The sequence below is a fragment of the Rhodococcus sp. KRD162 genome (assembly GCF_017168335.1).
Taxonomy (GTDB): domain Bacteria; phylum Actinomycetota; class Actinomycetes; order Mycobacteriales; family Mycobacteriaceae; genus Rhodococcoides.
Window position 1 is genome coordinate 231,089 of the sequence record NZ_JABFAU010000011.1, and the last position, 57,671, is coordinate 288,759.

Below are 57,671 nucleotides of genomic sequence, written 5' to 3' on the forward strand. Positions count from 1 at the left end.
CGACACGGCCGAGTTCGGTGGCTACCTGTCGGGACCGCGCGTCATCGACGCCGGCACCAAGGAGCGGATGAAGGCGATTCTGGCCGATATCCAGTCCGGTGAATTCACCCGTCGTCTCGTCGCCAACGTCGAGAACGGCAACACCGAGCTCGAAGGCCTGCGCAAGGCCAACGCCGAGCATCCCATCGAGGTCACCGGCAAGAAGCTGCGCGACCTGATGAGCTGGGTCGATCGCCCGATCACCGAAACGGCCTGATTCTCAGCGAATCACGGTCCGACGCACGCTGATCGAAGGGCACTGCTACATCCGTGGCGGTGCCCTTCGACGGTCACGTCAGGTGCCGTCACAGGTCGACGCTTCGGGCCTCTAAACTGTTCGTGCTGCACAGCCCCGCCGTATTTCTCACCGACCACGTCTCGAACCGATATAGGGAGTTTTCCACGTGAGCCAGCCAGGCCGTCCTGTCGTTCTGATCGCCGACAAACTTGCGCAGTCCACCGTCGAGGCACTCGGCGACGGGGTCGAGGTTCGTTGGGTCGACGGTCCGGATCGTCCCGCGTTGCTCGCTGCGGTTCCCGAGGCCGACGCGATCCTGGTGCGCTCGGCCACCACCGTCGACGCCGAGGTACTCGCTGCCGGAACCAACCTCAAGATCGTCGCCCGTGCAGGAGTCGGCCTGGACAACGTCGATGTCCCCGCCGCGACCGAGCGTGGTGTGCTGGTCGTGAACGCTCCGACCTCCAACATCCACACCGCCGCCGAGCATGCCGTGACGCTGCTGCTCGCTGCCGCTCGCCAGATTCCGGCTGCCGACGCCACGCTGCGTCAGCACGAGTGGAAGCGCAGCAAGTTCAACGGCGTCGAAATCTTCGGCAAGACGGTCGGTGTCGTCGGACTCGGCCGAATCGGTCAGCTGTTCGCTCAGCGCCTCGCCGCCTTCGAGACCCACATCATCGCCTACGATCCCTACGTCTCGGCCGCTCGCGCCGCGCAGCTGGGCATCGAACTGGTCAGCCTCGACGAACTGCTCGAGCGCGCAGACATGTTCTCGGTGCACCTGCCGAAGACGCCCGAGACCAAGGGCATCATCGGCAAGGAAGCACTGGCCAAGACCAAGCCCGGTGTCATCGTCGTCAACGCCGCACGCGGTGGTCTGGTGGACGAGCAGGCGCTGGCCGACGCCATCACCAGCGGTCATGTCTTCGCCGCCGGTATCGACGTCTACGCCTCGGAGCCGTGCACCGACAGCCCGCTGTTCGAGCTGCCTCAGGTCGTCGTCACCCCACACCTCGGCGCGTCGACCACCGAGGCTCAGGACCGCGCGGGCACCGATGTGGCGAAGTCGGTATTGCTGGCTCTCGCAGGAGAGTTCGTTCCCGACGCCGTCAACGTCAAGGGCGGAGCCGTCGGCGAAGAGGTTTCGCCGTGGCTCGAGATCGTACGTAAGCAGGGTGTCCTGCTCGGGGCACTGTCCACCGAACTTCCCACCTCGCTCTCGGTCGATGTGCGCGGCGAGCTCGCCGCCGAGGACGTCGAGATCCTCAAACTGTCGGCGTTGCGAGGGCTGTTCTCCGCCGTCATCGAGGATGCGGTCACGTTCGTCAACGCCCCGGCACTCGCCGAGGAGCGCGGCGTGACCGCCGAGGTCACCACCGCCTCGGAGAGTGAGAACCACCGCAGCGTCGTCGACGTCCGGGCCGTGTACGGCGACGGTTCGGTCTCGAACGTGGCAGGCACTCTCACCGGCACCACGCAGGTCGAGAAGATCGTCAACATCAACGGTCGCAACTTCGACCTGCGGGCTGCAGGCAAGAACCTCATCGTCAGCTACGCCGATCAGCCGGGCAGCCTGGGCCGGATCGGCACGCTGCTCGGTGAAGCCGGCATCGACATTCAGGCGGCCGCGCTCAGCCAGGACTCCGAGGGCGACGGCGCCACGATTCTGCTGCGCACCGACAAGAACGTGCCTGCGGAGGTGCGCGAGAGCATCGCCGCCGCGGTCGGTGCGTCCACCATCGAGCTCGTCGACCTGTCCTGATTGCTCTGCCAACAGATCGGTCGGACGCCGAAGAATCATGAGGAGTGAGATGAAGCTGGCTGTCATCGCCGGAGACGGAATCGGGCCCGAGGTCGTGACCGAGGCGCTCGCCGTCCTCGACATCGTTGCACCCGGGAGCGACAAGACCGAGTACGACCTCGGTGCGCGTCGCTACAACGCCACCGGCGAGCTGCTGCCGGATTCGGTACTGGCGGAGTTACGCGAGCACGACGCCATCCTGTTGGGAGCCATCGGCGATCCTTCGGTTCCCAGCGGCGTCCTCGAACGTGGATTGCTGCTGCGGGCTCGATTCGAGCTCGATCACCACATCAATCTGCGTCCGGCCAAGTTGTATCCCGGTGTCGTCGGTCCGCTGGCAGGCGACAAGACAATCGACGTCGTCGTCGTGCGTGAGGGGACCGAAGGGCCCTACACCGGGAACGGCGGAGCGCTTCGTGTCGGTACCCCACACGAGGTCGCGACCGAGGTCAGCGTCAACACTCGCTACGGGGTGGAGCGGGTGGTGCGCAATGGTTTCGAGCGGGCGCTCACGCGGCGCAAGCACGTGACGCTGCTCCACAAGACCAACGTGTTGACCTTCGCCGGTAGCCTGTGGGCTCGCACGGTGGAGGAGGTCTCTGCCGAGTTCCCGGATGTCGAGGTCGCCTACCAGCACATCGATGCCGCGATGATCCACCTCGTCACCGATCCCAGCCGATTCGATGTCATCGTCACCGACAATCTGTTCGGCGACATCGTGACGGACCTCTCGGCAGCAGTCACCGGCGGAATCGGTTTGGCCGCAAGCGGAAACATCGATGCGACCGGTACCAATCCGAGCATGTTCGAGCCGGTGCACGGCAGCGCTCCCGATATCGCCGGACAGCAGAAGGCCGATCCGACGGCTGCCATCCTGTCGGTGTCGCTGCTGCTGGCACACCTCGGCGACACGGCGAACGCCGAACGGGTCGAGGCCGCGGTCGCGGCGGATCTGGCCGAGCGCGGGACCACGACCGGCACCACCAAGGAGATCGGCGCGCGCATCGCCGCCCGGTTGTAGCCGAATCGAACGCGAAGATGCCACGGCGGGCCCGGCCCGACCGTGGCATCTTCTGTCTCACGGGCATTGATCGATGCCGAGTCAGCCGGCTCGGTCCCGATCCTCGCCGAGGCCTTCGGGGGCCGGATCTGCGGGAACGACCGGTACGGAGAGCGCGGGAAAGACGGCCGAGATCAGGAACGCAAGAGGAAAGCTGACGGCCGCCACGGCACCGAACGCCGGCGGTACAGCCGAAGCGAACACGTACTGACTGGTGTTCTGGACCCCCAGTGCGCGTCCACTCCAGTACGGTCCGGATATCTCTGCCACAGCGGTGAATGCGAGACCGTTCGGAGCAACGGTGGCGATGGATGCGATGACGAGCAGAACGATCGCGGCGGGGGAGTCGAACCAGTCCGCGACAGCGAGTCCGAGCATGCTGGCGGCAGCAGTGACGGCGACCCATCGAAGAGGTCTCATCCGGCTTCCGACACGATCGGAGAGCGCACCCACGCTCATTCGGCCTATGGCCCCGAGGATCTGGGTCGCTGTGACCAGGACGCCTGCCGCAGCTGCCGTCCACCCTCTGTCGGTCATCAACCAGACGAGTGCGTACGTCCACACCACGTATTGGGGCACCACCAGCAGGACGGACGTGGCATGAATGCGCCACAGCTCGCTGCGGGCACGGTAGGGATTGTCGAGCAAGCCCTGAGCGGCCGCGTCGGCGCGATTGGGCCGTGGCGGATCGACCACCGCGAGGCACATCAGTGCGCTCACCGTGCACACGACGGCCGGTACGGCCAACGCCGCTCCCACGCCGTGATCGCGGGCGACGGGCGGGATGGTCAGAGCGGCGATCCCCACTCCCAGCGGCACCGACATCTGCCTGATCCCCATGGCGAGTCCGCGTCGATGCGGTGGGAACCAACCCACCACCACCCGTCCGCTCGCACTGTTGGCGCTTGCGGCCGCCATGCCGCCGATCAACAGCAGGACGGCCAGCATCGGAATGGAGGTGCTCACGACCGCCGCGATACTCGCCGCCGCCGTGAGTCCGAGGCCGACCGCCAGAACGAGACGCTCGCCGATGCGATCGACGAGTACGCCCCAGGCGATGAGGGTGAGCATGATGCCGACGGTGGGCATCGCCACGACGAATCCCGCGGTTGCGAGCCCGAGCCCCCGGTCGTCGTGCAGGGCGGGAATGAGAAATGCGGCGCCGTTGATGAAGACTGCGCCGGCCGTCTGCGCGAGCATTCCGAGTACGAGCATGAACCACCGGCGTGCCTCGCCGATCTCGGACAACTGCTCGGTGGCGTTCATGGCGTCCTTCCAATTCCCAATATATGGACATTGTTTCTTGAGATGTGGAACTCAGACGGAACATTACACCCGCGAAAGGTCCACGGAACGGACGGTGTCGTCGGACGGAGAACCACGGTCGATAGACTTTCGACATGCGTCTCGGTCGAATTGCAAGTCCTGATGGTGTGGCATTCGTGAGTATCGAAGGTGACGGTGATTCGCAGACTGCGAAGGAAATCGCCGAACATCCTTTCGGCACACCCACATTCACGGGTCGGTCGTGGCCACTGGCCGACGTCCGACTGCTCGCGCCCATCCTTGCCAGCAAGGTCATCGCCATCGGTAAGAACTACGCCGCGCACGCGGCCGAGATGGGCGGTGAGGCACCGAAGGATCCCGTGATCTTCATCAAACCGAACACCTCCATCGTCGGTCCCGGTGCCGCCATAGTGCTGCCACCGTCGTCGAACGAGGTGCACTACGAGGGTGAGCTGGCCATCGTGATCGGCCGTCCGTGCAAGGACGTCCCCGCGGCCAAGGCGTACGAGGTGGTGCTCGGATACACCGTCGCCAACGACGTCTCGGCCCGCGACCATCAGAAGCACGACGGGCAGTGGACTCGCGCCAAGGGGCACGACACCTTCTGTCCGCTCGGGCCGTGGATCGAGACCGCACTCGATCCATCCGATCTCGAGATCAAGACCGAGGTCGATGGTGCCGTCAAGCAACAGAGCCGCACTTCGCTTCTGCTGCACGATATTCCGGCGATAATCGAATGGGTCTCGGCGGTGATGACGCTGCTCCCGGGCGATGTCATCCTCACCGGAACACCCGAAGGGGTCGGACCCATCACCGACGGTGACAACGTCTCGATCACCGTCGAGGGAATCGGCACCCTGACCAATCCCGTCGCAGCGAAGAAGTAGGGCAACGATGACCACAGCAACAGAGGTTCGCGTACGGTTCTGCCCGTCTCCGACCGGCACCCCGCACGTCGGCCTGGTGAGAACTGCTCTGTTCAACTGGGCATTCGCCAAGCATCACGGTGGAACCTTCGTTTTTCGGATCGAGGACACCGACGCATCGCGCGACTCCGAGGAGTCCTACGCCGCCCTGCTCGATGCCTTGCGCTGGCTCGGCCTGGAGTGGGACGAGGGCCCCGAGGTGGGCGGCCCGTACGAGCCCTACCGTCAGTCGTTGCGTCGCGACCAGCACACGGCCGTCGTGCAGCAGCTGCTCGAGGCAGGAGAAGCCTACGAGTCGTTCTCCACCCCGGAGGAAGTCGAAGCTCGGCACAAGGCCGCAGGCCGCGACCCCAAACTCGGCTACGACAACTTCGACCGCGACCTGACCCCCGAGCAGCGGCAGAGCTTTCTGGACGAGGGCCGTGGAGCCGTCGTGCGGCTGCGGATGCCCGATCACGACCTCACCTGGAACGACCTGGTACGCGGGGAGACGACCTTCCGGGCCGGTACGGTCCCGGACTTCGCATTGACGCGCGGCAACGGCGTTCCGCTGTACACGTTGGTCAACCCGGTCGACGACGCCCTGATGAGGATCACTCACGTTCTGCGCGGCGAGGACCTACTGTCCTCGACGCCTCGTCAGCTGGCCCTCTACGAGGCGTTGATCCGAATCGGCGTTGCCGATCGAACACCCGAGTTCGGACACTTGCCGTTCGTCATGGGGCAGGGCAACAAGAAGCTGTCCAAGCGCGATCCGGAATCCAACCTCTTCATTCACCGCGACCGGGGGTTCATCCCGGAGGGACTGCTGAACTACCTCGCCCTTCTCGGCTGGGGAATCTCGGACGATCACGACGTCTTCTCGCTCGACGAGATGGTGGCGGCATTCGAGATCTCCTCGGTCAACTCGAATCCGGCGCGTTTCGATCAGAAGAAGGCCGACGCGATCAACGCCGAGCACATCAGGATGCTCACGACCGACGATTTCGCGACTCGGTTGCGGCACTATCTTCTCGGGCAGGGGAATCTGGTCGAACCGATCGACGACGAGGTCTTCGCCGTTGCCGCCGAGTTGGTGCAGACCCGAATCGTCGTGCTCTCGGACGCATGGGGACTGCTGAAGTTTCTGTTCGTCGACGAGGCGGATTTCGAGATCGATCCTGCCGCGGCAGCCAAGAATCTCGGTGCCGACGCCGCGCCGGTCCTCGACGCCGCAATCGCGGCACTGACGGCAACGGCGACCTGGGCGACCGCGGACTTGGAAACCGCTCTCAAACTCGCACTGATCGACACCTTGGAACTCAAGCCGCGCAAAGCGTTTGCGCCGATTCGGGTGGGAGTGACCGGCTCGCACATCAGCCCGCCGCTGTACGAGTCGATGGAACTGCTCGGGCGCGAGAAGACTCTCGCACGTCTGGCAGCCGCCCGCGCCCGCATCGCGTGACGATGGTCTGCCAGATGCGCACTCCGGCGTCCGGTCGCAGCGTCCGGTGAGCGTGACCGACCGGCTGGACCGACTGCAGCGCCGTCGGCCAGTGCTCGGATTCCCCATCGCGGTCATCTACAAGTTCGTCGACGATCAGGGCGGCTACCTCGCCGCCCTGATCGCGTACTACGCCTTCGTTTCGCTCTTTCCTGCGCTGCTGCTCTTCTCCACGATCCTGGGGATCGTGTTACGGGGCAACCCGGAGCTGGTGCAACAGATCCTGAACTCCGCGCTCGGGCAGATCCCGGTGATCGGGGACGAATTGGGGCGACCCGAACGCATCGGCGGGGGCACCCTCGGTCTGGTCGTTGGCGTCCTCGGCTCCCTGTACGGCGGCCTCGGGGTGTCCGTTGCGTTGCAGAACGCGATGAACATCGCGTGGGTCGTACCGAAGAACTTGCGGCCCGATCCCCTTCGAGCCCGCCTGCGCGGATTGGGTCTGCTCAGTACGGTCGGGCTGGCGGTTCTCGCCATCACGGCAGTGAACGTACTCAGTGCCGCAGGGTATTTCGGCTCGGAATCCGGGTTCGTGGTGTTCGTGCTCGGCACCCTGTTCTACGTCGGAGTGTTCGTCGTGGCGTTCCGACTCGCGACAGTGCGTCCGGTGTCGATCTCGCAGGTGTTGCCGGGAGCGATCGTGGCCGGTCTGACCTGGCAGCTACTGCAGACCTTCGGCAGCGTGTACGTCAAGTACGTCGTCGGCAATGCGAGCGTCGCGAACGGTGTGTTCGCGGTCGTGCTCGGATTGTTGGCGTTCATGTACGTGACCGCGGTGTCGATCGTGATCTGCATCGAGATCAACGTCGTTCGTGTCGATCGATTGTTTCCGCGGTCTCTGCTGGCTCCGTTCGTCGACGACGTGGACCTGACCGAGGGCGACAAACTCACCTACACCGGACAGGCAGAAGCTCAGCGCAGTAAGGCTTTCGAGGACATCGAGGTGACGTTCGAGGAACCGGCACGGGCTCAGTCGACATCCTCCTCCGAATCGGACGCCGAAGCCCCGTAGAAGCGGCCGATTCTCGTCTCCATGGGAAAGCGCACCGCAGTATCGCCGAACATCAGTCGGCTCGCCGTCGACGCCGCCGACGACACGGCCTCCGATACCCGATCGGCGTCGGCCAGCCGGCAGTGCACCACCACCTCGTCGTGTTGAAAGAACACCAGTTCACTGTCGCCGAAGCTGCCCTCGGCCAACCGGCCACGCAGATCCGCCAGCAGGCACAATGCCCATTCCGCGGCGGTGGCCTGAACGACGAAGTTTCTGGTGAAACGCCCCCGCGCGTGCGCGTCTCCGTTCGACCACCACTGCGCCGATGGCGGTGGGCATGCTCGGCCCAGCCAGGAGTGGACGACCTCGCCTCGTTCGCCCGCCCGGGCAGCGGATTCGACGAGGGCGACGGCGCCGGGAAACTTCGCTCGTAGGCGTGTCAGCAATCCGCGTGCCTCACCCGAGGTCGCGCCGTACAGCACCCCGAGAACGGCGACCTTGGCATGGCCGCGATCACCGTCGAACGATTCCGCGGCCACCGGTGCGTAGAGATCCGCGGTGCCTGCCGCGGCCACCATGCGTGGATCGCCGGACATCGCAGCGAGGATTCGTGGTTCGAGCTGGCCCGCATCGGCAGCGACGAAGGTGTGGCCGGAATCGGCGATCACGCTCGCTCGCAACGGCTTCGGGATCTGCAAGCCGCCTCCGCCGCGGCTCGCCCACCTGCCCGAGACCACGGCACCGGGAACGTAGACCGGGCGGAATCGGTCGTCTCGTACCCAGGTGTCGAGCCATTGCCACCCGTTCGTGGTGTGCAGTTTCGACAGATCGCGATGGCGCAGCAGTAACGGAACAGCCGAGTGGTTCACCTCGCGGATGACGTGTGCGCGAGTCGATGTCAGTTCGATTCCGGAACGTGCGAATGCGGCCACCACCTCCACCGGAGAGGACGGGTTGACGCGTCTGCCGAACGCCGAGGAGATCTCGCTCTCCAGTTTCACCAGAGCCGGGGGAGTCGAGCCGTCGACGGGACGGGCCCCGAGCATCGACTCGAGGTGACGGCGATGCGCCGCAGCCGAGAACGGCAATCCGTCGTAGGTCATCTCCGCCGCGGCCAGAGCCCCGGCCGACTCGGCCGCCGCCAGCAGTTGCAGTGCGCGATCGTCGCCGATCTCGAGTAGCTGGCGTCGGTACTCCTCGAGCACCGCTGCGGGGTCGGAGTGAGGATCGGCGTCGAACAATCCCGGCCGCAGGTCCGCGGGCAGTGACGGGGCAGTCGCAATGCCGGTGCGCATCGCCAGAATCGCACCCACCAACGCAAGATCGTGACAGCGGCGCACGCGTACGTCGTTCGCGAGCAGGCGAGGGTAGATCCGCCCGGTGTCCTGCCACACCCACCTGGGTTGCTCGGCACGTTCGAGCTCGGCGACGGCCGCGGCAGTATCGTCGACGACGGTGGGATCGCCGCATACCGAGCCGTCGTCGTCGAGACGCGTCAGCACTGCCTGGTGGCCGCGAGGGACGACGAGGACCTTCATCGGATTCGGCGGAACGTGCGCGCGGTCATGACGAACAAGTCTGCTCGACGCGCGTTCGGGCGTGCAGAGCAGGTTCGCGGCAGGTGCGAGGATCGCAGTCCGGGGCCCGGACGAGTGCGACACCGGGAGGTTTCGGGTGCTCTGAGCAGCCGATTTGGAGAATGGGTAGGCACCTTTGATAGTCTCTATCCCGGCTCGAAACGCAGTGCACACCGAACGCGGTGAGCAATTCGATTCAAGTCCTTTGGGGTATGGTGTAATTGGCAACACAGCGGTTTCTGGTACCGCCATTCTAGGTTCGAGTCCTGGTACCCCAGCAGCCATCAGCGGTGATTTTGCCGCCGGTGCTGAGGCAGTTATGCTGACTCAGCGACTCGTTCGATACGACACGAGTCTTGCTCGAAGTATGCAGGTGAAGTTCCTGGCCCCGTCGTCTAGCGGCCTAGGACGCCGCCCTCTCAAGGCGGTAGCGCGGGTTCGAATCCCGTCGGGGCTACAACAGACAACACCCTCTCGGTCCTCGGACCGGGAGGGTGTTGTCATGTCCGGGTGTTGTCATGTCCGGGTGTTGTCATGTCCGGGCGGGTGTCGGTTGCGGTACGGGAGGGTGTCAGACGCTCTTGCGCCGGAACATTTTCTGATGGTCGGCCGGACCGTGGACGTTGCCGACCTTGGGTCCACCGTCCTTGTGCTCGACGGAGTTGTGGGACTTGCTGTTCTTGCGCTCCAGTACCTCGCGGAACTTCTTCTTCAGTTCTTCACTGCCGGATTCGGGCATGGGTGACTCCTCGCAGTCGACGACCGGCCGGTGGGGCCGTTCGAGACGAACGTACTCCGTTTTCTGCGCGCGATCAGTTTCTTTTTCGGTAGTGCTGCTGGGCGCACGGTCGGTGCTCAGAGTCGCTTGTGCAGTGCGTCGGCCGCTGCGAGTAGATCGGCGGCCCAGCGCGCACCGGGCTTGCGGCCGATTCGGTCGATGGGTCCCGATACCGAGATCGCCGCCACCACAGCGTCGTTGCCGTCGCGCACCGGCGCTGCGACGCTCGCGACGCCGGGTTCTCGCTCTCCTGCGCTCTGTGCCCAGCCGCGTCGTCGAACTTCGATGAGGACGCGCTCACTGAATTCCGCTTCGGGAAGCACGATACGTTTGGTTTGCGAATCTGCCCATGCCAGAAGGACTTTGGCTCCGGAACCAGCCGTCATCGGGAGCCGGGCGCCCACGAGGACAGTGTCTCGAAGTCCGGTCGGGGGCTCCATGGAGGCGACGCAGACACGGACCGATCCTTCGCGCCGATAAATCTGCACGCTCTCTCCGGTGATCTCGCGCAGGCGCGGTAGCACGGAGGCGGCCGCGTCGAGCAGTGCATCCGAGGCGCTCGACGCGAGTTCTCCTAGTCCCGGCCCGGTACGCCACAGGCCGTCGGCATCTCGAACGAGGAGGCGGTGGGTTTCCAGTCCGACTGCGAGTCGGTGTGCGGTGGCGCGGGGCAGGGTGGTTCGAGCGCAGAGATCGCCCAGATTGCATGGCTTCTCGGCCACTGCGTGCAGCACTGCCATCGCCTTGTCGAGCACTCCGATACCGCTCGATTGGTCTACGAGGCCACCCAGGCTATGCTGTCTCATAGAACGATATTAGCCTCCCGAATGCTGAGATCGCACAATTGTGAGATCACGCGAGCGTCGAGGAGCATGATGTCGAGACGATCATGCGCCGAATGAACCACCCCGTTCGCCCGGCGCGGCGACAGGAAAGACGAGGTCTGCGACACCGATGTCCGAAACACCGAAGACTTTGGCGGAGAAGGTATGGGACCAGCATGTGGTGGTCCGAGGCGGCGGAGAAGACGGAGCGCGTGAGCCGGATCTGATCTACATAGACCTTCACCTCGTACACGAGGTGACCAGCCCGCAGGCCTTCGACGGTCTGCGGTTGGCCGGCCGTGGACTTCGACGCCCCGATCTGACGATCGCGACCGAGGATCACAATGTCCCCACGGCCGACATCTTCGCGCCCATCGCAGATCTCGTCTCGCGTACCCAGGTCGACACCCTTCGCCGCAACTGCGAGGAATTCGGCGTTCGGCTCTACCCGATGGGTGACCTCGATCAGGGCATCGTGCACATCATCGGTCCGCAGTTGGGTCTGACCCAGCCCGGCATGACCGTCGTGTGCGGCGACAGCCACACCTCGACGCATGGTGCCTTCGGTTCCATCGCCATGGGAATCGGAACGAGCGAGGTCGAGCATGTGATGGCCACCCAGACCCTGTCGTTGCGTCCGTTCAAGACGATGGCGATCACCGTCGACGGTGAACTCGCCCCCGGTGTGACGAGCAAGGACCTCATTCTCGCGGTGATCGCCCAGATCGGAACCGGTGGCGGCCAGGGGTACGTACTCGAGTACCGCGGCGAGGCCATTCGGAAATTGTCGATGGAAGCGCGAATGACCATCTGCAACATGTCGATCGAAGCCGGCGCACGGGCAGGGATGATCGCCCCGGACGAGATCACCTACGAGTATCTCGCGGGGCGTCCGCACGCCCCCCAGGGAGCCGACTGGGACGCCGCGGTGGCGGCATGGAACGAGCTCGCGACCGATCCGGATGCGGTGTTCGACAGTGAGGTCCACATCGACGCCGACACGCTGACTCCGTTCGTCACGTGGGGAACCAATCCGGGGCAGGGTGTGCCGCTCGGTGGTTCCGTGCCCGACCCGGAGTCGATGACCGACGAGAGCGAGCGGGTAGCGGCCCAGAAGGCCCTGCAGTACATGGGTCTCGAAGCGGGTACACCGATCCGGGAGATCGCCGTCGACACCGTGTTCGTCGGTTCGTGCACCAACGGCCGGATCGAGGATCTGCGCGCCGTGGCGTCGGTCCTCGAGGGCCGCACAGTTGCCGAGGGGGTGCGAATGTTGGTGGTACCCGGGTCCATGCGGGTGCGAGCACAGGCGGAAGAGGAAGGCCTCGGCGACATATTCACGGCCGCGGGAGCCGAGTGGCGACAGGCCGGATGCTCGATGTGCCTGGGAATGAACCCCGACCAGTTGGCTGCGGGCGAGCGATCGGCGTCGACCTCGAATCGCAACTTCGAGGGCAGGCAGGGCAAGGGCGGTCGAACTCATCTCGTCTCACCTCTGGTCGCGGCCGCTACGGCGGTTCGCGGAACCTTTTCTTCTCCGGCCGATCTCGCGTAGAAGCGCTGTCGGCCCGGATCGATCGAACGCACAAGGAGTCAATTCGATGGAAGCTTTCACTCGGCATACCGGTATCGGAGTTCCGCTGCGGCGGTCCAATGTCGACACCGACCAGATAATCCCCGCGTCCTACCTCAAGCGGGTCACCCGCACGGGATTCGAGGACGGGTTGTTCGCGGCCTGGCGCTCGGATCCGAACTTCATCTTGAACCTCGAGCCGTACAACCGAGGTTCGGTGCTCGTTGCCGGGCCCGATTTCGGGACGGGATCGTCACGCGAGCATGCCGTCTGGGCGCTTTCGGACTTCGGTTTCAGGGTCGTGATCGCGTCTCGGTTCGCCGATATCTTTCGCGGAAACTCGGGCAAAGCCGGGCTGCTGGCGGCCGAAGTCGAGCAGTCGGACGTCGAATTGCTGTGGAAAGCCTTAGAAGAACAGCCGGGATTGGAAATAATTGTCGATCTCGTCGACAAGACCGTAACGGCTGGAACTTTGGTGGTGCGCTTTGCGATTGACGACTACACCAGATGGCGTCTGCTGGAAGGTCTGGACGACATCGGACTGACATTGCGCCAGGTAGAGGCCATTGCGGAGTACGAAAAGTCAAGGCCGTCATACAAACCCCTGACGCTCCCGGCGCGGATCGAAGCCCCGCACAAAAGCTGACCTGGAGGGGGTCCGACACGCTTTGCGGCCGTGAATCATTCCGCGACACGTCATGAAAATTGGCGTGGCGCATAGACTCTTGACGACTTGGGGTTTACCGTTGTAGTAGTCGGTCCGACGATGGGCCACAATATAGCGGAGGAAATCCATGAACAAGGCAGAGCTGATCGACGCCCTGACCGAGAAGTTGGGGTCTGACAGGCGGAGCGCCACAGAGGCTGTCGAGAACATCGTCGACACCATCGTGCGCGCAGTGCACCGAGGCGAGAGCGTCACGATCACAGGCTTCGGTGTGTTCGAGCAGCGTCGTCGCGCAGCACGTGTCGCGCGGAACCCCCGCACCGGCGAGACTGTCCGCGTCAAGCCGACCAACGTTCCAGCGTTCCGGCCCGGCGCACAGTTCAAGGCCGTCATCGCAGGCGGACAGAAGTTGCCTGCCACCGGTCCGGCCGTCAAGCGTGGCTCGGCTGCGGCTCCGGCCAAGAAAACTGCTGCGGCGAAGAAGACGGCTGCCAAGAAGGCAGCTGTGAAGACGACCGCGCGCAAGGCAACCACGGCAGCTGCCAAGAAGGCGGCACCGGCCAAGACCACCGCGCGCAAGGCCGCAGCTCCCGCGAAGACCGCCGCCAAGAAGGCAGCGCCCGCCAAGACCACGGCGCGCAAGACCGCCGCGAAGAAGGCTCCGGCCAAGACGGCTGCCAAGAAGACGGTAGCCAAGAAGGCTCCGGCCAAGACGGCTGCCAAGAAGACCGTAGCCAAGAAGGCCCCGGCCAAGAAGACTCCCGCGAAGAAGGCTCCCGCGAAGAAGGCTCCGGCCAAGCGCGCAGCAAAGAAGTAGAGCCTGCAGACTTCACGTATCGAATACGGCGTGATGTCGACGCCCGCGTAGCCCGACACAGCAAGGCCCCCGACTCGATCGAAGAGTCGGGGGCCTTGCTGTCGCTCGCGGCAGCTGCCCTAATTGTCGGCGACGAGCGTGGGAAGGGGACTGGCAATGTGATCGGCCGCAACGAGCCTGCCTTTGTGACGCGAGAGCACCCACACACTGCCTTTTCGGTTTCTGTTGGCAGGCAACGTAATTCCGTCTTTCTCGGCCCACCAACGCATCAGATCGGGGATCACCTTGCCCTGACTGCAGACCACGGGTGTGCCGGGTAGGTCGGCGATGTCGCGAGCACGACGGCGCCCCTTTCGCGGGTCGTCCGCATAGCCCTCCTCGGACAACAGGTGCTCGGAGACGACAGGTACCCCCAGCGAGTCGGCGTAGGGACCGACCGTCTGGACGCATCGGGCACGGTCGGCCGCGTACACCGCATCACCCCCGAAAGCGCGGAGCAACGGCACCAACGACTCGGCCTGCCGTCTTCCGGTCTTGTCGAGCGGGCGCTCGACGTCGTTGCCCTTGAACCGCGATCGCGAACCCGCGCTACCGTGCCGAACGAACAGCACCGTCGAGGTATCGGCCGGCTCCGCCATGAACCGCCGAAGGATCTTGTGGTCCATGGGATATGACAGTTCATTGCCGATGTCGCCTGGCGCGATCCACCGCAGTTCGTCCACCTCGGCGTTGGGGACGAACGCCCCTCCGGTTGCCTCTGCCGCCCAGTAGAGAACCTTCTTCATTCGGCGGTGGCCGGGGACCGGGTACGTGACATAGGACAGCGACCGTCCGAGGCGTGAGTCGAATCCGGTCTCTTCCTTGACCTCTCGAACAGCGGCATCGATGGACGTTTCACCGGGATCGAGCTTGCCCTTGGGAAAGGACCAGTCGTCGTACTTCGGGCGGTGGACGATCGCGACCTCGACAGACGACGCCTTCTTCGGCGAGCGTCGCCACAGGATCGAACCGGCTGCAAAGATGTTGGCGCGCGGGGAGCCGTCGGAAGTGCCCATCAGGAGGCCTGGTTCCTCCGGCTGCGCATCAGTTCGACCTGATGCTCACGGACCTTCTCGCCCTGCGCCGGTGAGGCCACCCAGCCACCGTCCGGTCCCAGTACCCAGCATCGGGTGGTGGGGTCGAGAGCAGAGTCGAAGATGTCACCGAGTTGTTTCGCCAGCCGAGGATCCTTGACCTGAGCCATCACCTCGACTCGGCGGTCGAGGTTGCGGTGCATCATGTCTGCGCTGCCGATCCAGAATTCGTCGGCACCCTGGAAATGCAGAATCCGCGAGTGTTCCAGGAATCGACCGAGGATGGAACGAACCTCGATGTTCTCCGACAGACCCGGTACTCCGGGCTTCAGTGCGCAGATTCCGCGAACCACCACCTTGACCGGAACCCCTGCGATCGACGCGCGATAGAGGGCGTCGATGACCTGCTCGTCGACCAATGCGTTCGCCTTGAGGCGAATTCCGGCCGCACGGCCCGCCTCGAGGTGTTCGACCTCGGCCTCGATGCGGTCGACGATTCCGCCGCGAACTCCGTACGGTGCGACGAGCAAGTTGCGGTACTTGGACTTCCGGGAGTATCCGGTGAGCGAGTTGAACAGATCGGTGAGGTCGGCTCCGATTTCTGGAGACGAGGTGAGCAAACCGACGTCCTCGTAGATGCGCGCGGTCTTGGGGTTGTAGTTGCCGGTACCGATGTGGCAGTACCGACGAATGACGGACCCTTCACGCCGCACGACGAGACAGGTTTTGCAGTGTGTCTTGAGGCCGACCAGGCCGTACACCACGTGCACGCCCGCCTTTTCCAGTTTGCGCGCCCACTCGATGTTCGCCTGTTCGTCGAAACGCGCTTTGATCTCGACCAGCGCAACGACCTGTTTGCCCGCCCCGGCGGCGTCGACGAGCGCGTTGACGATCGGGGAATCTCCGGAGGTGCGATACAGAGTCTGTTTGATCGCGAGCACTTGTGGGTCGGCTGCGGCTTGCTCGATGAAGCGTTGAACGCTGGTGGAGAAGGAATCGTAGGGATGGTGCACCAACACATCGCCGTCGCGCAGGGTCGAGAAGACACTCTTGGGCGTCTCTCGCTCACCGAATGCCGGGTGGGTGGCAGGGACGAAGGGTGCGTCCTTGAGATTGGGGCGGTCGACACTGTAGACCTGCCACAAGCACGACAGATCGAGCAGTCCGGGAACCTGGATGACGTCGCCTGGATCGACATCGAGTTCGCGCAGCAGTAGTTCGAGCATGTGCTCGGTCATGTCGTCGGCGATCTCGAGACGAACAGGCGAGCCGAAACGTCTGCGGGCGAGTTCTCGTTCCAGTGCCTGCAGCAGATCCTCGTCGCGATCTTCCTCCACCTCGAAATCGGCGTTGCGCGTGATGCGGAACGCATGGCTCTCCACCACCTCCATCCCAGGGAACAGGGCGTCGAGATGTGCCGAGATCAATTCCTCCATCGACAGGAAGGCGTCGACGCGGTGATTGCCTTCACCGCGTTTGACGCGCACGAAGCGGTCGACATTGTCCGGAACTTTGACGCGGGCGAAGTGTTCGCCGCTTGTGGAGTAATCCTTCACTGTCACAGCGAGATTGAGGCTCAGGCCGCTGATGTACGGAAACGGATGTGCGGGGTCGACGGCCAGTGGTGTGAGGACAGGAAACACCTGCTCGGTGAAATACTCCGAGAGCCGCGCACGTTCGTCGCTGTCGAGATCCGACCAGCGGATGATCGCGATGCCCTCGGCGGTGAGCTCGGGCAGGATCGAATCCAGCAGCACTCGCGCATGTTTGAGTGCGAGCTCCTGGGTGCGTTGACCGATCACCGCGAGCTGTTCACGCGGTGTCATACCGTCGGCGGACCGAACCGAAAGTCCGGTTTCGTCACGACGTTTGAGGCCGGCAACCCGAACCATGTAGAACTCGTCGAGATTGGATGCATAGATGGCGAGAAACTTCGCCCGTTCGAGCAGCGGAAGCGAGGAGTCCTCGGCGAGCGCCAGGACCCGGGAGTTGAAGTCGAGCCAGCTCAATTCCCGGTTGAGATAGCGGTTTTCGGAGAGGACGGTGGCGGCATCCACCGATTCCGGTGTGGCGGCCGGCAACGCGGACGGGATGCTCGGCATCGTCGCAGCGATCGGGGCGCTCCAGGCGGCACCAGAGCCGTTGCCTTCTCCTGTCTCGATCGACGGATCTTCGTTCGCTGGCTGCACGTCGTCTCTGCTCACGGGACGATCATCCCCCATATACGGCTCGCGTGAAACTCCGATGTACGAAACTCCGATGTACGAAACGCGGTCAGGCCCTCGTGGTCGACGCGTCGCCGCTCCAACCGAGCGAAGCCAGGACGGCCGCCGTCGCTGACCCGACACCGAGGGCATGCGCTCGTTCGAGATCGGAGACAGTGTCGACGTCGAGCCGGAGCCCCGGCCACTTGCCGTCGAGTTCCACTGCGCCGGACTCGGTGTGACGACGCGCAGAGTGGGCACCGAACAGCGGAGTCAGCTCGTCCGGGGAGTCTTTGAGAATCAATGCGGCGGTACCCGTGCCGTGATGATCGACCACCAGCGATCTGCCTCCGCAGCGAGCAGCGGCGTATGCCTGCGCGAGTTCGGCCGAACGCAGCGCCGGAAGATCGGCTTGCAGTGCGATGATGTCGATGGACGCGACCGGCGGAGCGTCGCCCGCCAGGACCTCTGCCTCGATGTGCTCGCGGCGCAGTACGTATGCCGCTGACGCGAACGCGTGATTGAGTCGTTCGTTGGCGGACTGCTCGGGGCCGCCGATCGGTTCGTCGAACACGCGTGCACCGATTCCGCGAGCGGTGTCGGCGACGATCGGATCCGGGGTGACCACCGTGACCGAATCCACCACCGATATCGCTGCAGTCACGGTGTCGCTGAGCATCGCCAGCACCAACCGGGTTCGCTCGGCAGCCGAAAACTCGGCAGCCAAGCGGGACTTCGCCGTCGTGAGATCCTTCACGGCGATGACAACGTCGACCGTCCGCTCGGCACGGTCCGATGACGTGGCCGGTCGATCGCGGTCCTCGGCTCGTGATGCACCCATGGTGATCGATCCTGCCAGCGCCACGGATCTGCGCCGACTCCGACCGCCCGAGCAAGTTGTCGAGTTAGGGTGACGCGCGTAGGCAAGGCACCGGGATCGAGCGAGGGGTTGGCGGTATGAGTAGAGCAGCGGTACTGGGGTCGGGTTCGTGGGGTACGGCGTTCGCCAAGGTGCTGGCCGATGCCGGAACCGAGGTGACCATGTGGGCTCGCCGCGAAGAACTTGCTGCTGCGGTCACCGAGCACCACGAGAACAAGGACTACCTTCCCGGAATCGAGCTGCCGTCCTCGATTCGCGCCACCAGCGATCCGGCTCGTGCGCTCGACGGGGCCGACATCGTGGTGCTTGCCGTGCCGTCGCAGTCTCTTCGAGCCAATTTGGAGGACTGGACCGAATCGATCCCAGCGCACGCGACATTGCTGTCCTTGGCCAAAGGGATCGAGACCGGGACGCTCATGCGGATGAGCCAGGTGATCTCTCAGGTCACCGGAGCCGATCCGAGCCGAGTGGCGTGTCTGTCCGGCCCCAACCTCGCGCGTCCGATTGCCGAGGGACAGCCCGCTGCCACCGTCATCGCATGCTCCGACTCGCAGCGCGCCCTCGAGATCCAGAAATCGTGTGCCACCGGATACTTTCGGCCGTACACCAATTCCGATGTCATCGGTGCCGAGGTCGGTGGTGCCTGCAAGAACGTCATCGCCCTCGCGTGTGGGATGGCAAGTGGCGTCGGGTACGGGGAGAACACCCTGGCATCGATCATGACCAGGGGCTTGGCCGAGATCATCCGACTCGGGGTGGCGCTCGGTGCTACGCCGTCGACGCTGTCCGGCCTGGCCGGGGTAGGCGATCTCGTTGCCACCTGTTCCTCCCCGCTCTCTCGCAACCGCACATTCGGTGAGCGATTGGGTTCGGGCGGCTCACTCGAGAGTGCGCAGGAAGCCGCGCACGGACAGGTGGCCGAGGGAGTCAAATCGTGTACCTCGGTGCGCGCTCTCGCCGAAAGCTACGACGTCGAGATGCCGCTGACCGATGCCGTGCATCGGGTGTGCCACGCAGGCATGTCCGTTCCGGACGCGGTCGGTCATCTGTTGGGACGGCGCATCAAGCCAGAGTGAGGCAGTGACCGAGGTCTCGCGACCAACAGGGCGACTCTTCGTTCGGCGCGTCGCGACGGTACGGTTTCACCTCGTGAGTACTCACCGCATCAAAGTTGCCGTCGTCTTCGGTGGCAGGAGCAGTGAGCACGCTGTCTCCTGTGTATCGGCAGGTAGCGTGCTGGCGAATCTCGATCCCGACAAGTACGAGGTGGTCCCCGTCGGCATCACCCCGGACGGTGCCTGGGTGCTCGGATCGAGCGATCTCGAGGCTCTGACGATTCACGACCGGGTACTTCCCACCGTGGACAAGGCGGGAACAGCCCTCGCCCTCAGTACCGATCCGGGGCACGCCGGTGCGTTGCTCGCTCTCGGGGAGGGCGAAGGGGGAACGGTGTTGGCTTCGGTCGACGTCGTCTTCCCGGTTCTGCACGGACCGTACGGTGAGGATGGCACGCTGCAGGGCCTGCTGGAGTTGGCCGGTGTTCCGTACGTCGGGCCAGGGGTGCTGGCCAGCGCGGCAGGCATGGACAAGGAATTCACCAAGAAGCTCCTGGGAGCCGAAGGGCTTCCGATCGGCCGTCAGGTGGTACTTCGACGCGGGGTCGACGATCTGACCGATGCCGAGCGCGACACCATCGGGTTGCCTGCGTTCGTCAAGCCCGCCAGAGGCGGATCGTCCATCGGCATCTCGCGCATCACCGCATGGGATCAACTGAGCACCGCGATCGCCCTGGCGCGTGAGCACGATCCGAAAGTGATCGTGGAGGGAATGATCCACGGCCGTGAGGTCGAGTGCGGGGTACTCGAATTTCCCGACGGCAGCGTGCGCGCGAGCGCAGTCGCCGAGATTCGGCTTCCGGACGCGGCGGCCGACGATCACGCCTTCTACGACTTCGACACCAAGTACCTCGACGACGTCAGTGAGTTCGAGATCCCGGCCGCACTCGACGATGCCACCAGCGACCGCATCCGCGAACTCGCTGTCGCGGCGTTCCGGGCACTGGATTGCCAGGGACTGGCTCGGGTGGACTTCTTCGTCACCGCTGACGGACCGGTCATCAACGAGATCAACACGATGCCCGGGTTCACGTCCATCTCGATGTACCCCAAGATGTGGGCGCACTCCGGCGTGGACTACTCGACGCTCGTCAGCACCCTGATCGATACCGCTCTCGCCCGCGGCACCGGATTGCGCTAGGGGCGCGCGGGCTACGGCAACGGAGCCGGGTCGAGGGGTTGCTGAGGCAGTGCGTTCGCCACGGCAGTCGACGCATCCTGAATGGGCGTCGGGCCCGTTCCGCCCGGGACGGTCAGCGCGACGTAGACACCGCGGTCGACGACGAACCAGGTGCTGGCATCGATTCCGTCGTCGCTTCCGGACACCTCGAACCACTGAACGCCGTTGATCACCTGAAGTGGCGCCGCGACATCGAAACCGATGGGGCGGGGCAGACCGCATCGCAACACGACCGGCTCTGCGTTCTCCTCGGACGAGACCCATGCGCGAACTCCGACGGGCGCGGGCTGCGCCAACTCGGCTTCGGTGTAGTCGCCCAGGTTCTCGGGCAGTGCGTCCAGTAACGAGGCGCACTGCGCGCTCGAGGCATCGGGGGCATCCACCGGTCCGAGGGCAACAGGATCGTGGACCGGGGAGCGATTGACCGCGATGGCAGCGACCAGGACTCCGACGACCAGGGCAACCGGGAGCGCGATGGCGGTGGCGATCACTGCAGGATGACGCTGCTCTCGAGTGTTCACGCCCTCGCTGTTCTCTGCAGCGCCGTCCTCGGTGGCGTGATCTTCGTTGCCGGTATCAGGTGAGCTCACGAGTTATCCGATGGACGCGGGCGACTGCGGGGCCACCGGGCAGGTGAGGGTGCGTGTGATCGCATCGACCTTCTGGATGCGGGAGACGATCTCGGCGACCTCGCCGTCGGAGGCCCCGTCAGCTCGCGCGATCACGTCGTACGGCCCGACGACTGCCTCGGCCGACACCACGCCGTCGACGGCCTCGATCTGCTGCGCGACGGCCGTCGCGCGCCCCACCTCGGTCTGAACGAGGACGAATGCTTGCACCATCGGTGGTCCCTTTCTCCTGCCGGACTTCTCGACTGTAAATTGAGTCCACTACGTTCTGTTCGCACGTGATCTGCTGCGTCGGTGCTGTCCCGGCCGCCGCTAAAAGGTACCGCAGGCTCGTCACGTGCTCCGCGTGAGACCGTCCCGCGCACCGCGCTCTCGGAGAGGAACATCATCGACGACCCCGGCACCGAATCGGCCGCAGACATCGAACGCACCGTTGCACAGGTCGGCGAATTCGATGTGATCGCCCGCGCCGTCGCGGGCCGTGTGCAACCGCCCTCGACCATCCTCGGGCCAGGCGACGACGCGGCCATCGTCGCCGCCGCCGACGGCCGAATCGCGGCATCGACCGATATGTTGGTGCATGGCAGGCATTTTCGGCTCGATTGGTCCAGTCCGGTTCAGATCGGCCGGAAGGCGATTGCGCAGAATGGTGCGGACATCGCTGCGATGGGTGCGCAATGCTCGGGGTTTCTCGTCTCGCTCGGGTGCCCGGCCGACACCCCGGTGAGTGTGATCGACGGGATCAACGAGGGGATGTGGCTCGAGGCCGCAGCCGCCGGATCGGCCGTTGTCGGTGGTGACCTCGTGCAATCCTCGGATCTGGTGATTTCGATCACCGCGCTCGGCGACCTCCAGGGCAGGGCTCCTGTGCTCCGCTCGGGTGCGCGGGTCGGTGATCTGATCGCGTACGCGGGTCGGCTGGGGTGGTCCGCTGCCGGACTGGCGTTGCTGCTCGCCGGCCGAGTCCGCACCGGCCACGATCTGGTTCTGGACGCACATCGAGTGCCGGCACCGCCGTACCGTGCCGGTGTGGAGGCAGCCGAGGCAGGCGCGCACTCGCTCACCGACGTCTCCGACGGTTTGTGCTCCGATCTCGGGCACATCGCCGTTGCGTCGGGGGTCGGAATGGTCATCGACCCCGAGCGATTGGTTGTGCCACCCGAACTGCACTCGGCAGCAACCGAATTGGGAGTCGATCCGGTGGACTGGATACTGACCGGGGGAGAGGATCACGCTCTGGTGGGCACGTTCGACGGGCTCGGCACCATCCCGCAGGGGTGGACGGTCATCGGCCGCGTCGAGGACCGCGACGGTGGGCAGGCGAGGCCGGTGACCGTCGAGGGACGCATCGGATCGGGCAGAACGGGATGGACGAGCTTCGAGAGCACATGAGCGTGCTCGGGTTCGATCGACTCGGCTAAGTTGCAGAGATGGCTATCTACGCACTCGGTGATCGCGAACCGGACATCCATCCCGACGCCTATGTCCATCCCGACGCGGTGGTGATCGGCGCGGTGACACTGGCGGCAGGCTCCTCGGTGTGGCCCACAGCGGTTCTGCGGGCAGATTACGGCACCATTTCCATCGGCGCGGGTACCAACGTTCAGGACGGCACGGTGGTGCACTGCACGCCGATCGATGCGACGGTGATCGGAGCGGGATGCGTGCTGGGCCACAACGCGCATGTCGAGGGTGCGACGATCGGCGACCACTGTCTGATCGCATCGGGCTCGGTCGTGCTCAACGGCTCGAAGATCGGTTCCGGCTCGATAGTCGGGGCGGGCGCGGTGGTGCCGTTCCGGTTCGTCGTCCCCGAACGATCCATGGCGTTGGGAGTGCCCGCGAAAATTCGGGAGGGATATCAGGTGCCCGAAGGGCATGTGGACGTCAATGTGCAGATGTACTCGGCCAACGCTGCGTACTACCGCGACGCGCTGCGGCGGATCGACCGGTGACGGCCCGGCCACTTGCCGAGAGTGTCGAGGCGGGATGGGCGCGTGCTCTTGCGCCTGTCGAGTCGAATATTGCTGCCATGGGCGACTTTCTGCGAGCCGAACTCGCGGCCGGTCGGCATTACCTGCCCGCGGGCGAGAACGTGCTGCGTGCGTTCGGTCACCCGTTCGATCGAGTTCGCGTCCTCATCGTCGGTCAGGATCCCTATCCGACGCCGGGGCATGCAGTGGGGCTGAGCTTTTCCGTTGCACCAGACGTCACGCCGGTACCGCGCAGCCTGAGCAATATCTTCAAGGAATACTCGGCGGACCTCGGACTGCCCACGCCGAGCACCGGTGACCTCACACCCTGGGCCGACCGAGGTGTGATGTTGCTCAACAGGGTTCTCACCGTCGAACCGGGACAGGCAGCTTCCCATCGGAAGAAGGGATGGGAAGCGGTGACCGAGCACGCAATTCGCGCACTGGTGGCCCGGGCCGGCGATCCCGACGAGCCCGGACTGGTGGCGGTTTTGTGGGGCCGCGACGCGGCGACACTCAAGCCGATGCTCGGATCGGTGCCGTGTATCGAATCTGCGCACCCGTCACCGCTGTCCGCCTCCCGCGGGTTCTTCGGGTCCAAGCCGTTCAGCCGAGTCAACCAATTGTTGGTCGAGGGCGGAGACGAACCGATCGACTGGACGCTGCCGTGATCGGTTCAGGAGAAATCGGGGCGACGCTTCTCGACGAACGCGTCGACGCCCTCACGACCTTCCGGTGAGGCCGCGGCCGCCGAGACAGAGGCAGATTCGGCATCCAATTGCTCTGCCAGGGTTGCAGATTCGGAGGCCTGGAGCAGTTTCTTGATTCCCTGGTATGCCGACGTGGGCCCGACCGCGAGGGTCCGAGCGAGGCGCTCGGCCTCACTGTCGACGTGGTCGTCGCCGACCAATCGGCTGAGAATTCCGAGACGAACCGCTTCTTCACCATTGATGGTCGAGTCGTTGAGCAACATTTCCATCGCGCGGCCCGAGCCGACGATCCGCGGCAGCGTCCACGACATCGCACCGTCCGGGGTGAAACCGATCGATGGATACGCAGGCCTGAGTTTGGTGGACGGTCCGCCGATGGCGATGTCGGTGAGGCAGACCAGGCTCATACCGGCCCCGGCGGCCCAGCCGTGCACACCCGCCACGATCGGGACCGTCACGGCTGCGAGTTCGCGGACGAAGGCATGGAACGTATCGGCGACCGAACGGACGAAAGCACCGCGATCGGCTGCGTCGGCGAAATCGCGCACGTTGCCGCCTGCGCAGAAATTGGTGCCCCGACCGATGAGTAGAACGCTCCCGATCGCGATCTCACCGGCGTTGACGGAGCGCAGGGTCGAGGTGCCTTCTTCGATGCCCTCGAGGTCGAGCGAGGCACCGCCTGCCTCCGTGGCGACGACGATGCGTAGCACGCCGTCCTCGATGCTGACCTTGCTGGATATGTCGGCTTCGGAATAACTCACGTTGTGCACTCTAATGGACGTCCAACTGTTCGGGCGCACCGACGACTGTGCCCCACCTCCCGATGCTGGGGGGCAGGGCACAGTTCTCGCACGCGATGGAGGCCGTGGAGGAAATCGAAGAGCGAGGCCGAAATCAGCCCCGGACCACCTTGCCTGCCTTCAAACAGGAGGTGCACACGTTCATGCGCTTGGAGTTACCAGGCGCAACCTGAGCGTGAACGGTCTGGATATTCGGGTTCCAACGACGGTTGGTCCGTCGGTGCGAGTGCGAGACCGACTTACCGAAGCCGGGCCCCTTGGCGCATACGTCGCAGACGGCAGCCATAGTCGCGAACTCCTTGATAGATGTTGATCGATACTTGTGGTCGAAGACATCGAGACGAACTACGAGCAGATGCAAGGATTGCAATGCATGAAGATCGCCTCGAGGCAACCCTGCAAGAATAGCGGCGTCGCACGTAATCACCAAACCGCCACCGCACACGCGTTCGCGCGGTCCTGGACAGCATGCCGAACAATACTGCCCGAGCACGCCGTTGAGCAGTTGATTCTCCGGGGACGCCGTCGCAACGGTGCGTGCGACTCCGCCGCCTCGGTTCATCGGAGGTCGATCGTCCGGTCCGCCCCTGCCCGGCTCTTGCCAGCCCTCCCTGTACCGACCGGTCGTCGCCGAGCGGCGAAGTCCCGGCCGACACCACTAAGCTTCGGGCACTGTCCGCGAGCGGTTGCGGACGTCATATCGGCACGCGATACGGGGGAGGCTGCTCCAGGTGGTCGACGTTCTCGAATCGATCGATTCGGCTGCCCTGCGACAGTGGGCCTATCGATGCGTCGACTCCTTGACTGCACGGTGCGAGGAGATCGACGCACTCAACGTCTTCCCGATTCCCGACTCCGACACCGGCACCAATCTGATGTTCACCTTCCGGGCCGCGGTGGAGTCGATGCGCGCGGCCGGTCCGGCTGCTGACACCGGCGCAGTCGGTCGGGCACTGGCCGTCGGGGCGGTCGCGGGCGCACGAGGTAATTCCGGAGTGATCGTGTCCCAGTTGCTGCGCGCGGTTGCCGAGGCCGCTGCGGACGGCCCGCTGGACACGGTGTCGATCCAGGCCATGTTGCGGCGTGCCACGGTGCTGGTGTCGGGTGCGGTCAGCGTTCCCGCCGAGGGAACGATGCTCACCGTTCTCGCAGCCGCGGATCGTGACGCCTCGGCACACGACGCCAATGTGAGCCTCCCGACACTGGTGGTCGACATCGCCGAGGCCACCGCGCGTGCCCTCGACAGTACGACGGATCAACTCGCCGAACTCCGCGAGGCCGGGGTGGTCGACGCCGGAGCCCTCGGACTCTCGGTCGTCTTCGATGCACTGGTGGAAGTGGTGACCGGCCGCACCCCGCCGCGCAGGCGCTACCGTCGCCCACACGAGCACGAACGATCGCTCGGCGGTGCCGCGTCGAGCGCCGCGAAGCAGGGCGGCGCACCCGAAGTGGTGCAGGTGTTTGCGCCAGGACGACCCCTCGGTTACGAGGTGGTCTACATCGTCCACGACATCGACGATGCGCAGGCGAGCTCCCTTCGCGCAGCTCTGTCCGATCTCGGCGATTCGGTCGTGGTCGCCGGTGACGGATCCGGGGCGTGGTCGGCCCATGTGCATACCACCGATCCAGGCGGTGCGGTCGAAAGCGGCATCGCCATCGGTGCCGTGCGTGGGGTGCGAATCTCGTGCTTCGGTCTGGCCGAGATCGCGACAGGCGCAGGTCCGAAGGCCGACGACGGAGACACCGTGTCGGTGGGCCGAGATATTTTGGCGCTGGTGGCAGGCGACGGTGCCGCGGATCTCTACGTTCAGGAAGGCGCGACGGTGGTGCGGTGCGATGAGCCGATCGACTCCTCGGTGCTGCATCGCGCGATCGTCGGGATGAAGCATCGCGAGGTGTTGGTGTTGCCGAACGGGGCGTTGTCCGCGCACGACCTGGTTGCCGTGGGTGCCGCGGCCCGAGCGGACGGCAAGGATGTGGTGATGCTGCCGTGCTCGGCGATGGTGCAGGGGTTGGCCGCGCTGGCGGTGCACGACGCTGCACGAGCCGCCGTCGACGATGCCTTCACGATGTCCGAGGCAGCAGCAGGCACGAGGTGGGGATCACTGCGGATCGCGCAGCAGCGATCGCTCACGTGGGTGGGCACCTGCGAGCCAGGGGACAGTATCGGTCTGGCCGGGCAGGAGGTGGTGATCGTCTCCGCTCGCCCGCTCGATGCCGGGTGCCGACTGCTCGACCAGCTTCTGGCCACCGGCGGAGAGATGGTCACAGTGCTCGTCGGGGCTCAGGCGTCGGAGAACTTCGGTGCCCAGCTGGCGGAATACGTGACGGGTGCGCATCCGGGAGTCGACGTGGTGGTCTACGCCGGTGGGCAACCGGGGGATCTCGTGCAATTCGGAGTGGAATAGGGAATTTCGGCTATGGCAACGCTGGTGGATCGGCTAGAGGACGTCCTCGGAGCCACGGCGGCGATCCCGCTCGCGGACACGTTCGGTATCAGTACCGTCGAGGATCTGCTGCGGCACTACCCGCACCGGTACATGACGCAGGGCTCCGAACTCGGCGAGAAGGAGCCGCCCGAGGGGGAGCACATCACCATCGTCGCCACGGTGGAGTCCGCGACCCTGCGTTCGATGAAGAATCGCAACGGTCAATTCCTCGCGGTGACCCTCGCCGCCGACGGACAACGGATCGAGGCCACGTTCTTCAGCCCGCACAAGCTCAAACACGTCGTCGTGCCCGGCCGCCGGGGAATGTTCTCCGGCAAGGTGAAGTACTTCGGTAAACGGTGGAATCTGACGCACCCCAGCTATGTGATTCTGGGCGGCGACGACAACGACGGTGCCGTCGTACCGGCAGGGCGGATCGTCGGGGCCGGTGCGCTGGCGGGCCTGGCCCGCGGTGCGGTCGACGCCTCCGGGTCCGTCGACATGTCGGTGTTCGACAGCGCGTTCGTGCCTATCTACCCGGCCACGAAGGACGTCGAGAGCTGGACGTTCATGCGCTGTGTGAAGCAGGTCCTCGACCAACTGGAGGACGTGCGCGACGCCCTGCCCGAGTCGGTACGCCGCGAACGTGGCCTCGTCGACATCGACACCGCGCTGCGGTCGATCCATTTTCCCGGCAGCGTGCAGGACAAGGACTCTGCCCGCGAGCGGCTCAAGTTCGACGAGGCACTGGCCGTTCAACTCGTCCTCGCCGACCGTCGACGCGATGCGTCCACACGGTCGGCCTGGCGGTGCCCACCGATCACCGACGGAATTGCAGCCGAGTTCGATCGTCGGTTGCCCTTCGAGTTGACCGCCGGTCAGCACGAAGTTGCCGCCGAGATCGCCAACGATCTGTCGGCACCGCATCCGATGTCGCGCTTGTTGCAGGGCGAGGTCGGCTCGGGTAAGACGATCGTGGCCTTGCGGGCGATGCTGCAGGTCATCGACGCGGGCCATCAATGTGCGCTGTTGGCACCCACGGAGGTGCTGGCATCCCAGCACGCACGGTCGATTCGCGCGATGCTCGGGTCGCTCGCTGCCGGTGGCGAACTCGGATCGCACGAGCTGGCGACCAAAGTCGCTCTGTTGACCGGGTCGATGTCCACCGCGGCCAAGAGATCCGCGTTGCTCGAGGCCGTGACCGGCGACGCCGGAATCGTGATCGGTACTCACGCGCTCATCGAGGATCGCGTGGAGTTCTTCGATCTCGCCATGGTCGTCGTGGACGAGCAGCATCGGTTCGGCGTGGAGCAACGAGATGCGTTGCGGGCGAAGGCGCGTGAGAACACCAGTCCGCATCTGCTGGTGATGACGGCAACACCGATCCCGCGCACCATCGCGATGTCCACGCTCGGCGATCTCGAAACCTCGGTGCTGACCGAACTACCGCGCGGCCGATCGCCCATCATCAGCAACGTGGTCCCGGCCAGAACCAAACCGGCGTGGGTGGACAGAGCGTGGCAGCGAATTCGTGAGGAAGTGTCGGCCGGACGGCAGGCCTACGTAGTGTGCTCACGCATCGGCGACGACGAGGACGCAGAGACCGGAAAGAAGAACAGTTCGGGAAAGAAGGGCGCGACATCGGAGGACGGCCCGGAGACCACGGCCGCACTCGACCTGTACGAGACACTCTCCGCCGGTCCGATGCACGATCTGCGAGTGGGGCTGTTGCACGGACGGCTGCCCGGGGACGACAAGGACATCACGATGTCGGAGTTCAACTCGGGTGAGATCGACGTCCTCGTCTGTACGACGGTGGTCGAAGTGGGAGTCGATGTTCCCAATGCCACGGTCATGGTGATCATGGACGCCGACCGATTCGGCGTGAGCCAATTGCACCAGTTGCGAGGCCGGATCGGCCGGGGCGGGCACCAGGGGCTGTGCATCATGATCAGCTATCTCAGTCCTGTGGGCGGCTCCTTCGCCCGGCTCGAGGCGGTGGCCGCCACCAACGACGGCTTCGAGCTGGCCAAGTTGGATCTCGCCACCCGCCGAGAGGGTGACGTTCTCGGGGCCGCGCAGTCCGGCACGGTCTCCGGCCTTCGGCTGCTTTCGTTCATCGACGACGAGGAGATCATCGCCGATGCGCACGACTGTGCACGATCGCTGTTGGCGCAGGACCCGTCTCTGGCGAACAATCCCGGCATCGCGTCGATGATGAAATCGGCCTGGCGATCCGATCGGGTGGACTATTTGCAGAAGTCCTGAACGGCCGCGTCGACGCACTGCACCGTTTCAGTCGGCGAATTCGAGCAAATTGTCCCGCATCGTGGGATCAGTTCGCCTCGGAGGCGCACGCTGCCAGGTAGGTTGAGCCAATGTTCTCCAAAGTTTTGGTTGCCAACCGCGGTGAGATCGCTGTCCGCGCCTTCCGCGCCTCCTACGAACTCGGTGCCTCGACCGTGGCGGTGTTCCCGTTCGAAGACCGGAACTCGGTGCACCGGACGAAGGCCGACGAGGCATATCAGATCGGGGAGAAGGGGCACCCCGTACGCGCGTATCTCTCGGTCGACGAGATTGTCGCCGCAGCCAAGCGCAGCGGTGCCGACGCGGTGTACCCCGGCTATGGATTCCTTTCCGAGAACCCGGATCTGGCTGCCGCATGCGCCGAGGCGGGCATCACCTTCGTCGGCCCGTCCGCGGATGTTCTCGAACTGACCGGTAACAAGGCCCGGGCGATCGCTGCGGCGAAGGCGGCAGGGCTTCCGGTGCTGGCGTCCTCGGAGCCCTCCTCCGATATCGACGCGCTCGTCGCGGAATCGGAGTCGATGACCTTCCCGCTGTTCGTCAAGGCGGTGGCTGGCGGCGGTGGTCGCGGTATGCGCCGGGTAGCCGAACCCGAGCAGCTGCGTGAGGCGATCGAAGCTGCTGCGCGCGAGGCGGAGTCGGCCTTCGGTGATCCGACGGTATTCCTCGAGCAGGCCGTGATCGACCCCCGGCACATCGAGGTTCAGATCCTCGCCGACGGCGAGGGCAATGTGGTGCACCTGTTCGAGCGAGACTGCAGCGTCCAGCGTCGGCACCAGAAGGTCATCGAATTGGCTCCGGCACCGAATCTGCCCGCAGAACTACGGGAGAGGATATGCGCGGACGCCGTCGCGTTCGCCAAACAGATCAACTACTCGTGCGCAGGTACCGTCGAGTTCCTTCTCGACACCCGCGGCAATCACGTCTTCATCGAGATGAATCCTCGAATTCAGGTGGAGCACACCGTCACCGAAGAGGTCACCGATGTGGACCTGGTGCAGTCCCAGCTGCGGATCGCCTCGGGGGAGACGCTGTCGGATCTCGGCCTTCGGCAGGAGGACATCGTGCTGCGCGGTGCGGCGTTGCAATGCCGCATCACCACCGAGGATCCGGCGAACGGATTTCGACCGGACGTCGGACGCATCACTGCATACCGCACCCCGGGTGGTGCGGGGGTGCGCCTGGACGGTGGCACCGCACTCGGCGCGGAGGTCGGAGCGTACTTCGATTCCATGCTGGTCAAGCTCACGTGCCGTGGTCGTGATTTCGACACAGCAGTGGCGCGCGCCCGACGAGCGGTGGCGGAGTTCAGAATTCGCGGTGTCGCAACGAACATTCCGTTCCTGCAAGCGGTTCTGGTGGACCCGGACTTCACGGCCGGGCGGGTCACCACCTCGTTCATCGAGGAGCGTCCGGAACTTCTGACCTCTCGTTCCTCGGGTGACCGGGGTACCAAGATCCTCACCTATCTGGCCGATGTGACGGTCAACAAGCCGCACGGCGAGCGTCCGTCATCGGTGTACCCGCACGACAAGCTCCCCGAGGTCGATTTCTCGGCACCGATCCCGGACGGTTCGCGTCAGCGACTGCTCGCCCTCGGACCCGAGGGTTTCGCCCGCGATCTGCGCAATCAGAAGGCGCTCGGCGTCACCGACACCACGTTCCGTGACGCGCACCAGTCGTTGCTCGCGACGCGAGTCCGTACGAGCGGGCTGCTCGGGGTCGCCCCGTATGTGGCGCGCACGACGCCGCAGTTGCTCTCGATCGAGGCGTGGGGAGGTGCCACCTACGACGTGGCACTGCGATTCCTGCACGAGGATCCGTGGGAGAGGCTGGCAAGCCTGCGAGAGGCCGTGCCCAACATCGCAATTCAGATGTTGCTGCGCGGCAGGAACACAGTGGGATACACCCCGTATCCGGAGAAGGTGACCCGCAGTTTCGTCGCCGAGGCCACCGACACCGGCATCGACATCTTCCGGATCTTCGACGCCCTGAACAACGTGGACCAGATGCGACCGGCGATCGATGCGGTGCGCGAGACCGGAACCGCACTCGCCGAGGTGGCGCTGAGTTACACCGGCGACCTGTCGAACCCGAACGAGAACCTGTACACCCTCGACTACTACCTGAAGTTGGCAGAGCAGATCGTCGATGCAGGCGCACACGTTCTCGCCATCAAGGACATGGCCGGTCTACTGCGCGCTCCCGCGGCCAAGACCTTGGTGACGGCGCTTCGGTCGAACTTCGATCTACCCGTGCACGTGCACACCCACGACACACCCGGCGGACAGTTGGCCACCTATCTGGCGGCGTGGGAGGCAGGCGCGGACGCCGTCGACGGCGCCAGTGCGGCGATGGCAGGAACCACCAGTCAGCCTGCGCTGTCGGCGATCGTCGCAGCGGCGGCCCACACCGAACGAGATACCGGCCTCGATCTGCGGGCCGTCTGCGATCTCGAGCCGTACTGGGAAGCGGTGCGAAAGGTGTACGCGCCGTTCGAGTCCGGGCTGCCGGCACCGACGGGCCGCGTCTACACCCATGAAATTCCCGGTGGTCAGCTCTCGAATCTGCGGCAGCAAGCCATTTCGCTCGGACTCGGTGACCGTTTCGAGACGGTCGAGGCCAATTACGCTGCGGCAGATCGCATGCTCGGTCGCCTGACCAAGGTGACTCCGAGCTCGAAGGTGGTCGGGGATCTGGCCCTGGCCCTCGTCGGGGCGGGAGCGACCGCGGAGGAGTTCGCCGAGAACCCCGGTCGCTACGACATCCCCGATTCGGTGATCGGATTCCTGCGTGGGGACCTCGGCACGCCGGCGGCCGGATGGCCGGAACCGTTGCGGACCAAGGCATTGGAGGGTCGCGGCGCGGGCAAGCCGGTCACACCGCTGACCGAGGAGGACGAGAAGTGCCTCGACGGCACGTCGGCTCAGCGCCGCGAGACCCTCAACCGACTGCTGTTCCCCGGCCCCACAGCCGAACTCGCTGCACACCGCGAGAAGTACGGCGACACGACGCGGCTGTCGGCCAATCAGTTCTTCTACGGCCTGCGTCAAGGCGACGAGCATCGAGTCGCGCTGGAGAAGGGAGTCGAGCTGCTCATCGGTCTCGAAGCGATCTCCGATCCCGACGAGCGCGGGATGCGTACCGTCATGTGCATCCTCAACGGACAATTGCGGCCGGTGTCGGTGCGTGATCGGTCCATCTCGAGTGAGGTGCCGACGGTCGAGAAGGCGGATCGGTCGAACTCCGGGCACATCCCGGCTCCGTTCGCTGGCGTGGTCACGCTGTCGGTCGAAGAGGGCCAGAAGATCTCGGCCGGTGACACGATCGCGACGATCGAGGCGATGAAGATGGAGGCTGCGATCACGGCTCCGCGTGGAGGCTCGGTGACCCGGCTGGCGATCTCGGGTGTGCAGCAGGTCGAGGGCGGAGATCTCCTCGTTGTCGTCGGCGGGGGGTCGACGGGCGAAGAGGCCGGGAGCGAATGACGCGGATAGTGGCGGGTGTGGGCGGAGGTCGACGGTTGTCGGTACCCGGCCAGGGCACCCGCCCCACCTCCGAGCGGGTACGGGAGGCGCTGTTCAGTTCGCTCGAGAGTCGGATGGAGCTCGACGGCGCTGCAGTACTGGACCTGTTCGCAGGATCGGGCGCGTTGGGGCTGGAGGCCCTGTCGCGCGGCGCGTCGTCGGCGGTGTTGGTCGAGTCCGACGCACGAGCAGCTGCCGTGGTGCGCAGGAACATCGATTCGGTGGGTTTGCCGGGTGCTTCGGTCCGGTGCGCGCCGGTGGCGTCCGTGCTGGCGGGGGCGGCCGATGCGGCATACGACCTGGTACTGGCCGACCCTCCGTACGCCGTCACCGACACAGCGGTGGCCGGGCTGCTCGACAGGCTCGTCACCGGGGGCTGGCTCGCATCCGACGCGGTTGTCGTGCTCGAGCGGTCGTCACGTTCGCCGGAGACCGAATGGCCGAGCGGTCTGGTGCCGGAGAAGTCGAAGCGGTACGGGGAGAGTCGAATCGAGATCGCGGTATGCACGGGTTGAGCCTGCGGGGCGAGCAGACGGTACGACCTGCCTCTGGGCAGGCTGATAGGTTTCGGTCATGACTGGCGCTCTGTGTCCTGGATCCTTCGACCCGGTGACCATCGGACACCTCGACATCTTCGAGCGCGCCTCTGCCGCATTCGACGAGGTGGTCGTGACGGTGATGGTGAACAAGAGCAAAAAGGGAATGTTCAGCATCGAGGAGCGGATCGAGATGCTCGAGGCCGCAACGGAGCATCTGCCCAATGTCAGGGTCGGCTCGTGGTACGGACTGCTCGTCGATTACGCGCGGCAAGAAGGCTTTTCGGCGATCGTCAAGGGGTTGCGCAGCGCCAACGATTTCGACTACGAGCTGCAGATGGCGCAGATGAACCGCACGTTGACCGGTGTGGACACACTGTTCCTGCCTGCCAATCCTGCCCACAGCTTCCTGTCGAGTTCGTTGGTCAAGGAGGTCGCGACGTTCGGGGGAGACGTGACCGGAATGCTCCCGCCTTTCGTTCAGGATCGATTGGTCGCTCGCATCGCCGAGCGGGCAGCAGAGTAGTTCGGCGGGCGACACACCGGGCCGGTATAGCGAAGACACGCGCCTGGGCAGGCAGACTGATCAGCGCAGCACTGTGTGTCTCGGCCGCTCCGTGGTCGATCCGCGCAGTGGCAGATTCGACGATTGGGGTAACCGGTGTACCGCGTATTCGAGGCGCTCGACGAACTCGTCGCCATTGTCGAGGAGGCGCGCGGCGTTCCGATGACGGCCGGGTGTGTCGTCCCTCGTGGCGACGTTCTGGAACTGCTCGACGATGTTCGTGACGCCATCCCCGGAGAGCTCGACGATGCTCAGGACGTGCTCGATCATCGAGACAAGCTGGTGGGCGATGCCAGGGCGACGGCGGAGAAGACGGTCGGTACCGCGAACGCCGAAGCGCAGGACACCGTCGAGAACGCTCGTGACTCTGCCGATCGAATTCTCGCCGACGCCAAAGCGCAGGCAGATCGCATGGTCTCCGAGGCATCGGCCCACGCCGAGCAACTCGTATCCGACGCCGAGGCGGAAGCCGAGCGCACGGTGCTCGAAGGCCAGCGCGAGTACGAGGCGCTGACGGTTCGGGCTCGCACCGAGGCCGACCGCATGATCGAGTCGGGTGAGGCGTCGTACGAGAGGTCGGTCGCCGACGGCACCGCCGAACAGAACCGATTGGTATCGCAGACCGAGGTGGTGCAGTCCGCGCACGCCGAGTCGGCTCGCGTGATCGACGCCGCCCACGCCGAATCCGATCGAATGCGCAGTGAGTGCGATGTGTACGTGGACACCAAACTCGCGGAGTTCGAGGAGTTCCTCAGCGGCACGATTCGTTCGGTCGGACGTGGCCGCCAGCAACTGCGCACCGGCTCCGGGGTTCCGGAATACGGCAGCGAACCGTACGGCGAAGCCGCATACGGCGGCCAGGACGGTCGTCGCAGCCGACACTGAGTGGTAGTGATTTGCCCTCGTATGCACGCATGCATATCGTTGTGGGGTTGCTTACCGACAGTAGGTACATCGACAGTGAGGAAGAACAGCCGTGCCCCCGCCCCAGAGAACGACCCGTCCTGAATTGGACGATGGATTCGTTCTGGACATTCTCAACCTCGGTCGTCGCCCCGGGTCGACGAAGACGGTCGAGCGGACGGTGTCGGCTCCTTCCCGAATCGGCCTCGATGCGATCGCGATCGAAGCCGGTGTGCCGGTGTCGCTCGACCTGCAATTGCAGGCGGTGTCCGAGGGCGTTCTCGTCACCGGTCCCGTACGAGCTGCCACGGCCGGCGAGTGCACACGGTGCCTCGATCCGGTCAGCGGCACCGTCGAGGTCTACCTCACCGAGCTGTTCGCTTACCCGAACAGCATCACCGAGGAGACCACCGATGCGGACGAGATTCACCGCATCGCCGACGACCTGATAGATCTCGAACCCGTCATTGTCGACGCGGTCGGTCTGGAGCTTCCACTCCACCCCGTCTGCAGCGACGAGTGCGAGGGATTGTGCCCAGAATGCGGCGTTCGCCTGGCGATTGCTGAATCCGGCCACAGTCACGATACAATTGATCCTCGCTGGGCTGGTCTTGCAGCCAAATTTGGCGTGGATTCAGAACCGAGCACAGAACTTGTGAACAACGAAGCCGAGGAGAAGTAAGTGGCTGTCCCGAAGCGCAAAATGTCGCGTTCCAACACGAGGTCGCGTCGTGCACAGTGGAAAACCACTGCGCCGACCCTCGTGACGTGCCCCAACCGTGGTTGCGGTGAGAAGACCTTGCCCCACATCGCGTGCCCCTCGTGCGGCACCTACAAGGGCCGCCAGGTCGTCGCAGCGGTCTGACTTCCGCTTTCGTGACCAACGAGGTAGTGGATCAGCACAACAGCGGTTCACAGACGAATAGTTCTACTGCCGACGGCGGCGGGGACGACCGAGAGTCGCTCCTCGCCGCCATCGGTGTTTCCCTGTCGGAGCCGCTGTTGACTCTGGCTCTGACCCATCGGTCGTTCGCATACGAGCACGGGGGCCTTCCGACCAACGAGCGACTCGAGTTCCTCGGCGATTCGGTCCTCGGCCTCGCGGTCACCGAACATCTGTATGCGGTTCACCCCACCAAGTCCGAGGGTCAGCTGGCGAAGATTCGGGCGAGCGTGGTCAACATGCATGCCCTCGCCGAGGTCGCCCGCGGTCTCGGCGACGGCGGACTGGGCCGCCACTTGCTGCTGGGCAAAGGGGAGGAACAGACCGGCGGACGCGACAAGCCGAGCATCCTCGCCGACGGCATGGAATCGTTGCTCGGTGCAGTTCATCTGCAACACGGCATCGACGTGGCACGGACCGTCGTCCTCTCGCTCTTCGCTGGACTGCTCGATCGCGCCCCGAAGCTCGGGGCAGGTCTGGATTGGAAGACGAGCCTGCAGGAGTTGACTGCAGAGCGCGGACTCGGCGTCCCCTCGTATGCAATCGAATCGACCGGGCCGGATCACGACAAGGAATTCACGGCCACCGTGTTGGTCGGCGAATCCCCCCTGGGCGTCGGCATCGGTCGGTCGAAGAAAGAAGCCGAGCAGAAGGCTGCCAGCTTGGCGTGGAATGCGCTGTCGAACAACGACACCGACGTTTCGACCGAATCCGCCACCGAACCTTCCTGATGCCCGAACTGCCCGAAGTCGAGGTCGTTCGGCTCGGCTTGGAATCGCACGTCGTGGGTAGGACCATGCGCACTGTCGACGTGCTGCACCCACGCGCCGTGCGGCGACACGACCTCGGCGGCCAAGACCTGATCGGTCAACTCCGAGGGCAACGCATCTCGTCCGCGCAGCGACGGGGGAAGTACCTGTGGCTGGTGATGGAACCCGGTGACTTCGCGACCGTCGTGCATCTCGGCATGAGCGGACAGATGCTGGTGCAGCCGCCGACCGCGCCGGACGAGAAACACTTGCGGATTCGTGCGCGGCTCGACGACGGCAACGATCTACGCTTCGTGGACCAGCGAACCTTCGGCGGGTGGGCACTCGCCCCGATCGTGACGGTGGACGGCACACCGGTACCGGAACCGGTGGCGCACATCGCGCGCGACCCGATCGATCCGCTGTTCGACGCCGAAGCCGTGGTGACCGTGTTGCGCGGCAAGCACACCGAGATCAAGCGGGCACTGCTCGATCAGACTGTGCTCTCCGGGGTGGGCAACATCTACGCCGACGAGGCGCTGTGGCGGGCGAAGATTCACGGCAATCGCATCGCAGAGACGCTGACCCGGCCGGCTCTTCGTCGACTGCTCACCGCCGTCCACGCGGTGATGGGCGAGGCGCTGGCACAGGGCGGAACGTCGTTCGACGCGCTGTACGTCAACGTCAACGGACAATCCGGCTACTTCGATCGTTCCCTCGACGCCTACGGTCAGGAGGGCCTGCCCTGTTCTCGGTGTGGCGCTCCGATCAGACGCGAGAAGTTCATGAATCGCTCGTCGTTCAGCTGTCCCAGGTGCCAGCCGCGACCCCGACACCTTCGGACATGACAGTCAGCACGTCGTTCCGCAGGCTCCACTCCTGACCGCAATGGTCGTTCCGCAGGCTCCACTCCTGACCGCAATGGTCGTTCCCGCCTAGTATTTCGGTCATGGCAGAACAGAGCACGCCGACCACTCTCTGGGTCGAGCGCACAGGTACCCGTCGCTACACCGGCCGCAGTTCGCGAGGAGCCGAAGTGCTCATCGGGTCCGAGTCGGTCGAGGGCGTCTTCACACCCGGTGAGTTGCTCAAGATCGCGCTCGCCGCATGCACCGGAATGAGTTCCGACGTCCCTCTCTCGCGTCGACTGGGAGACGACTACACCGCCACCGTCGAGGTCTCCGGTGCCGCCGATCGCGAGAACGAGCTGTATCCGGAACTGAACGAAATTCTCCGAGTCGACCTCAGCGAGATGGACCCCGAGGCCCAGCAGCGACTGCTCACAGTCGTCGAGCGCGCCATCGACCGCGTGTGCACGGTCGGCCGGACACTGAAGGCCGGGACGACGGTCACCTTGGACATCGACGTGGACGCCTGATGAAAGCGGGGGCAGCCGCCGTCGCGGCGGGCCTGGTTCTCGGTGCCTCGGTCGCCCTGTCTCCCACTGCGGAGGCGTCGAGCACCTGCGCTCCATGGTCGGTGAGCACCGTGGCGTCGGGATTCGGGATGCTGGAGAATCTGGAATTCGACGGCAGAGGCTCGATGATCGTGTCCGAGACCTCCCCGATCGGGCCTGGGGCACTGCGTACCGTGGCTCCGAACGGAGAACGGGGCACTCTCGTCTCCGGTGTCGAGTCGCCCGGCGGACTGGTACGTGACGGAGACACGTTGTTCTTCGCCACCGGAAACAGCACTGCCGCAGGCCTTCTCGACCTGCGGAACGGAACGATCGAGACGATCGATCTCGACTCCGGTGCCAGGTCGACGTATGCGTCCGGCCTCACCATGCCCAACGGGCTGGCCCGATCCACCACGGGCGATCTGTTCACCACCCGCAACCTCGGCGGCGGGTCCGGACTCACTCGCATCACCACCGACGGCGCGGGGTCGGTCGGCTCGGTGTCGACGGTGCGTACCGATCTGGGTTCGGCCAACGGTATCGACATCAGCGGCGGAAAAATCTACGTGGCCAACACCTTCGATCCGGAAACGACTGTGACCGTGCTCGACGAGAAGGACCCGGCCGGGCCGTCCTCGCGCATTCGCGTCGACGGCATCGGACCGCTCACGATGTCGGACGATCTGACCGTGGCCGATGACGGAACGGTCTATCTCGCACAGAATCTCGCGGGCAGGGTGCTCCGTATCGACCCCGAGACCGGATCGTCCTGCGTGATAGCCACCGGGGTTCCGCTGACCTCGTCGGTTGCTTTCGGCGGGGTCGGATTCGACGAGAAAGCTTTGTACGCCATCAGTTTCGACGGAACCGTCCGGAAGATGAGTCCATCATGACCGACGAACGGCTCACGGCATGGGTGCACGGTCAGGTTCAGGGAGTCGGATTCCGGTGGTGGACTCGCTCGCGCGCGCTCGAACTCGGACTCGTCGGTCATGCGACCAATCACGCGGACGGGCGAGTTCTGGTGACAGCGCAGGGCCCACGCGAGCGACTCGACGCCCTTCTCGCCTTGCTGCGAGGCGATCGGACCCCGGGCACCGTCACGCTTGTCGTGGAGAGTTGGGACGGCGCCCGCGGAGATCTGAAGGGCTTCGTCGAACGCTGATTCCTCACTCGTTTGCGGGAGGCTCGGCGCGCTTACCCGCAGGGTGCCGGTAAAGTACGGACGCTATGTATCTCAAGAGTCTGACGCTCAAGGGCTTCAAGTCCTTTGCTTCGGCGACGACTCTTCGATTCGAGCCGGGAATCACCTGCGTCGTCGGCCCCAATGGCTCGGGCAAATCCAATGTCGTCGATGCCCTGACCTGGGTGATGGGTGAGCAGGGCGCCAAGGCGCTGCGCGGCGGGAAGATGGAAGACGTCATCTTCGCGGGCACCTCGGGTCGAGCGCCCCTCGGTCGGGCCGAGGTCACTTTGACCATCGACAACTCCGACGGTGCGCTGCCGATCGACTACTCCGAGGTATCGATCACCAGGCGGATGTTTCGCGACGGCGCGGGGGAGTACGAGATCAACGGCAGCTCCTGCCGGTTGATGGACGTCCAAGAACTGCTCAGCGATTCCGGTATCGGCCGGGAGATGCACGTCATCGTCGGGCAGGGTCGGCTGGCAGCAATCCTGGAATCTCGCCCCGAGGATCGGCGAGCCTTCATCGAGGAAGCCGCCGGCGTGCTCAAGCACCGCAAGCGCAAGGAAAAGGCGGTCCGCAAGCTCGACGCGATGCAGGCCAATCTTGCTCGGCTGACGGACCTCACGACCGAACTGCGCCGCCAGCTCAAACCACTCGGTCGGCAAGCCGAGGTAGCACGACGCGCGCAGACCGTGCAGGCAGATCTGCGCGACGCTCGGCTGCGGCTGGCGGCCGACGACCTCGTTGCCAGGCGGGAAGAGTTCGCCAGTCAGACCCAGGACGAGGAAGCAGCGCGCGAGCAGTACGCGATGGTGCAGGACGCCCTCGAAGCCGGAACCGTGGCGCTCGGGGAACACGAGCAGGCAGTCGCACGGCTGACACCCAGTGCCGAGGCGGCCGGTCAGACCTGGTTCCGTCTCTCTGCGCTGGCCGAACGCGTGAACGCGACGATACGTGTTGCGCACGAACGAGCCAGGCACCTCGACTCCGTGCAGACCTCCGGACGGGGACAGGACCCGGACGAGCTCGAGGCACAGGCCGAACGCGTCGCAGAAGAAGAGCTGGAACTCGTCGAGGCCGTCGAGATGGCCCGCGAATCCCTCGAGGCCGCACGCGAGCAGCTCGCCGAGCGTGAAGCTGCCGCGTCGGCCGCCGAACAGGCCCACCTCGCCGCTGTCCGTGCGGTCGCCGATCGCCGAGAAGGATTCGCCCGACTGTCCGGCCGGGTCGACACGTTCCGGACGAAGGTCGAGTCGATCGACGCCGAGGTTGCCCGGCTGTCGGTGGCGATCGAGGAGTCTCGGGCGCGTGGCGAGTCGGCCCAGCATGAGTTCGAGAGCGTGCAGGATCAGATCGGCACTCTCGATGCCAGCGAGCTCAGTCTCGACACGCATTACGAGCGGGCAGTGGCCGCGTTGCGGCACGCCGACGCCCGCGTGGCGGAACTGCAGGCGGAGGAACGAACCGCGGGCAAGAAGGTGGCGTCGTTCGAGGCCAGGATCGAAGCGCTCACGATGGGTCTCGAACGCAAGGACGGTGCCGGGTGGTTGGTGGAGAACCAACAGCGAGGGCTGTCGGGTCTGCTTGCCGGGCACCTCACAGTGGAGCCGGGATACGAGATCGCGGTGGCAGTGGCCATGGGCCCTGCGGCCGATGCGGCGCATGCCGAGTCCTTCGATGCCGCGCGTGACGCGGTGCTTGCGCTCCGAGCGGCCGACGGCGGCCGGGCCTCCATCGTGCACAGTAGTTCTGTTGCAGCGCAAAGGAATCAGCGCGACGAGCTGCCCAGTGGTGCGCGGTGGGTTCTCGACCTGATCGACTACCCGGATCGGCTGGCCGGAGCGATGACGGCATTGCTGGACGGGGTGATCGTCGTCGACTCGCTCGACGACGCGGAGCGGCTCGTCGCCGGCTCGACGGAGCTGCGCGCGATCACGAGAGACGGCGACGTCGTCGAGCCCGGTTGGGTCACCGGTGGATCGGACCGTCGCCCCAGCACTCTCGAAGTGCAGTCCGCGATCGACACGTCGACGGTCGAGTTGGCGGCGGCCGTACGGCGCTCGGAGGAACTCGATGCTGCGCTCTCGGGCGCATTGGCGGAGCAGCGTGACCGGCGCGAGTCGGCGGAACAGGCGCTCGCCGCCCTCAACGAGTCCGACGCCGCGATGGCCGCGGTGTACGAGCAACTGGGCCGACTGGGGCAGCTGGCGCGTTCCGCGCACGCCGAATCGGCGCGATTGACCACCCAACGTAGCGCTGCCGAGGCGAGTCGCGAGGAAGCGGTCGTGCGGCTGGCCGAGCTCGAAGACAATCTGCGCACGGCCGAGGACGAGCAGTCCGGCTTCGCGGGAGACGGCGAGAGCGGTGACGGTGCCACCACCATGGAACGGGAGATGGCGGCAGCGGCACTGACGGAAGTGCGTGCGGTGGAGGTCGAGGCGCGGCTGAACGTGCGGACCGCCGAGGAGCGCGCGCAGTCGGTGCGTGGCCGGGCCGACTCGCTGCGCCGGGCCGCGCGAGCCGAACGTGAGGCAAGGGCGCGAGCCGAACGTGAGAGTGCAGCTCGTCGGCACGCGGCTGCTGTGGCGGCCGCGGTCGGAGAATCGGGGGAGCGGATCGCCGAGCGACTCGCCGACGCCGTCGCCGTCGCGGCCAGAAGGCGCGACGAGCTGTCCGCCGAGAGATCCACCCGCACAATCGAACTCGACAAAATCAAGGAACAGGTTCGTGCCCTGCAAGGGCAGCTCGCGTCGATCACCGACGCGGTGCACCGCGACGAGGTCGCCCGCGCGCAGGCTGCCTTGCGGATCGAACAACTCGAGACCACGATTCTCGAACAGCACGGAATCGGACTCGACGATCTCGTTGCCGAGTACGGGCCCGACGTTCCGCTACCGCCGACCGAGCTCGAGATGTCGGAGTACGAAGCGGCAAAGGAACGCGGCGAACAAGTGGTGGCCCCGGCCCCCATGCCGTTCGATCGCGCCACCCAGCAGCAGCGGGTCAAACGTGCCGAACGTGACCTCGCCACTCTCGGCAAGGTGAACCCGCTGGCGCTGGAAGAGTTCGCAGCCCTCGAAGAGCGCTACAACTTCCTGTCCACCCAGCTCGAAGACGTCAAATCCGCACGCAAGGATTTGCTGGGAGTGGTCGCCGACGTCGACGAACGCATCCTGCAGGTCTTCACCGAGGCCTGGCTCGATGTCGAACGGGAATTCACCGGCGTGTTCGCCAAGCTGTTTCCCGGCGGCGAAGGACGGCTGATCCTCACCGATCCCTCGGACATGCTCACCACGGGAATCGAAGTGGAGGCGCGCCCACCCGGAAAGAAAGTGAAGCGATTGTCGCTGCTCTCGGGTGGCGAGAAGTCGCTGACCGCGGTCGCCATGCTCGTGGCCATCTTCCGCGCCAGGCCGTCACCGTTCTATGTGATGGACGAGGTCGAGGCAGCACTCGACGACACCAACCTGCGTCGACTGATCGGCCTGTTCGAACAGCTTCGCGAGAAGTCGCAGCTGATCGTCATCACGCACCAGAAGCCGACGATGGAGGTGGCCGACGCACTCTACGGCGTGAGCATGCGCGGCGACGGCATCACCACCGTCATCTCGCAGCGTCTGAACCGAGAACGCGTCGCCGTCGATGCAACCGAGCCGGACCCGACGCCTCCCGGAACGGAACCGGACGCCGACTCCTGAGCGCTCACTGCTTCGGATAGAGCCGGTCGGAGTAGGACGGTCCGTAGTACTCGCGCAACTCTTCGATCGTCTCGGGTGCCTGCGGGATGAGTGTCCTGGTCAAGGTGGCGACGTCGGGCACGGCCTCGGCAGCCCAGGTCTCGGGCTGCCACAGCTTGGACCGCATAAAAGCCTTGGCGCAGTGGTGGAACACCTGCTCGATATCGACCACCAGGCACAGGATCGGGCGATGACCCTTCACCTGCAGATCGTCGAAGAACGGTGCCTCGGTGACGAGCGACGCTCGACCGTTGATGCGGAGCGTGTCGCCGCGGCCGGGAACAAAGAAATTCAGCCCGACGAACGGGTTCTCGATGATGTTGCGGTAGCCGTCCATTCGGTGGTTGCCCGGTCGTTCGGCGAGCGCGATCGTGGCGTCGTCGAGGACATGGACCAGGCTCCCGGGCGGGTCACCCTTGGGCGAGACGTCGCACCGTCCGCTCGAGTCCGAGGTTCCCACCAGACAGAACGGGGACGCGGCGAGCCACTGCACGTCCAGCGCATGCAGAGTGCGCCGATCCTTGTTGGCCGCTCGATAGCTCGGCTCGCCGAACATCTGCGTCAACTGTTCTGCGTCCCGCACCGTTGCCCACACCATGACCGAGATGGTAGCGATCCGCGCGGCGAAGGAGAACTGCATTTCGCGAGGCAGACCAGCACCGGTGAAGCACCGTCGTGATCGCCTGAGATGATGTCTGTGTGAGTAACCAAGCGTGGATCATCGTTGCGGCGATCGCTGCCGTCCTGCTCGTCGTTCTGGTCGTCGGACTGGTGCTGTCCCGTCGGCGCAGAGTGTCCCTCAAAGCGGACGAGGCGGCGCGGATCGAGGACGCAGCGACCAAGGACAGATCCGGCGGGTACACCGCGGGCAGCGGATTCTCGTTCAGCCAGGGCACGGCCACGGCAGATCCGGTTCGCCCTCGGACTCCGAAACCGGCCGACCGTGCGCCGGTCGAACCTCCGCCCTCAGCTCCTGCTCCGGTCGCTGCCGATCCAGCGTCGCCCGCCTCGGCAGAGACGGACCGCGTGGGGACCGAGGCCGATGTTCCGGCGATCGAGACGCCGGAAGGCGATGGCGCACCGAGCGACGCCGCGGACCCCGCACAGGTACTGCCCGAGCCCGTGGTCTCCGAGCCCGAGGTGCCGGAGCCCGTGGTGCCGGAGCCCGAGCCGGCTGTTCCCGATGCTGCGGAAACGCAGCCCCCTGCCACAGCGGGCCCGGCAGTGTCGCGGTTGGACACCATCGATCCCACCGAGGGGCGGTTGGATCGTCTACGAGGTCGTCTGGCCCGTTCCCAGTCCGCTGTCGGCAAGAGCTTGCTCGGATTGCTCGGCGGCGGAGATCTGGACGAGGATTCCTGGGAAGAGGTCGAGGACACGCTGCTGATCGCCGATATCGGTTCGGCGACCACCGCCGAGATCATGCGCACTCTGCGCGAACAGATGGCGGCGCGCAGTATCCGGACCGAGGCGGACGCCCGGGCGCTGTTGCGCGAGATTCTCGTTGCGCAGCTCCATCCCGAGTTCGATCGTTCGATTCGCGCGCTTCCACACGACGGCACCCCTGCCGTGCTGCTGGTGGTCGGCGTCAACGGGACCGGTAAGACCACGACAACCGGCAAACTCGCTCGCGTGTTGGTTGCGGACGGGCGACGAGTACTGCTCGGTGCCGCCGATACGTTCCGCGCGGCAGCAGCCGACCAGCTGCAGACCTGGGCCGAGCGAGTGGGGGCCGAGGTGGTCCGAGGCAAGGAGGCTGCGGATCCGGCCGCCGTCGCGTTCGACGCAGTGAGCAAGGGAATCGACGGCGGGGTCGACGTGGTTCTGATCGACACCGCGGGCAGGCTGCACACCAAATCGGGTCTGATGGACGAGCTGAGCAAGGTCAAGAGAGTCATCGAGAAGCGCGCCCACGTCGACGACGTCTTGCTCGTTCTGGACGCCACCGTCGGCCAGAACGGGCTCACGCAGGCGCGTGTCTTCGCCGAGATCGTCGACATCACCGGAGTCGTGCTCACCAAGCTCGACGGAACCGCGAAGGGTGGCATCGTCTTTCAGGTTCAGCGTGAGCTCGGGGTGCCCGTCAAACTCGTCGGTCTCGGCGAAGGTGCCGACGATTTGGCACCGTTCGAGCCGGGGGCGTTCGTCGACGCTCTGCTCGGCTGAGTGCATCGATCGGGCTGTCCAAGAACCGGGGAAAAAGCACAAACGCCTGCACGAAACCTTTTTGCAACAGAATTCGGTCATGCGTTCACATGTCCGAAACACCAGAGTGTCACGGATGAAACCTCGTGAAACCACCCTTCTTGCGTAACGGCGCGCCAACCGGTGTGCGGGAGAATGGAGGGTGTACGTGAGTCCCGAGGATATGTTGGCCAACTCCGGCAACGCCGCATGGATGCTGATGGCAGCATCTCTGGTGCTGCTGATGACGCCGGGCTTGGCGTTCTTCTACGGCGGTATGTCGCAGCAGAAGACCGTACTGAACATGATGATGATGTCGTTCGGAGCAATGGCCGTCGTCTCGATCGTCTACTTCCTGTGGGGCTGGTCCATGTCCTACGGAACCCAGGACGTCGGCGGAATCTTCGCCAATCCCTTCGAGTTCTTCGGACTCAAGGATTCGATCACCGATGCGGACGGAAACTACATCGTCGGCGCATCGGGTTACGCCAACATCATCGACGTGGCGTTCCAGGTGACCTTCGCGATCATCACCGTCGCACTGATCAGCGGCTCGATCGCCGGCCGCGTCAAGTACGGCACGTGGCTCGTCTTCTCGGGTATCTGGGTCACCCTGGCGTACTTCCCGCTGGCCCACATGGTCTGGGGCGGCGGACTGCTCTCCGGATCCGAGAACGGCCTCGCGGCAATGATCTTCGGAACCACCGACGACGGTGAGGGTGGGCTCGTCGCCAGCGTGGAACCGATCGACTTCGCCGGTGGCACCGTGGTGCACATCAACGCCGGTATCGCCGGCCTGATTCTGGCGATCATCATCGGCAAGCGCGCAGGCTTCGGCAAGATGGCCTACCGCCCGCACAACCTTCCGTTCGTCATGCTCGGCGCAGCACTGCTGTGGTTCGGCTGGTTCGGATTCAACGCCGGCTCTGCGTTCGCAGCAGACGGCATCGCAGGTCTGGCCTGGGTCAACACCACCGCCGCCACCGCAGCTGCCATCGCAGGCTGGCTCATCACCGAGCGTATTCGCGACGGCCACGCCACCAGCCTCGGTGCCGCCTCGGGCATCGTCGCAGGTCTTGTCGCGATCACTCCGGCAGCAGGTGCACTGACGCCTGTCGGTTCGATGATTCTCGGCGTCATCGCCGGTGTCCTGTCGGCCCTCGCGGTCGGACTGAAATTCAAGTTCGGATACGACGATTCGCTCGACGTCGTGGGCGTGCACCTCGTGGCAGGCCTGTGGGGCACCATCGCCATCGGCTTCCTCGGCTCCGAGACCGGCCTGTTCTACGGCGGAGACTACAAGCAGCTCGTCGTCCAGATCGTCATCGCTCTGGTCGCTCTGATCTTCACCGCCATCGTCACTGCCGTGATCGCCTTCGCGCTCAAGCCTCTCGGCTGGCGCGTGTCGGACGAGGACGAGGCGAACGGTATCGACGAAGCCGAGCACGCTGAGACTGCATATGATTTCGCCTGACAAGGTAGAGATGGATATGAACGCTGCACCGTACGACAACGGGCACTCGAGGTCTTGTGAAGGGAAGCAAAAATGAAGCTGATCACGGCAATCGTCAAACCGTTCACCCTGGAGGACGTCAAGACGGGCCTGGAGCAGGCAGGCGTACTGGGAATGACCGTCAGTGAAGTTCAGGGATACGGTCGCCAGAAGGGCCACACCGAGGTCTACCGAGGTGCCGAGTACTCGGTCGACTTCGTTCCGAAGGTACGTGTGGAGGTAGTCGTCGACGACGCCGCGGTGGAGAAGGTCGTCGAGGTCATCGTCGAGGCCGCACGCACCGGCAAGATCGGTGACGGCAAGGTCTGGGTTTCCCCGGTCGACTCGGTCATCCGAGTCCGTACCGGAGAACGTGGCGCAGATGCACTCTGACCCCAAAGGGTCTCGGGCCGCAGGCCCCGGTTCGGGCGCGACAGCGTCGGGATCGGGGCCTGCGGTCTCCTCGGGCTCGGCATCGAAGGGCACGGGCGGTGCTGCGGCCGATCTCGCTCGGGCCAGAAAACAACTACTCGACGGTGGCACTCGCAACCGTCGTCTCGATGCGCCCTCGCTCAGACAGGCTCTGGTCGATCTCCACGAGTTCTGGTTGACCACCAAAGGTGCCGAGCTCGGGATCAAACCCGACTCGGGCTTCGCGATCGTCGCAGTCGGCGGTCTGGCGCGCCGTGAACTGTTGCCGTACTCGGATCTGGACCTGATCCTGCTGCACGACGATCTCGAACCACGCATCGTCTCCGACGTCGCCGACAAGCTCTGGTATCCGCTGTGGGACGCGCACATCAAGCTCGACCACAGCGTTCGTACTGTGCCGCAGGCACTGCAGGTGGCTGCGGCGGATATGACAGCATCGCTCGGGATGTTGGAGGCACGTCACATCGCCGGCGACGTCGAGTTGAGCAACCTGCTCATCGGCGGCGTACGGCGTCAGTGGCGCAACGGAATTCGCGGGCGCTTCGACGAACTGATCGAGCAGACTCGCGGGCGATGGTCGCGTAGCGGTGAGATCGCGCACCGCGCCGAACCCGACCTCAAGAGCGGACGCGGTGGACTGCGAGACGTGCAGTTGCTCGACGCCCTCTCCATTGCTCAACTCACCGACGGTATGCCCGGGCTCGGACCCGAGTCGCCCGGAGGCGGTTTGGCCTTCGCGCACGGGCGACTGCTGGACGTGCGTACCGAACTGCACCGGGTGGCCGGCCGAGCGCGAGATCAACTGCGCGCGCAGGATGCCGACGAGATCGGTGCCGCGCTGCGGATCGGTGATCGCTTCGATCTCGCTCGCGTGTTGAGCGATTCGGCTCGTACCATCAGCTACTCCGTCGATGTCGGATTGCGTACCGCGGGTAATTCGCTTCCGCGAAAGGGACTTTCGCGCTTGCGGCGAGTTCCGGTCCGCCGTCCGCTCGACGAGGGAGTGGTCGAGCACGCCGGTGAGGTCGTTCTGGCCCGTGATGCGCGACCGAACAAGGACCCCGGCCTGATCATGCGCGTCGCGGCGGCGTCGGCGCAGACCGGAATGCCGATGTCTGCATCGACACTGAACCGTCTGTCCGACAGTGCTCCCGAGCTTCGTGAGCCCTGGCCCAAGGAAGCCCTCAACGATCTGCTCGTCCTGCTCGGATCCGGGCGCAAAGCCATCGCGGCCATCGAGGCGCTCGATCGAACCGGCTTGTGGGGCAGGCTGATCCCGGAATGGGGCGCGGTGCGTGACCTACCGCCCCGAGATGCCGTGCACACCTGGACCGTCGATCGGCATCTGGTCGAAACCGCTGCCTACGCAAGCGCGTTGACCACCAGAGTGGCACGGCCGGACCTCCTGGTCCTCGGTGCGCTGATACACGACATCGGAAAGGGCCGCGGCGGCGACCACAGCATCGTGGGTGCAGATCTCGCAATTCAGATCGGCAACAGGCTCGGACTGTGGCCCTCGGATGTGACGCTGCTGACGGCGATGGTGCGGTACCACCTGCTGCTGCCGGAAACCGCTACTCGCCGAGATCTCGACGACCCGGCCACCGTGCAGACCGTCGTCGACGCATTGGGTGCCGATTCCATTCTGCTCGAGCTGCTTCATGCTCTGGCCGAAGCAGATTCGCTCGCCACGGGCCCCGGAGTCTGGGGAGACTGGAAGGCGTCACTGATCCGCGAACTGGTGCGCAGGTGCCGATTGGTGATGGCAGGGGAGAGTCTGCCCGGCCCCGATCCACTCGATCCGGCACGGATCGAGCTGGCCGCGCGTGGCGGGGTCCACGTCGACATCGCACCGACCGACGGACTGCACACCTTCGTCGTCACGGTCATCGCGCCCGACGCCCCCGGGCTGCTCTCCGACACCGCAGGGGTGCTGGCGCTGCACTCGCTGCGGGTGCTCTCTGCCTCGCTGGGCAGTCACAACGGTTCGGCGATCAACACCTTCGATGTCGCGCCGCTGTTCGGGGCACCGCCGCAGGCCGGTCTGCTCCGCCAGGAGATCATTCGGGCGCAGGCCGGAGAACTCGATCTGGTGGCGGTACTCGATGCCAAAGAACGTCACGCCCGAACCGAGACGGTGGAGGACGAGGGGGAGGATTCGGCAGTGCCGGTTCTCTACGCCCAGGCCCCGCCGAGGGTGCTGTGGTTCGACGACAGCGAACCCGGCCAGGTGGTGCTCGAGCTGCGGGCAGAAGACAGGCTCGGGTTGCTCTGTCGGTTGGCCAGCGCGATCGAACAGCAGGGCTCGGACATTCGCTGGGCGCGTGTGTCGACGCTGGGTAGCTCGGTGGTCGACTCGTTCTGTATCGACCTGGCAGGAGCGGACAGCCGCGCCGTTCGCGAAGATCTCGAACGGGCGATACTCGCGGTTGTACCTGCCCCGGAACCGCCCAAACCCCCGGAAAAGCCGGAAGGGACATAACCGATGGTCGGAACCGGATTGCGTTACGGCATGCTGTGGTGACTTATCACCAACTTCCAGCCGATGGGTTTGCCATCGATACGCTTTTGTTATGTTCGTCACTGACTGAAGGCCGCACCGGTTTCGGGTGCTACTGCAGTCGACACTGCTGCTATGCGAGAGGCATCAACTGTGGGATCCCATCGACGGTCGAACATATACGTACCGGCCGACACAGCAACCGCTGAACCGCGCGGCAAGCATCGCGCTGCCGAGCAGGCTCCGGACACCGGTCGTCGGACCGCGACGATCGTGGCGGCGACCGGCGCGATCGTCGTCGGTGCCACCTCGATGGGGGCGGGAACAGCGGGCGCAGCGCCGATTCAGGAGCCGCCCGCCGCCGGGCTTCCGTTCGCAGTGCCGCAGGGTCTTCTGCCGGCCGGATTCGAGCTACCCCATTTCGAGCCCCCGCAGTTCGAGATCCCTCAGTTCGTTCCGCCCCAGTTTCTGCCGCCACAGTTCGCGCCTGCTCCGGTCGAGCCCGCGCAGCCCGCACCGGCGGAGTCCGCCCCAGCGCAGCCCGCACCTGCGCAGTCCGGCCCAGCGCAGTCCGCCCCAGCCGAGCCCGCACCCTCGGCGCCCGCGTCGACTCCTGTCGCTCCGCCGAGCTCCGACCCATTGGCAGCATTCGGGCTGCCCGATCCCGGTGCCGTTGCGCAGCAGTGGCTCGACGACGTGGGCCTCGGCCAGGGAGGGGTCGGAGGTGGATCGCCGCTCGAAAGCCTTCGTTCGCTGAAGAAGTCCACCGTGCAGCCGGTGGCAGGGGTGTTGACGTCGAACTTCGGATCGCGGTGGGGCACTCAACACAGCGGACTCGACATCGCGGCACCGATCGGCACGCCCATTTACGCGGCCGCCGACGGCACGGTCATCGATGCAGGCCCTGCCAGCGGATTCGGACTCTGGGTCAAGCTGAAGCACGACGACGGCACCGAAACGATCTACGGACACGTCAACGACTTCTCGGTACAGCCCGGTCAGCGGGTGTCGGCCGGGGAGCAGATCGCCACAGTGGGCAATCGCGGCCAGTCCACCGGGCCGCATCTGCACTTCGAGGTGCACGACGCCTCGGGTGTCAAGGTCGATCCGGCCCAGTGGCTGTCCACCCGGGGTGTGGCAGTGACATGGAACGATTCCGCACGCAACGCGTGAGTGGTGTTCAGGTCTTCGTCCCGTGAACGACACGGTGGACGAACGCCCGAGCGACTAGCGCGGGCGCTGGCGCTAGTCTGGTGACCGTGCCGGATTCGACTCGTCTTCGGTGATCGGCTAGCTCAGGAGTGCAATCGGTGTTCGAATCCCTTTCCGACAGGTTGACCGGGACTCTCAAGGACCTGCGTGGCAAAGGTCGGCTGTCCGGCGCGGATATCGACGCCACGGCCCGCGAGATCCGTCTTGCCCTTCTCGAAGCGGACGTGGCACTGCCCGTCGTACGTGAATTCATCGGCCGCATCAAGGTCCGGGCCAAGGGTGCCGAGGTGTCGGCAGCGCTCAACCCGGCGCAGCAGGTCGTCAAGATCGTCAACGAGGAACTGGTCGGCATTCTCGGTGGTGAGACCCGCAGGCTCGAATTCGCCAAGAACCCGCCGACGGTGATCATGCTCGCCGGACTCCAGGGTTCGGGTAAGACGACCCTCGCAGGCAAGCTCGCGAAATGGCTCAAGGGCCAAGGGCACACGCCACTGCTCGTCGCGTGCGACCTGCAGCGGCCCGGTGCCGTCAGTCAGCTCCAGATCGTCGGTGAGCGCGCAGGCGCAACCGTCTTCGCGCCGCATCCGGGCACCTCCATCGGCGGTGGAGACAATGCACTCGGCGTATCGGCATCCGATCCCGTCGAGGTTGCGCGCTCAGGCATAGCCGAAGCGCGAAACAAGCAGTACGACGTTGTCATCGTCGATACCGCCGGTCGACTCGGTATCGACACCGAATTGATGAGTCAGGCCGCAGGAATTCGTGACGCGGTCCAGCCGGACGAAACCCTGTTCGTCCTCGACGCCATGGTCGGCCAGGATGCCGTCAGCACAGCGGAGGCATTCCGCGACGGCGTCGGATTCACCGGCGTCGTGCTCACCAAGCTCGACGGCGATGCTCGCGGCGGTGCCGCTCTGAGCGTTCGCGAGGTGACCGGCCAACCCATCATGTTCGCCTCGACCGGCGAGAAACTGGAAGATTTCGACGTCTTCCATCCCGACCGTATGGCCAGTCGCATCCTCGGCATGGGTGACGTGCTGAGCCTCATCGAGCAGGCCGAACAGCACTTCGATGCCGAGCAGGCGGAGGCAACGGCCAACAAGATCGGTTCGGGCCAGCTCACACTCGACGACTTCCTCGAGCAGATGATGGCCGTCCGCAAGATGGGGCCCATCGGAAACCTGTTGGGAATGTTGCCCGGCGCGGGCCAGATGAAAGAACTCGCCGACGTCGACGAGAAGCAACTCGACCGCGTCCAGGCCATCATCCGCGGTATGACTCCGCAGGAGCGGACCGATCCGAAGATCATCAACGCCTCGAGGCGGCTGCGGATCGCGAACGGTTCCGGAGTCAAAGTATCCGACGTCAATCAGCTGGTCGATCGCTTCTTCGAGGCACGCAAGATGATGTCGGCGATGGCAGGCCGGATGGGGATGCCTGGGGCTCGCAAACAGGTGCGGAACAACAAGAAGGGCAAGAAAGGCAAGAAGGGCGGTCGCGGCCCGACGCAGCCGAAGATTCGCGGTGGATTTCCCGGGATGCCCGGCGGGATGCCGGATCTGTCGTCCATGCCCAAGGGTCTCGACCAGTTACCGCCCGGCCTCGAGGGCATCGATCTCTCGCAGCTGAAACTGCCGAAGAAGTAGGCTCGCGCACGTGGCGGCAATGCGGGTACGGGGCCGCGGCCTGCCGGACGGGGCGAACGTCGATCTCTGGATCGACGGCGACGTGCTGTCCACGGAGCCGATTCCGGATGCCGACCTCGTCCACGACGGCGGTTGGATTCTGCCCGGTCTCGTCGATGCCCACTGCCACGTCGGAATCGAATACGGCGGGGGACACACGGATCTGGCCGGTTCGATCCGCCAAGCCGAGACCGAGCGGGGCGTCGGCGCACTGCTGCTCCGCGACGCAGGCTCTCCGGTGGACACCCGCGCGTTGGACGAGTACGACGAGCTTCCTCGGATCATCAGAGCCGGCCGTCACATCGCATCGCCCAAGCGCTACATACCGGGTCTGGCCGTAGACCTCGAGGACGAGTCCCAACTGCCCGAGGCGGTGGCGCAGCAAGCGCGATTCGGTGACGGCTGGGTCAAACTCGTCGGAGACTGGATCGATCGATCGGTGGGCGACCTTCGCCCACTGTGGAACGACGCCATCCTCGTCGATGCCATCGCCGCTGCGCACGCCGAGGGAGCGCGAGTGACTGCCCACGTGTTCGGCGAGGATGCCCTCCCCGGCCTGATCGCGGCCGGTATCGACTGCATCGAGCACGGCACCGGCCTGACCGACGAGACCATCGAGATGATGGTCGATCGCGGCACGGCACTGGTGCCGACGTTGATCAATATCGAGACCTTCCCCTCGATTGCGGATTCCGCCACCCGATATCCCGTCTACGCCCGCCACATGCGGGCCTTGCACGAGCGCGTGGCCGATACCGTCGGACGAGCCCACGACGCCGGAATCGCGATCTACGCAGGAACCGATGCCGGAGGGTCGATCGCGCACGGTCGCATCGCCGACGAAGTTGCCGCACTCGCGTCCGTCGGGCTGTCTCCGACGGACGCACTCGGTGCCGCCTGCTGGGACGCCCGATCGTGGCTGGGCCGACGAGGGCTCGAACACGGCGCGTCCGCAGACCTCGTCGTCTACGCCGAGGATCCGCGCGGGGGCCCGGAGGTGCTGTCCAACCCCGAACTGGTGATACTTCGCGGACGGGTGACCGACCGACGTGGCGGTGAACGACACAGATCGGGGCCTGTGCGTGAGTGAGCCGGACGGCGGTGCAGGCCGCGTCGATCCGGACCGACCGAGCTGGGCCGGGCTCGCGCCGATGAATCAGATTCAGCAGCAGGGCTCTGGCCTGTCCGAGACCTACTGGCGGGCCGAGAATGCCGCCCTGCTCCGCCGCGGGGGCCAGAAGTGGGGACTGCCGGCCGCGGCGCTGGTCCTCGGCGTCAATCTCGTGGGCTTCGTGCTCCTCGGACTCGCGGTGAACTCGCAGAACTCCGCGCTGTCGGTCGTGGGCATCATGATCCCCAGCCTGCTCGCCGCAGGACTGGCGGTGGCGATCTCACGAACTCGTGGCAACGGACCCGTCGTCGACTTCGGTCTCCCCAGATCCAGTGCCGAATTCCTCGGTCACGTCCGATCCGGACTGGCCTGGGGCGGCGCGGCCGTCGTCGGTGGCGTGTTGCTGGCGCTGGTGCTGTTCTCCAGCATCGACGTCGACGAGCAGGCACCTCTGGGCAACTTTGCGGACTCGGCCATGGGATGGAAGATTCTGCTGGTCGTGTGGATCTGGATCGGCGCACCGATCTGTGAGGAAACGATGTTCCGCGGCATGCTCTGGGGCGCGCTGGAAAAGCGCACCCGCCCGATGCCCATGGCGTGGCTGGGCAACAGATGGGTCGTGTTGGCGATCACCGCCGTCGTGTTCGCGATCTGGCACCGCGAATGGTGGCGTTTCGTGATCCTGCTGTGGGGTGGTCTGGCAATCGGCATCGCCAGAATGCGGAGTGGCTCCATCGTCGCCTCGACCACTGCCCATTCGCTGAACAACACCCTCCCGGCCCTGGTGATCCTGCTCGCGTGATCGGGTGGCTGTGCAGGCGATTCACCGATCGCCTCACTCGTCTGGCACAATGAACAGCTGTTCGCCCGTCATCCGGTTACGTACCGAGCGGCGGTCACAACAACCCTCCAACGCAAAACCGGGTTCGCATGCCGTGCGAACCGCTGAATTGCGCCGTGACCAACTCCCGAAAGGCTCCACCAGAACATGGCTGTCAAGATCAAGCTCATGCGTATCGGCAAGATCCGCACCCCGCACTACCGCGTCGTCATCTCGGACTCTCGCACCCGCCGCAACGGCCGTGCGATCGAGACCATCGGCAAGTACGAGCCGAAGCAGGACCCCAGCGTCATCGACATCGATTCCGAGCGTGCGCAGTACTGGCTGGGCGTCGGTGCACAGCCGACCGAGCCCGTCGAGGCACTGCTGAAGATCACCGGTGACTGGCAGAAGTTCAAGGGCCTGCCCGGTGCCGAGGGCACCCTGCGCGTCGCCGAGCCCAAGCCGTCGAAGCTCGACCTGTTCAACGCCGCACTGGCACAGGCCGACTCCGAGCCCCAGGGTGAAGCCACCACCGCGAAGAAGAAGAAGACTCCGAAGTCGGACGACGCCACCACCGCTGACGCCGCTGCAACCGAGACGGCAGACGCGCCGGCCGCCGAGGCTGCTGAGAAGTGAGCGCCGTTGTCGCCGATGCCGTCGAACACCTCGTTCGTGGCATCGTCGCCAATCCCGATGACGTTCGGGTCGAGATGATCACCGGTCGTCGTGGTCGCACCGTGGAAGTTCACGTGCACCCCGACGATCTGGGCAAGGTCATCGGACGCGGTGGTCGCACTGCGACGGCGTTGCGCACGCTCGTCTCGGGTATCGGTGGTCGCGGCATTCGTGTCGACGTGGTCGACACGGACAACTAGGTCACGCACCGACCATGGAGCTCGTCATCGGCCGTGTTGCCAAGTCACACGGCATCAAAGGAGAAGTCGTCGTCGAGGTTCGTACCGACGACCCCGACGACCGCTTCGCCGCCGGAAACGTTCTTCGGGGCCGCAGGCCCCGATCGGACGCAGCGCCGGCGAAATACACGGTGGACGCCGTCCGGGAACATTCCGGGCGGCTTCTGCTGCGTCTGAACGGTATCGACGACAAGACAGCCGCCGACCAGCTGCGCGGCATCCTGTTCGTCGTCGAGTCCACCGATCTGCCACCGTCCGAGGACCCGGACGAGTTCTACGATCACGAACTAGAGGGCCTCACGGTGATCCTGACCGACGGCTCGGTGGTGGGAACCGTCCGCGAGGTTCTGCATTCGGCCGCGGGCGAGTTGCTCTCCATTCGACCGAGTTCGGACACCACCCCCGGCGCAGCCGCGCGCGCCGAAATCCTCGTTCCCTTCGTGGCCGCGATCGTGACCTCGGTGTCGTTGGCCGACAAGACGATCGAGATCGATCCGCCCGAAGGCTTACTGGATCCGGAGTAGCACGTGCGCCTCGACGTCGTCACCATCTTTCCGGAATACCTGACACCACTGCGAACTGCACTGCTGGGCAAGGCAATCGACCGCGGGCTCGTCTCGGTCGAGGTACACGACCTGCGGTCGTGGACCCACGATGTGCACAAGGCGGTCGACGATTCGCCCTACGGCGGCGGTCCCGGGATGGTCATGAAACCGACGGTCTGGGGTGACGCCCTCGATGAGGTGCTCACCGAGGACTCGTTACTTGTCGTCCCCACTCCGGCCGGAGTGCCGTTCACCCAGCGCACCGCCGAACGCTGGTCCACCGAACGCCATCTGGTGTTCGCGTGTGGCCGCTACGAAGGCATCGATCAACGTGTGTTCGACGACGCCGCGCGCCGCGTCCGGGTCGAAGAGGTCAGTATCGGCGATTACGTTCTGATCGGGGGCGAAGCGGCGGTCCTGGTGATGGCCGAGGCAGTGGTCCGTCTGATGCCAGGAGTGCTCGGTAATCAGCAGTCCCACCAAGAGGATTCGTTCTCCGACGGGGTTCTCGAAGGGCCCAGTTACACCCGTCCGGCCCGATGGCGTGAGCTCGACGTCCCCGAAGTCCTACTCTCCGGCGATCACGCGAAAATCGCCGCGTGGCGTCGTGCCCAGTCATTGGCGCGAACCGCCGATCGACGTCCGGATCTGCTCGAAGACTGAGTGATTCAGCTGATCGTGCCGTCGGGAAAGAGCATCGTGACGAAGCCGGTCAGAGTCTGCCTGGCATGCAGCGCGCTGGCATCGTCGGTCACGTCGACCACTGCGGTGTCCGGATAGCTCTCCATGTCGTCGGCGTAGAAGATGTCCTCCCGCGACGACAGAGCCAGCACGTAGCGGTTGTCCACCCCGATCGTTCCCGTCGACAAGTGCACCCAGCGATCGGACACGCAGCACATCCAGCCTTGTTTGACTGCGTGCACACTTTCGCCCGGCAAGCCGTCGACGATCCCGAAGTGCTGTCGGTAACCGTCGGCGGCAATCGGAGCCGAACGACGCAGCATGCCGATGATGACCTCCTCCGACGCGGTGGTCAGACCGCCGCTGCCGTTGAGCAGGCCCGCGTAGTAGCCGACGACGTCGCTGGGTGTGGTTTCGGTGTTGTACCACTGGTCGTCGGCGGGCGCGGTGGTGCTCTGCAACCCGTAGCGGGCAGCGACTGCGCCGATGATCTCGGACGAGCCGTAGCGATACCAGAGGGTATACGCGGAATTGTCGTCGGAGAGCTCCAACATTCTCGTCATGATGTCCAGTTCCTCCGGCGAGACCGGGCGGTTCTCCAACTGCGCTCGGAACATCACCTCGTCGGCGATGAAAAGTTTGGACACCGAGGCCGTTTCGACCTGCTGATCGGCGTTGCTGCTGTAGTAGGCCCCGGTGTCGCGATCGAGTAGCGCGAAGTCGATGTCGGCACCTCGGGCCCGTGCCGACGCGACCGCCATGGGGATGCGGGCCTCGAGGGCCACACCGTCGACCTTCTTCAGGTCCGGAAAGGGTGACGCGGACGTCTCGGCGGTTGCTTTGCCCGCGGAATCGCCGATCTCGTCGTCCGCAGGCACCGAACATCCCACTGCGAGCAACATCGTGGCACAGGTGGCGATCAGGAATCGAGACCACGTGACCATGCGTGTATCTCTCCCACACTCAGAACCGCTGACCGACGACTCTCACAGTAGCGGTAGGGTCCATCGCCGTGACCATTGCTCTGAAATCTGTGAACAAGCGCATAGCCGAAGAACTCGACGTTCGTGAGGAACAGGTTCGTGCCGCCGTAGAACTGCTCGACGGTGGCTCGACGGTCCCGTTCATCGCGCGCTATCGCAAGGAGGTCACCGGGACGCTCGACGATGCGCAACTGCGG

At 65.2% G+C, this 57,671-nt stretch carries 54 protein-coding genes and 2 tRNA genes (2 of these 56 running past the window's edge); 43 read left to right on the forward strand and 13 right to left on the reverse strand.

Going from position 1 to position 57,671, the window contains the following annotated elements; translation table 11 throughout:
* The 3 genes from ilvC to J1M87_RS15605 all read left to right on the forward strand — a co-directional run.
* Positions 1–256 carry the 3' end of a ketol-acid reductoisomerase gene (gene ilvC / locus J1M87_RS15595; RefSeq protein ID WP_170944858.1) on the forward strand. The gene continues 746 nt to the left of window position 1, outside the view, so only the last 256 of its 1,002 coding nucleotides appear in the window; its start codon lies off the left edge, out of view; the stop codon is at positions 254–256.
* A 187-nt stretch (positions 257–443) separates the two neighbouring features.
* A complete protein-coding gene (serA, locus tag J1M87_RS15600; RefSeq protein ID WP_206490318.1) occupies positions 444–2,039 on the forward strand; it encodes a phosphoglycerate dehydrogenase in 1,596 nt (531 codons plus the stop codon).
* 49 nt (positions 2,040–2,088) lie between these two features.
* Entirely contained in the window at positions 2,089–3,099 is a 1,011-nt protein-coding gene (locus J1M87_RS15605) for a 3-isopropylmalate dehydrogenase (protein ID WP_206490320.1), read from the forward strand.
* An 81-nt stretch (positions 3,100–3,180) separates the two neighbouring features.
* Here the strand turns inward: J1M87_RS15605 and J1M87_RS15610 are convergent, their stop codons facing one another.
* Positions 3,181–4,404, reverse strand: coding sequence for an MFS transporter (locus tag J1M87_RS15610; protein ID WP_206490322.1), 1,224 nt, complete (start codon positions 4,402–4,404; stop codon positions 3,181–3,183).
* Positions 4,405–4,538: 134 nt separating this feature from the next.
* Between J1M87_RS15610 and J1M87_RS15615 the strand changes: the two genes are divergently transcribed.
* The 3 genes from J1M87_RS15615 to J1M87_RS15625 are packed head-to-tail and all read left to right on the forward strand — an operon-like array spanning position 4,539 to position 7,846.
* Complete coding sequence (locus J1M87_RS15615; RefSeq protein ID WP_206490325.1) at positions 4,539–5,312, forward strand: fumarylacetoacetate hydrolase family protein; 774 nt, start codon at positions 4,539–4,541, stop codon at positions 5,310–5,312.
* Positions 5,313–5,319: 7 nt separating this feature from the next.
* Positions 5,320–6,795: a glutamate--tRNA ligase gene (gene gltX, locus J1M87_RS15620; protein WP_206490327.1), complete on the forward strand. Its 1,476-nt coding sequence runs from the start codon at positions 5,320–5,322 to the stop codon at positions 6,793–6,795.
* A gap of 46 nt (positions 6,796–6,841) precedes the next feature.
* Entirely contained in the window at positions 6,842–7,846 is a 1,005-nt protein-coding gene (locus tag J1M87_RS15625; protein WP_206490329.1) for a YihY/virulence factor BrkB family protein, read from the forward strand.
* Here the strand turns inward: J1M87_RS15625 and J1M87_RS15630 are convergent.
* Positions 7,804–9,366, reverse strand: a complete 1,563-nt coding sequence (locus tag J1M87_RS15630) for a bifunctional 3'-5' exonuclease/DNA polymerase (RefSeq protein ID WP_206490331.1) — start codon at positions 9,364–9,366, stop codon at positions 7,804–7,806. The genes J1M87_RS15625 and J1M87_RS15630 overlap by 43 nt on opposite strands.
* 245 nt (positions 9,367–9,611) lie before the next feature.
* Here J1M87_RS15630 and J1M87_RS15635 point away from each other — a divergent pair.
* Positions 9,612–9,683: transfer RNA gene (locus J1M87_RS15635), tRNA-Gln, on the forward strand.
* A 106-nt stretch (positions 9,684–9,789) separates the two neighbouring features.
* Positions 9,790–9,862: transfer RNA gene (locus tag J1M87_RS15640), tRNA-Glu, on the forward strand.
* 114 nt (positions 9,863–9,976) lie between these two features.
* Here J1M87_RS15640 and J1M87_RS15645 read toward each other — a convergent pair.
* Together J1M87_RS15645 and J1M87_RS15650 are read right to left on the reverse strand one after the other, a co-directional pair.
* Positions 9,977–10,144 (reverse strand): DUF5302 domain-containing protein, encoded by a 168-nt coding sequence (locus J1M87_RS15645; RefSeq protein WP_206490333.1) that lies wholly within the window; start codon positions 10,142–10,144, stop codon positions 9,977–9,979.
* A gap of 116 nt (positions 10,145–10,260) precedes the next feature.
* On the reverse strand, positions 10,261–10,989 hold the full coding sequence (locus tag J1M87_RS15650) for an IclR family transcriptional regulator (RefSeq protein WP_206490335.1): 729 nt from the start codon (positions 10,987–10,989) through the stop codon (positions 10,261–10,263).
* 148 nt (positions 10,990–11,137) lie between these two features.
* Here J1M87_RS15650 and leuC point away from each other — a divergent pair, with 148 nt between their 5' ends.
* The 3 genes from leuC (at position 11,138) to J1M87_RS15665 (ending at position 14,064) form a co-directional block, all read left to right on the forward strand.
* Positions 11,138–12,562, forward strand: coding sequence for a 3-isopropylmalate dehydratase large subunit (leuC, locus tag J1M87_RS15655; protein ID WP_206490337.1), 1,425 nt, complete (start codon positions 11,138–11,140; stop codon positions 12,560–12,562).
* Positions 12,563–12,608: 46 nt separating this feature from the next.
* Positions 12,609–13,226, forward strand: coding sequence for a 3-isopropylmalate dehydratase small subunit (leuD, locus tag J1M87_RS15660; RefSeq protein ID WP_206490339.1), 618 nt, complete (start codon positions 12,609–12,611; stop codon positions 13,224–13,226).
* Positions 13,227–13,374: 148 nt separating this feature from the next.
* The gene (locus tag J1M87_RS15665; RefSeq protein WP_206490341.1) at positions 13,375–14,064 is read left to right on the forward strand and encodes an HU family DNA-binding protein; all 690 of its coding nucleotides are present in this window, start codon (positions 13,375–13,377) and stop codon (positions 14,062–14,064) included.
* A 119-nt stretch (positions 14,065–14,183) separates the two neighbouring features.
* On the opposite strand, the gene J1M87_RS15670 is transcribed toward J1M87_RS15665, so the two are convergent.
* From J1M87_RS15670 to cofC, 3 genes are all read right to left on the reverse strand, one after another.
* The gene (locus J1M87_RS15670; RefSeq protein ID WP_206490343.1) at positions 14,184–15,119 is read right to left on the reverse strand and encodes an NUDIX hydrolase; all 936 of its coding nucleotides are present in this window, start codon (positions 15,117–15,119) and stop codon (positions 14,184–14,186) included.
* Positions 15,119–17,239 (reverse strand): RNA degradosome polyphosphate kinase, encoded by a 2,121-nt coding sequence (locus tag J1M87_RS15675; RefSeq protein WP_241257037.1) that lies wholly within the window; start codon positions 17,237–17,239, stop codon positions 15,119–15,121. The genes J1M87_RS15670 and J1M87_RS15675 overlap by 1 nt, the downstream gene beginning before the upstream one ends.
* A gap of 172 nt (positions 17,240–17,411) precedes the next feature.
* On the reverse strand, positions 17,412–18,182 hold the full coding sequence (gene cofC, locus J1M87_RS15680; protein ID WP_206490347.1) for a 2-phospho-L-lactate guanylyltransferase: 771 nt from the start codon (positions 18,180–18,182) through the stop codon (positions 17,412–17,414).
* Positions 18,183–18,298: 116 nt separating this feature from the next.
* Here cofC and J1M87_RS15685 point away from each other — a divergent pair, with 116 nt between their 5' ends.
* Together J1M87_RS15685 and J1M87_RS15690 are read left to right on the forward strand one after the other, a co-directional pair.
* Positions 18,299–19,297, forward strand: coding sequence for an NAD(P)H-dependent glycerol-3-phosphate dehydrogenase (locus J1M87_RS15685; RefSeq protein ID WP_206490349.1), 999 nt, complete (start codon positions 18,299–18,301; stop codon positions 19,295–19,297).
* A gap of 73 nt (positions 19,298–19,370) precedes the next feature.
* Positions 19,371–20,477, forward strand: coding sequence for a D-alanine--D-alanine ligase family protein (locus J1M87_RS15690; RefSeq protein WP_307830823.1), 1,107 nt, complete (start codon positions 19,371–19,373; stop codon positions 20,475–20,477).
* Between the two features lie 11 nt (positions 20,478–20,488).
* Here the strand turns inward: J1M87_RS15690 and J1M87_RS15695 are convergent, their stop codons facing one another.
* A complete protein-coding gene (locus J1M87_RS15695) occupies positions 20,489–21,106 on the reverse strand; it encodes a DUF3515 domain-containing protein (protein WP_206490351.1) in 618 nt (205 codons plus the stop codon).
* Between the two features lie 3 nt (positions 21,107–21,109).
* Positions 21,110–21,358: an Lrp/AsnC ligand binding domain-containing protein gene (locus tag J1M87_RS15700; protein WP_206490352.1), complete on the reverse strand. Its 249-nt coding sequence runs from the start codon at positions 21,356–21,358 to the stop codon at positions 21,110–21,112.
* Between the two features lie 243 nt (positions 21,359–21,601).
* Between J1M87_RS15700 and J1M87_RS15705 the strand changes: the two genes are divergently transcribed.
* From J1M87_RS15705 to J1M87_RS15715, 3 genes are read left to right on the forward strand one after another with little or no spacing between them, the layout of a single operon-like run.
* On the forward strand, positions 21,602–22,537 hold the full coding sequence (locus J1M87_RS15705) for a thiamine-phosphate kinase (protein ID WP_307830836.1): 936 nt from the start codon (positions 21,602–21,604) through the stop codon (positions 22,535–22,537).
* Positions 22,538–22,575: 38 nt separating this feature from the next.
* Entirely contained in the window at positions 22,576–23,100 is a 525-nt protein-coding gene (locus J1M87_RS15710) for a gamma carbonic anhydrase family protein (RefSeq protein ID WP_206490354.1), read from the forward strand.
* Positions 23,097–23,789, forward strand: a complete 693-nt coding sequence (locus J1M87_RS15715) for a uracil-DNA glycosylase (RefSeq protein ID WP_206490356.1) — start codon at positions 23,097–23,099, stop codon at positions 23,787–23,789. The genes J1M87_RS15710 and J1M87_RS15715 overlap by 4 nt, the downstream gene beginning before the upstream one ends.
* 5 nt (positions 23,790–23,794) lie before the next feature.
* Here the strand turns inward: J1M87_RS15715 and J1M87_RS15720 are convergent, their stop codons facing one another.
* Together J1M87_RS15720 and rpmB are read right to left on the reverse strand one after the other, a co-directional pair.
* Positions 23,795–24,589 carry an enoyl-CoA hydratase/isomerase family protein gene (locus tag J1M87_RS15720; protein WP_206490358.1) on the reverse strand — a complete coding sequence of 265 codons (795 nt, stop codon included), beginning with the start codon at positions 24,587–24,589 and terminating at the stop codon, positions 23,795–23,797.
* Between the two features lie 133 nt (positions 24,590–24,722).
* Complete coding sequence (gene rpmB / locus J1M87_RS15725) at positions 24,723–24,914, reverse strand: 50S ribosomal protein L28 (protein ID WP_008717389.1); 192 nt, start codon at positions 24,912–24,914, stop codon at positions 24,723–24,725.
* A gap of 445 nt (positions 24,915–25,359) precedes the next feature.
* Here rpmB and J1M87_RS15730 point away from each other — a divergent pair, with 445 nt between their 5' ends.
* The 14 genes from J1M87_RS15730 (at position 25,360) to smc (ending at position 42,873) form a co-directional block, all read left to right on the forward strand.
* Positions 25,360–27,036 carry a DAK2 domain-containing protein gene (locus J1M87_RS15730; RefSeq protein WP_206490360.1) on the forward strand — a complete coding sequence of 559 codons (1,677 nt, stop codon included), beginning with the start codon at positions 25,360–25,362 and terminating at the stop codon, positions 27,034–27,036.
* A 12-nt stretch (positions 27,037–27,048) separates the two neighbouring features.
* Positions 27,049–29,325 carry an ATP-dependent DNA helicase RecG gene (gene recG, locus J1M87_RS15735; protein WP_206490362.1) on the forward strand — a complete coding sequence of 759 codons (2,277 nt, stop codon included), beginning with the start codon at positions 27,049–27,051 and terminating at the stop codon, positions 29,323–29,325.
* 110 nt (positions 29,326–29,435) lie between these two features.
* Positions 29,436–32,852: a pyruvate carboxylase gene (locus J1M87_RS15740; RefSeq protein WP_206490363.1), complete on the forward strand. Its 3,417-nt coding sequence runs from the start codon at positions 29,436–29,438 to the stop codon at positions 32,850–32,852.
* On the forward strand, positions 32,849–33,406 hold the full coding sequence (gene rsmD / locus J1M87_RS15745) for a 16S rRNA (guanine(966)-N(2))-methyltransferase RsmD (protein WP_206490364.1): 558 nt from the start codon (positions 32,849–32,851) through the stop codon (positions 33,404–33,406). The genes J1M87_RS15740 and rsmD overlap by 4 nt, the downstream gene beginning before the upstream one ends.
* A gap of 58 nt (positions 33,407–33,464) precedes the next feature.
* The gene (coaD, locus tag J1M87_RS15750; protein WP_206490365.1) at positions 33,465–33,953 is read left to right on the forward strand and encodes a pantetheine-phosphate adenylyltransferase; all 489 of its coding nucleotides are present in this window, start codon (positions 33,465–33,467) and stop codon (positions 33,951–33,953) included.
* 135 nt (positions 33,954–34,088) lie between these two features.
* Positions 34,089–34,877, forward strand: a complete 789-nt coding sequence (locus J1M87_RS15755; RefSeq protein WP_206490366.1) for a DivIVA domain-containing protein — start codon at positions 34,089–34,091, stop codon at positions 34,875–34,877.
* A gap of 91 nt (positions 34,878–34,968) precedes the next feature.
* Complete coding sequence (locus J1M87_RS15760; protein ID WP_206490368.1) at positions 34,969–35,577, forward strand: DUF177 domain-containing protein; 609 nt, start codon at positions 34,969–34,971, stop codon at positions 35,575–35,577.
* Complete coding sequence (gene rpmF / locus J1M87_RS15765) at positions 35,578–35,760, forward strand: 50S ribosomal protein L32 (RefSeq protein WP_032397784.1); 183 nt, start codon at positions 35,578–35,580, stop codon at positions 35,758–35,760.
* A 26-nt stretch (positions 35,761–35,786) separates the two neighbouring features.
* Complete coding sequence (gene rnc / locus J1M87_RS15770) at positions 35,787–36,569, forward strand: ribonuclease III (protein WP_206490641.1); 783 nt, start codon at positions 35,787–35,789, stop codon at positions 36,567–36,569.
* Positions 36,569–37,435: a bifunctional DNA-formamidopyrimidine glycosylase/DNA-(apurinic or apyrimidinic site) lyase gene (gene mutM, locus J1M87_RS15775; RefSeq protein ID WP_206490370.1), complete on the forward strand. Its 867-nt coding sequence runs from the start codon at positions 36,569–36,571 to the stop codon at positions 37,433–37,435. The genes rnc and mutM overlap by 1 nt, the downstream gene beginning before the upstream one ends.
* Positions 37,436–37,536: 101 nt before the next feature.
* Positions 37,537–37,965, forward strand: a complete 429-nt coding sequence (locus tag J1M87_RS15780) for an OsmC family protein (RefSeq protein WP_206490373.1) — start codon at positions 37,537–37,539, stop codon at positions 37,963–37,965.
* A complete protein-coding gene (locus tag J1M87_RS15785; protein WP_206490375.1) occupies positions 37,965–38,879 on the forward strand; it encodes an SMP-30/gluconolactonase/LRE family protein in 915 nt (304 codons plus the stop codon). Before J1M87_RS15780 ends, J1M87_RS15785 begins: the two co-directional genes overlap by 1 nt.
* Positions 38,876–39,151, forward strand: a complete 276-nt coding sequence (locus J1M87_RS15790; protein WP_206490377.1) for an acylphosphatase — start codon at positions 38,876–38,878, stop codon at positions 39,149–39,151. The genes J1M87_RS15785 and J1M87_RS15790 overlap by 4 nt, the downstream gene beginning before the upstream one ends.
* 65 nt (positions 39,152–39,216) lie before the next feature.
* A complete protein-coding gene (gene smc / locus J1M87_RS15795; RefSeq protein WP_206490379.1) occupies positions 39,217–42,873 on the forward strand; it encodes a chromosome segregation protein SMC in 3,657 nt (1,218 codons plus the stop codon).
* A gap of 4 nt (positions 42,874–42,877) precedes the next feature.
* Here smc and J1M87_RS15800 read toward each other — a convergent pair whose 3' ends face one another.
* Positions 42,878–43,510 (reverse strand): MSMEG_1061 family FMN-dependent PPOX-type flavoprotein, encoded by a 633-nt coding sequence (locus J1M87_RS15800; RefSeq protein ID WP_206490381.1) that lies wholly within the window; start codon positions 43,508–43,510, stop codon positions 42,878–42,880.
* Between the two features lie 101 nt (positions 43,511–43,611).
* Here J1M87_RS15800 and ftsY point away from each other — a divergent pair, with 101 nt between their 5' ends.
* The 12 genes from ftsY to trmD all read left to right on the forward strand — a co-directional run bounded on the left by ftsY (position 43,612) and on the right by trmD (position 56,473).
* Positions 43,612–45,078, forward strand: a complete 1,467-nt coding sequence (gene ftsY, locus J1M87_RS15805) for a signal recognition particle-docking protein FtsY (RefSeq protein ID WP_206490383.1) — start codon at positions 43,612–43,614, stop codon at positions 45,076–45,078.
* A gap of 202 nt (positions 45,079–45,280) precedes the next feature.
* On the forward strand, positions 45,281–46,570 hold the full coding sequence (locus J1M87_RS15810) for an ammonium transporter (RefSeq protein WP_206490642.1): 1,290 nt from the start codon (positions 45,281–45,283) through the stop codon (positions 46,568–46,570).
* A 72-nt stretch (positions 46,571–46,642) separates the two neighbouring features.
* A complete protein-coding gene (locus J1M87_RS15815; RefSeq protein ID WP_019664269.1) occupies positions 46,643–46,981 on the forward strand; it encodes a P-II family nitrogen regulator in 339 nt (112 codons plus the stop codon).
* Entirely contained in the window at positions 46,971–49,502 is a 2,532-nt protein-coding gene (locus tag J1M87_RS15820) for a [protein-PII] uridylyltransferase (protein WP_206490384.1), read from the forward strand. Before J1M87_RS15815 ends, J1M87_RS15820 begins: the two co-directional genes overlap by 11 nt.
* Positions 49,503–49,673: 171 nt before the next feature.
* A complete protein-coding gene (locus tag J1M87_RS15825) occupies positions 49,674–50,693 on the forward strand; it encodes a M23 family metallopeptidase (protein WP_206490643.1) in 1,020 nt (339 codons plus the stop codon).
* 137 nt (positions 50,694–50,830) lie between these two features.
* The gene (gene ffh / locus J1M87_RS15830) at positions 50,831–52,378 is read left to right on the forward strand and encodes a signal recognition particle protein (RefSeq protein WP_206490385.1); all 1,548 of its coding nucleotides are present in this window, start codon (positions 50,831–50,833) and stop codon (positions 52,376–52,378) included.
* Positions 52,379–52,388: 10 nt separating this feature from the next.
* Positions 52,389–53,507 (forward strand): amidohydrolase family protein, encoded by a 1,119-nt coding sequence (locus J1M87_RS15835; RefSeq protein WP_206490386.1) that lies wholly within the window; start codon positions 52,389–52,391, stop codon positions 53,505–53,507.
* Positions 53,500–54,330: a CPBP family intramembrane glutamic endopeptidase gene (locus J1M87_RS15840; RefSeq protein ID WP_206490388.1), complete on the forward strand. Its 831-nt coding sequence runs from the start codon at positions 53,500–53,502 to the stop codon at positions 54,328–54,330. Before J1M87_RS15835 ends, J1M87_RS15840 begins: the two co-directional genes overlap by 8 nt.
* Before the next feature lie 186 nt (positions 54,331–54,516).
* A complete protein-coding gene (rpsP, locus tag J1M87_RS15845; protein ID WP_206490389.1) occupies positions 54,517–54,987 on the forward strand; it encodes a 30S ribosomal protein S16 in 471 nt (156 codons plus the stop codon).
* Entirely contained in the window at positions 54,984–55,226 is a 243-nt protein-coding gene (locus tag J1M87_RS15850) for an RNA-binding protein (RefSeq protein WP_206490390.1), read from the forward strand. The genes rpsP and J1M87_RS15850 overlap by 4 nt, the downstream gene beginning before the upstream one ends.
* Positions 55,227–55,240: 14 nt before the next feature.
* Positions 55,241–55,789: a ribosome maturation factor RimM gene (gene rimM, locus J1M87_RS15855; protein ID WP_206490391.1), complete on the forward strand. Its 549-nt coding sequence runs from the start codon at positions 55,241–55,243 to the stop codon at positions 55,787–55,789.
* Positions 55,790–55,792: 3 nt separating this feature from the next.
* Positions 55,793–56,473, forward strand: a complete 681-nt coding sequence (gene trmD, locus J1M87_RS15860; RefSeq protein ID WP_206490392.1) for a tRNA (guanosine(37)-N1)-methyltransferase TrmD — start codon at positions 55,793–55,795, stop codon at positions 56,471–56,473.
* A 5-nt stretch (positions 56,474–56,478) separates the two neighbouring features.
* On the opposite strand, the gene J1M87_RS15865 is transcribed toward trmD, so the two are convergent.
* Entirely contained in the window at positions 56,479–57,435 is a 957-nt protein-coding gene (locus J1M87_RS15865; protein ID WP_241256973.1) for a class A beta-lactamase-related serine hydrolase, read from the reverse strand.
* 74 nt (positions 57,436–57,509) lie between these two features.
* Here J1M87_RS15865 and J1M87_RS15870 point away from each other — a divergent pair, with 74 nt between their 5' ends.
* Positions 57,510–57,671, forward strand: partial view of a Tex family protein gene (locus J1M87_RS15870; RefSeq protein WP_206490645.1) — the 5' end (the start) only. 2,181 nt of this gene lie beyond the right edge of the window; the window shows 162 of its 2,343 coding nt (coding positions 1–162); the start codon lies at positions 57,510–57,512; its stop codon lies off the right edge, out of view.

What these genes read in the sequence shown, in the direction of transcription:
- rpmB (WP_008717389.1), bottom strand. Translation starts at nt 24,914, where the DNA reads ATGGCTGCCGTCTGCGACGTATGCGCCAAGGGGCCCGGCTTCGGTAAG.
- rimM (WP_206490391.1), top strand. Translation starts at nt 55,241, where the DNA reads ATGGAGCTCGTCATCGGCCGTGTTGCCAAGTCACACGGCATCAAAGGA.
- J1M87_RS15865 (WP_241256973.1), bottom strand. Translation starts at nt 57,435, where the DNA reads ATGGTCACGTGGTCTCGATTCCTGATCGCCACCTGTGCCACGATGTTG.
- J1M87_RS15645 (WP_206490333.1), bottom strand. Translation starts at nt 10,144, where the DNA reads ATGCCCGAATCCGGCAGTGAAGAACTGAAGAAGAAGTTCCGCGAGGTA.
- recG (WP_206490362.1), top strand. Translation starts at nt 27,049, where the DNA reads ATGGCAACGCTGGTGGATCGGCTAGAGGACGTCCTCGGAGCCACGGCG.
- J1M87_RS15650 (WP_206490335.1), bottom strand. Translation starts at nt 10,989, where the DNA reads ATGAGACAGCATAGCCTGGGTGGCCTCGTAGACCAATCGAGCGGTATC.
- J1M87_RS15670 (WP_206490343.1), bottom strand. Translation starts at nt 15,119, where the DNA reads ATGGGCACTTCCGACGGCTCCCCGCGCGCCAACATCTTTGCAGCCGGT.
- J1M87_RS15710 (WP_206490354.1), top strand. Translation starts at nt 22,576, where the DNA reads ATGGCTATCTACGCACTCGGTGATCGCGAACCGGACATCCATCCCGAC.
- J1M87_RS15820 (WP_206490384.1), top strand. Translation starts at nt 46,971, where the DNA reads ATGCACTCTGACCCCAAAGGGTCTCGGGCCGCAGGCCCCGGTTCGGGC.
- smc (WP_206490379.1), top strand. Translation starts at nt 39,217, where the DNA reads ATGTATCTCAAGAGTCTGACGCTCAAGGGCTTCAAGTCCTTTGCTTCG.
- mutM (WP_206490370.1), top strand. Translation starts at nt 36,569, where the DNA reads ATGCCCGAACTGCCCGAAGTCGAGGTCGTTCGGCTCGGCTTGGAATCG.
- J1M87_RS15800 (WP_206490381.1), bottom strand. Translation starts at nt 43,510, where the DNA reads ATGGTGTGGGCAACGGTGCGGGACGCAGAACAGTTGACGCAGATGTTC.
- J1M87_RS15810 (WP_206490642.1), top strand. Translation starts at nt 45,281, where the DNA reads ATGTTGGCCAACTCCGGCAACGCCGCATGGATGCTGATGGCAGCATCT.
- J1M87_RS15665 (WP_206490341.1), top strand. Translation starts at nt 13,375, where the DNA reads ATGAACAAGGCAGAGCTGATCGACGCCCTGACCGAGAAGTTGGGGTCT.
- J1M87_RS15630 (WP_206490331.1), bottom strand. Translation starts at nt 9,366, where the DNA reads ATGAAGGTCCTCGTCGTCCCTCGCGGCCACCAGGCAGTGCTGACGCGT.
- cofC (WP_206490347.1), bottom strand. Translation starts at nt 18,182, where the DNA reads ATGGGTGCATCACGAGCCGAGGACCGCGATCGACCGGCCACGTCATCG.
- coaD (WP_206490365.1), top strand. Translation starts at nt 33,465, where the DNA reads ATGACTGGCGCTCTGTGTCCTGGATCCTTCGACCCGGTGACCATCGGA.
- leuD (WP_206490339.1), top strand. Translation starts at nt 12,609, where the DNA reads ATGGAAGCTTTCACTCGGCATACCGGTATCGGAGTTCCGCTGCGGCGG.
- J1M87_RS15605 (WP_206490320.1), top strand. Translation starts at nt 2,089, where the DNA reads ATGAAGCTGGCTGTCATCGCCGGAGACGGAATCGGGCCCGAGGTCGTG.
- gltX (WP_206490327.1), top strand. Translation starts at nt 5,320, where the DNA reads ATGACCACAGCAACAGAGGTTCGCGTACGGTTCTGCCCGTCTCCGACC.
- J1M87_RS15700 (WP_206490352.1), bottom strand. Translation starts at nt 21,358, where the DNA reads ATGGTGCAAGCATTCGTCCTCGTTCAGACCGAGGTGGGGCGCGCGACG.
- J1M87_RS15740 (WP_206490363.1), top strand. Translation starts at nt 29,436, where the DNA reads ATGTTCTCCAAAGTTTTGGTTGCCAACCGCGGTGAGATCGCTGTCCGC.
- rsmD (WP_206490364.1), top strand. Translation starts at nt 32,849, where the DNA reads ATGACGCGGATAGTGGCGGGTGTGGGCGGAGGTCGACGGTTGTCGGTA.
- J1M87_RS15615 (WP_206490325.1), top strand. Translation starts at nt 4,539, where the DNA reads ATGCGTCTCGGTCGAATTGCAAGTCCTGATGGTGTGGCATTCGTGAGT.
- leuC (WP_206490337.1), top strand. Translation starts at nt 11,138, where the DNA reads ATGTCCGAAACACCGAAGACTTTGGCGGAGAAGGTATGGGACCAGCAT.
- J1M87_RS15815 (WP_019664269.1), top strand. Translation starts at nt 46,643, where the DNA reads ATGAAGCTGATCACGGCAATCGTCAAACCGTTCACCCTGGAGGACGTC.
- J1M87_RS15675 (WP_241257037.1), bottom strand. Translation starts at nt 17,239, where the DNA reads ATGCCGAGCATCCCGTCCGCGTTGCCGGCCGCCACACCGGAATCGGTG.
- J1M87_RS15610 (WP_206490322.1), bottom strand. Translation starts at nt 4,404, where the DNA reads ATGAACGCCACCGAGCAGTTGTCCGAGATCGGCGAGGCACGCCGGTGG.
- rpsP (WP_206490389.1), top strand. Translation starts at nt 54,517, where the DNA reads ATGGCTGTCAAGATCAAGCTCATGCGTATCGGCAAGATCCGCACCCCG.
- J1M87_RS15685 (WP_206490349.1), top strand. Translation starts at nt 18,299, where the DNA reads ATGAGTAGAGCAGCGGTACTGGGGTCGGGTTCGTGGGGTACGGCGTTC.
- J1M87_RS15785 (WP_206490375.1), top strand. Translation starts at nt 37,965, where the DNA reads ATGAAAGCGGGGGCAGCCGCCGTCGCGGCGGGCCTGGTTCTCGGTGCC.
- J1M87_RS15790 (WP_206490377.1), top strand. Translation starts at nt 38,876, where the DNA reads ATGACCGACGAACGGCTCACGGCATGGGTGCACGGTCAGGTTCAGGGA.
- J1M87_RS15780 (WP_206490373.1), top strand. Translation starts at nt 37,537, where the DNA reads ATGGCAGAACAGAGCACGCCGACCACTCTCTGGGTCGAGCGCACAGGT.